The organism is Thalassolituus sp. UBA675 (genome assembly GCF_002297765.1).
Taxonomy (GTDB): Bacteria; Pseudomonadota; Gammaproteobacteria; order Pseudomonadales; family Oceanobacteraceae; genus Thalassolituus.
Genome location: NZ_DBNJ01000028.1, coordinates 57,098 through 114,768 on the forward strand (window position 1 = coordinate 57,098; position 57,671 = coordinate 114,768).

Sequence of the window (57,671 nt, forward strand, 5' to 3'; positions counted from 1 at the left end):
CGTCAGACCGTTCTGGATGCTGAAGAGCGCCTGCAACATCGCGACACCGCCATTACCGCACTGCAACAGCAGTACGAGTCCGTTAAGAGAGAAAATACTCGTCTGTCTCACGAAAAAAATGAGTGGGAAGTGAAAGTATCTGCGCTGATGGAAGCCATTGACGAGACAGAGTTTGAACTCGAGTCGCCTTCTATAGGGCCTTCTTCAGCGACCGGAGTCGCCTGAAAGGATCATGGCACTGCCTCCTCTGAGTCTGTACATCCACGTTCCGTGGTGTGTACGCAAATGTCCTTACTGTGATTTCAACTCTCACGAGGCAGGCAGCGATATTCCTGAGACAGGGTATATTCAGGCGCTTCTGAATGATCTTGAACAGGACCTTCACTGGGTACAGGGGCGCCCCATAGAAAGTATCTTTTTTGGTGGAGGCACCCCCAGTTTATTATCTGCCCGAGCCTACGAAACGCTCCTCACCGGGCTGACTGAAAAACTCACCTTCAGCCCTGATATAGAAATCACCCTGGAAGCCAACCCCGGAACGTTCGAAGCGGATAAATTTAAAGCCTATCGACAATTGGGCATTAACCGCTTATCCATGGGTATTCAGAGTTTTCAGCCCGAACACTTGAAAAAGCTTGGGCGAATACACGACAGAGCACAGGCACTCGCGGCCATTGAAACTGCCATCAATGCCGGATTCAGTAATTTTAATCTCGACCTGATGCACGGCCTGCCCAACCAGACGCCAGAGCAGGCGCTCGATGATTTAAATACCGCGCTGTCGTTTCAGCCACCTCACCTGTCCTGGTATCAGCTGACGATTGAACCCAACACCGAATTTTATAAGCGTCCACCGGTTCTGCCTGAAGACGATACCCTATGGGATATTCAGGAGCAGGGACAAGAAAGACTGGCACAAGCCGGGCTGAGTCAGTACGAAATTTCGGCGTATTCGCAGCCTGATAAGCAAGCCAGACACAATATTAATTATTGGCGCTTCGGTGATTATCTCGGCATAGGTGCAGGTGCACACGGAAAAATCACGACCTCTGGGCCACAAGGGCTGACCATACTTCGCACACGCAAAACGCGCCTTCCGAAAGACTACTTAAATACCGAAAAACGTTTTCTTGCAGGGCAAGATCGCATCGCGCCTGACGACACAGCGCTGGAGTGCATGATGAATGCGTTACGCCTGCATGAGGGCATCCCTGTCAGCGACTTTGAGGCCCGGACAGGCATGACGCTGAGCAGTATTCAAGCCCCACTGAGCAAAGCGCGCTCTCTTGGATTAATTGAATGCGATACTACTATCCGGGCTTCTGAGCGCGGCCAGCAATACCTGAATGAACTGCTTGCCCTCTTTCTGACCGATTAAATATCGTCAGGAAATCAGGCGACCGACACTATCCGCAGGTCTGGTTGCGGGGCATACAGCTCCTCAAGATAAGTACTCGCCGCCGCGACACCCATGTCGTAACCATCCACCAGCTTTTTCTCATTCATACACAGGCGCGACACAGCAAACTCCGGCGGTGGAGCAATAACGCGTACCCGGCAGCCTTCCGGAGGCGAGGCAATAAAATCGAGGCTCTCGTTATATTGTGCGGTGCGGAATTTCATGGCATTCATCAGGCCCGCTTCACCCGCAAACATTTTCTCAAGCAGCCAATGGCTCTGACTGTCTTTTTTACGAAAACCCAGAGGCTGTGAAAGCACCACCGTAATGTCGTCAGCCCCCATGTTCCAGGCCTGGCGAACAGGGATGGAATCAGCCACGCCACCATCAACATAGCGTTCTGAGTTGACGGTCACAGGCGAACGATAGAAGTAAGGGATTGCACAGGTTGCCACCATGGCGTCATGCACTGTGTTTCCTGTGACGGGCAGATAATGTGCCTGCCCTGTGTCGACATGCGTCGCAGTGGCATACAGTTCCATATCACCCACGAACTCAGCCAGAGGAAGCTGCTGGTGTGTGTAATGCCACAACCAGTGTACGTCGGTCATATGCCCGCCCCGGACGAAACGTACCGGGCTGAAGAACTCTTTCTGGCGTGCGTATTCCATAATCGCCGTGCGTGCCCGTCCGGGTTGCCGGGACAGGTATCCTGTCAGGTTGGTGGCTCCTGCCGATACACCGATGGCAAAATCAAACTCGTGGTAACCTCGTTCGAGAAAGTGATCAATCACGCCGCTGGCGAATATGCCGCGCATCGCACCACCTTCAACAACGATCGCTTTCTTTGACCCACCAGCCGTATCGTTGCTTGCCACACTGTCTTTTACGCTATTGTTTACAGTATCGTCGCTTGCCATATCGATCTCCGCTTAGTTCCAACCCTCGTGGTAATCGCTGCTACCGATCTTTATTTCTGATCGTGCATTGCCAACATATTTCAGAAGGGTGACACCCATATTGGTTCCATTGAAATGAATTTTTCCAATTCAACCAATAGGCAAAAGCTTGCTGACTGCGACAATCAGGGCAAACAAAAAAGCCCGATGCAGTACACCGGGCTTTTATCAAGGAGTAGCTATCAAGGCTAAATCAAGCTCAACTAGACACCTGCGTCATAGCGATAAACTCTTCCATGTCACGTAATTTCTCGAAGCTCGGATCATGAGCAGCCTGCTCGCGCAGGGCCTCCGACGTTTCAATCGCCTCAGAGAGATCACGCAACGCTTCTTCAATGTAGCCACTTTCAGCGTGTGCACAAGCACGTTGGTACTTCGCGTGACTGTTTTCAGGATCAATCGTCAACGCGCGATTCGCCAGAGCGTTGGCCCATTGGTTCTGGCCAAGCAGTAAGGCCGCATCCGCCTTGTAGGTAATCGCTTCAACGTCATCAGGTCGCAGGGCAAGAATCTGATCGTAAATGGCGATTTTATTCTGCGCACTCGATTCCTGAGACGCTTTTAACCAGAGTGAGTGGACTTCGTTCGTCAGCTCAATCTCTTCCTGAGTCGCCGCAATATGACGGGACTTGCTGTGCAGCTCACGCTCAAGTTTCTCAAGACGTTCTTCATAGGAACTGGTAATCCGGGAGATCTCGTCATTGGCGAGGGCACTCGCTCTGTCTTTAATCTCGCGTAAGGAATTCCAGCCAACCAGTACCAACAGAGTTGAGGCACCAGCGATAAGATAGAAAAAATAGGTAACGGTATCGGTCGCGTACATCAACGCTTTATCAGCTACACCAAGCTCGCGATCCGTCATTTTCTCGGTGACTTCGACACGGTGGTCGGCCAGCATCTGACGAAGCACTTTGACTTCATCCAGCAGGTAACGCTCGGTGAACGCAGAATAAAGAGGCGCATCAAGCGCCTCTATCGTTTTTTCAGCCTTGGCATAGTTTGCCTGTACTTCTTCGGCCGATTCAGCAGTTTCAGTTGTTGGGGCGGCGTTGACCCGCGCCGGTAAGATCACCAGCGCTGAGGCGAACACCATCAGGGACAAGAATATATGCCAGACGGTTCTTATCATGCGGACTGTACCGCCTCCCAATCACTGTTGTTCTCGATCAGGCCAGTGTGCAGTGCTTTTACCGCAGCAGCATAATCCTGGTCGGCAACAATGAACATCATATCCACCTGGCGCATCGCCTGGTGAACAGAAAGAATGTTCACACCCGCGTCAGACAAAGCGGACGCCGCGGACTTCAACAGGCCCGGAACCTTCATATCACTACCGATTGCACTCACCATTGCCATCTTCTCAACCCGAATATCGGCATTAGTGTAGTTGGCCTGTAAACGATCCATCAACCAATTGATGCGACGCTTGTTGCCCTTAAGGTAGAAAGTCACGGTGTTAGCGTTGAAGTCTTTCGTCAGAACACGTACGCCAGACTCAAATACCAGGTCGTTCATCTTCTGGCCGTAAGACGGATCGCCCACCATGTCCTGATCGAACAGTTCCATCGCCCAGACGCTGCGGGTACCCGCAATGATCTCGACCTTAGGTGTTTTACTGCTGTAGTCACTGCGGATTTCAGTACCGCGGTGCTCAGGTTCGAAGGTATTTTTCACGCGAAGCAGGATATTACGCTTACGCAGGCCCGCCGCGGCACGTGGGTGGATAGCTTCCATACCCAGGTTGGCCAGCTGGTCAGCAACGTCATAGTTGGTCAGACCAATCGGGTGTACGTTCTCAGCACCGACCATTTCCGGATCGGCCGTACTCAGGTGATATTCTTTGTGAATAATCGCTTCGCCTGCGCCCGTGACGGTCGCAACTTTCGAGAAAGTCATTTCACTGTAGCCACGGTCATAGGTTTTCATCAGGCCTTCACGGCACTGGGTATAACCTGTCACGATCGGCATTTCCTGAGTGAAATCGACGTCAGCAAAGGCATCGCTGATGTGATCTTCCAACGTCTGCTGGCTGTCTGAGCGCCAGTTCGTCAGGTCAATAAAGCGTGCGTTGATATCGTGCAGCTTCAATAGCTGAACCGAGTTGTAAGCACTGTGAGCTTCGCCCAGAGCACTCAGCATCTCGCGTACACGGTGCAGGTGATCATCCAACTGGAAGTGGCCGAAAGTACAGACGTTTTCCAGGTGCTCAAGGCACTGTTTAACGTCTTCGATACGGCTGCTGATGAACTGATCGGCACGACGACGAACAATATCCTGACCTTCAAACATCTCTTCATTCATGGCCAGCATGGCTGCCTGCACTTCGTACAGTTTCTGCTGCCATGGACGGTTTTCGTCCATCTCAGAGAAGAGCGCGTAAACACCCGGCTCACCGGTCTTTTTGTGTTCAAGAAGTCCATTTGTCATACCGGCATAGGCCGATACAACAAAGGCACGCTGATATAAGGTTTTTTCAGTACCACCGTGTGGTACCTGCGGGCGCTGCCAGATATTTTTCAGAACGTCGTCGTAACGGCTCATCGAAGTGCCGCCGATTTTTTCTACACTGTGCTTAATCATGTTATTCCTGCTGATTCTGTAAGTTAGTTGGATTGGCCCGTTTCCAGGCCATCACGCGAATCAGTCTTCGATGGTCTCGGCTTCCAGTGCGTAGACACCATTCTCATCGTGGACTTCCTTGCCGTTCAGTGGCGGATTAAACACGCATGCCATGTGCATATCTTTGGTCGCGCGCAGTAAGTGCTTATCGTGCTTATCCAGAATATAGAGAGTGCCCGGACGGATCTGGTAAATTTTGCCGTCTTCTACCGTCTCAATTTCACCTTCGCCCTGCATGCAGTACACAGATTCGAGGTGGTTCTGGTAATGAATAGGCGTTTCAGTACCCGCGAAGATAGTGGTGATATGGAATGAGAAACCCATGTTGTCGTCTTTCAGCAACATGCGCACGCTTTCCCAGTTGCCACCATCAATAGCGCGACTACTGTTTTTGCATTCTTCGAGTGTTCTTACGATCATTTTTGAGTTTTCCTGAATTTGTTAGCGTTAAGAGTTTAGAGGAGGCTTCTTAAGAAGCCTTACTCACCTGCTCAGACATTACCTGGGCAACACATTTCTCAAGAATATCGAGACCCGCACTCAACTTGCTTTCTTCAATGGTCAGCGGTGTGAGAATTTTCACAACCTGACCGTCAGAGCCACTGGTCTCAATGATCAGATTATGCTCAAACGCTAATTCAGTAATTGCATCGGCGATGTCACCGTTAGCAAACTCGAGACCCTGCATAATGCCACGACCTTTGTGCTTCATCTTAGAGGTGCCACCGTTTTCTGCCTGAATCTCTTTCAGACGACGACGGATAACACTTGCTTTGTGCTGAATTTCTTCAGCAAAGCGGTAGTCGCTCCAGTACTCTTCAAGTGCGCGACGTGCAGTAACGAACGCATGGTTGTTACCCCTGAAAGTACCGTTGTGCTCACCCGGGCCCCAGATATCGAGCTCTTCTTTGAGCAGAACAACCGCCATCGGCAGACCGTAGCCACCCAGCGATTTCGACAGAGTGATTACGTCAGGCTCGATACCGAATTCTTCAAAGCTGAAGAAGGTACCTGAACGACCACAACCCGCCTGAATATCATCAACGATGAGCAGCATATCGTGCTTCTTACAGATCGCCTGCAGACCTTGCATCCATTCTTTAGACGCAACATTCAGACCACCTTCACCCTGGATACACTCAACAATGACACCGGCTGGATGACCCAGACCTGATGAACCGTCTTCGAGCGCTTTATCCAGATATTCGAGCGTATTGAAATCGCCAAGGTAACCATCATACGGCATAAACTGAACACCAGTTGTTGGCAGACCACTGGCCTTCTTGTAGTAACCGTTACCGGTAACCGCTGCAGAACCCTGAGTCACACCGTGGAAACCATTGGTGAACGAGATAATGGTCTGACGGCCGGTATTTTTACGAGCTACTTTCAGAGCCGCCTCAACCGCGTTAGTACCGGTTGGACCAGTGAACTGAACTTTGTAGTCCATGTTGCGTGGCTCAAGGATCAGGTCACGGAAAGTCTCAAGGAAGGCAGCCTTCGCATCGGTATGCATATCCAGACCGTGAGTCATGCCATCCGCTTCGATGTAATCAATCAGAGCCTGTTTGAACGCCGGGTTGTTGTGACCGTAGTTGAGTGTGCCTGCGCCACCCAGAAAATCGATGTATTCGTTGCCATCGCTGTCGGTCACGGTAGCGTTCTGCGCCTTAACAAAGGTCACAGGGAATGAACGGCAGTAACCACGAACGTTTGACTCAAGATCTTTAAAAATACCCATATCAGATTTCCTCTGTATTTGGTTTAAATTCTGTTATTGCGCAGCGCTGATATCAGCACTACCGAAAGGACCAATGTGGACGAGCATTTCTGTTTCATGCTGTCCTGCAAAATGCTGTTCTTTATCGAACATAACGCGTTCGTTCAGCGGTGCATCTAATTTGCGGGCAAGCCTTCTGAATAAATTCCATGAAGCTTCGTTACCCGGCGTAATGCTGGTGTGGAGATGACGAACCGTACCTTCGTGACGGGAAAGCAGCTCAAGCAGCATTTTGCTGGCAAGACCCAGACCGCGAGCTTTGGGGCTGACAGCTACCTGCCAGACAAAGAGAGTGTCTGGTTGTTCAGGCAGAAGATAACCGGAGATAAAACCGATCGTTTCACCCTGCTCTTCAGCAAGCACCGCGGTATCGCGGAAGTGAGAACACTGCAGGTTGTTGCAGTACATTGAATTTGTATCCAGAGGCTTGCAGTTTTCCACAAGATTATTCACTACAGAGCCGTCTTCCGGGTTTGGCTTGCGCATTGTGATTAGGCGCTGAGACTGATCTTTTTCGTTGGGCGCTGCCTGCGCCAGAATCTGATTCATTTCCTCTTCGAGATCCGCGTACCGGCGTAAGCCATTACGTCCTCGTCAATTGCTAGGGTTAGTCAATTACTTTGAACTCTAAACATTATAGCCAATCGAAAAATATATACAACTCTAAATATATTTCATCCGATCTCAGACTTTTCGATTGAGAAGAACGCATTTTTTTGTACAATAAACGAACTAAATAGGCGTATTTTGTGTGATTGCCACCAATCCCTCGAGAAAAATATATAGAGATCGATATTTTGAGATCTAAATATAGGACGGGATGCGCCACCCGGATTAGCGGTCAGGAGGCCCCCTTATGAATATTTCGTACTCTATTGATCAGCAACAAGGTAAACTAGAGGGAAAGAATCATGACCCTCTGTTGGAAGACGAAAAATCTATGAACCGCTATGACGAGGTGCTGGTTGCACTGCGGCGCATCATCCGCGCTACTGATCTACACTCTAAGCAACTGAGCAAGGTGTCAGGTCTGACTTCCCCGCAGCTTCTTATCCTGCAGACCCTGCGTCACCATGGCGAACTGACTGTCGGAGATGTAGCACGTAGAGTCAGCCTCTCTCAGGCGACAGTGACCACCATTATCGATCGCCTCAGTAAACGCGGATTTGTTGTCCGCGAACGCGGCAGCACAGACAAACGAAAAGTATTTGTGCACCTCACAGAACAAGCGATCCAGGCTTTGGTTGATGCCCCCCGCCCGTTGCAGGATAGTTTCGTGCAGCAGTTTCAGGATTTGAGAGACTGGGAGCAAAGCATGATCCTGACGTCTCTGGAACGAGTGGCCTATATGATGGATGCGCAGCACATTGACGCTTCCCCCGTACTTGATCTTGGTCAGCTTGATCGAACTGACCCGGGCAACCACTGACAACACCCCCTCTCATGAGGTGCATTGTCATCAATGTGCCTCCCGCTTATCCCGATTGCCTCCTGATCGCGCATAACAGTCTATACAGTAGAATTGTTGTAGCGCATCAGCGGGCGCTCATCCCGCTTTTCTACTGTTTTACTGGAGATACACATGACTGACGTTGTCATAGTTGCAGCTACCCGTACCGCTATCGGAAGCTTTGGCGGATCACTTGCCGGACTGTCCGCCGTCGACCTCGGCGCGGCGGTGATTTCATCCATCATAGAGAAAACTGGTATCGACGCAGGACTCGTCGATGAGGTATTGATGGGCCAGGTACTGACGGCCGCCGCCGGCCAGAATCCTGCGCGCCAGTCAGCGATCAAAGCTGGGCTTCCCCCTTCTGTTCCTGCCATGACCATCAACAAAGTCTGCGGCTCGGGACTGAAGGCCGTTCACCTTGCCGCACAGGCCATTGCTTGTGGTGATGCTGAGGTCATCATCGCGGGCGGCCAGGAGTCTATGTCCAACGCACCGCACGCCATGCCGGGCTCCCGTAATGGTCAGCGCATGGGACCTATTACCATGGTCGATACGATGGTCGTGGATGGCCTCTGGGACGCATTCAATGACTACCATATGGGAACAACAGCCGAGAACATCGCCTGTGACTACAACATCAGTCGCGAAGAGCAGGACGCCTTTGCTGCGGCATCTCAGAACAAAGCGCTCGCCGCGATTGAAGCAGGCACATTCGATGCTGAAATCACCCCGATCGAAATCCCTCAGCGTAAAGGCGACCCTATCGTATTCAAGGTTGATGAAAATCCGCGCCCGGGAACAACCGCAGAAAAGCTTGCAGGCATGCGCCCGGCCTTCAGTAAAGACGGCTCAGTCACCGCTGGTAATGCTTCATCGCTCAACGATGGCGCCGCCGCCGTTATGCTCATGAGTGCAGCCAAGGCCGCAGAGCTGGGTCTTCCAGTGCTGGCGACTATCAAAGGTTACGCCAATGCCGGTGTTGAGCCACGCATTATGGGAACAGGGCCGATTCCAGCGACTAAAAAATGCCTGAGCAAGGCAGGCTGGTCGGTTGCTGACCTGGATCTGATTGAAGCCAATGAGGCCTTCGCAGTTCAAGCGCTGTCAGTCAACAAAGGGCTGGAGTGGGATGCTGATAAGATCAATGTGAACGGCGGTGCCATCGCCCTTGGCCATCCGATCGGGGCCTCAGGCTGTCGGATTCTGGTCACACTGCTGCATGAAATGGCTCGGCGTGATGCGAAGAAAGGTCTCGCCACCTTGTGCATTGGCGGAGGAATGGGCGTTTCTCTGGCGGTAGAGCGAAGTTAAGCAAAGAGCCAAACGGGGTGTCCATTGGGATACCCCGACCTCTATACCTCTGTGAACTCTGTTACTTTGCCTTCAATGATTAATACGTAGGGAACGAAGGTTCGATTAAACTCGCTGCGCTCTATGGTAATCATGCCCGCAAATGGATCACGCAGGTAAACGTACTCTTCGTCTTCAAAGTAGTAGAGGTAGAAGCGGTCAACACCTTCCGGGTTGTCCTTCAACAGGAGATAAGGACCATCTTGCTGCTGAAGCTTGCGCTGTGCCAGATCCAGTAACAGATCGTCAGATTTAAAAGCGCTGGCACGAAGTCCCAATGCAGCTGCTGCCTGTTTTATGTCGTAGAAGTTGAAGCCGCGCTGCTCACGGATTCTTACCGGATCACCGTGAATGAACAGCAAAGCAAATATATCGACTTCGCTGGTTTTCACACCCATGCTCTCCTCGAGCATGACAGACACCATATAAGCACAACCCGACGACTCAAGAGCAGCATGCGTCTGCTTATCTTCCAGCGCTGGGGTATCTTCGACTGCGAATGCACACGCAGAGCTGAAGAACCATACAAGCATTGTCAGTACTGCGAATTTCATCTGGGAATATGCTCATGTTGCAAAACGGGCCAAGAATGACGGGACACCCTCAAACTGAACAGGTGATATCCCATCAACTTCATGTCCTGATATGTCCTATTTAAAATTAGTCCAGGTGAGCCATATCGTGAAGCAGGGCATGCTGACTTTTTCACTTTGGCCGCAGAAGCTCCCTGAATGGCAGCAGAGTTAACAATCTGCACGTTTGCACTGGCTGACTCTGCCAGCTCGGCATAAGCTGATCTCTCTGAATGGTGAGATCCCCATAGCACCTCACTGCTTCTCTCATTTTCGCGCGCACCATGCCGCGACACTGCAAAGGAACGCCATATGACAACCGCGCGACCTGTCACCGGGCAAATGTTGACGCAGCCTATGCTGATCAGTGATTTACTGGAATACGCAGCCGCTCATCACGGCTCTCGAGAGATCATCAGCCGCAGGCTTGAAGGGGATATTCACAGATACACATACAAGGACGCGCTACGGCGGAGTAAGCAGCTGGCACATGCGCTGATTTCACTGGGAGTACAACCCGGTGATCGTGTAGCAACGCTGGCCTGGAACGGCTATCGCCACTTCGAGTGCTACTACGGGATATCGGGCATCGGTGCCATCTGCCATACGGTGAACCCGCGCCTGTATGCGGAACAGGTCGAGTACATTATCCAGCACGCTGAAGACTGCTATGTCTTTCTCGATGCCTGTTTTGCCCCGCTTCTGGAGCCCATCGCCGACAAACTCTCCAGCGTTAAAGGGTTCATTCTGATGATCGACGAAGATCAGATGCCCGACACATCACTGCCGTATGTTCACAACTATGAGCACCTGCTGGCTCAGCAACCAGATATGTACGAATGGCCCCGTTTTGAAGCGGATACCGCTGCCTGCCTGTGCTACACCTCTGGCACCACAGGCAACCCCAAAGGCGTTCTGTACTCACACGCATCCACCGTTCTGCACGCCTACGCCAGCCGCAACCCGGATGCCCTGAATGTCTCTTCCGATAGTGTTGTGATGCCTGTTGTCCCCATGTATCACGTATGCGCCTGGGGAATGCCGTACATTGCTCCTATGTCAGGTGCCTCCCTCGTACTTCCAGGGGAGGGAATGGATGGCCCGGACCTGTATGAGCTGATTGATGTTGCGCAGGTCGACATGATGCTCGGAGTACCGACAGTCTGGCTGCGCCTCATCGATTATCTGAAAGCCAACGACCTCACCATTCCGTCAGTGAAAACCGTGGGCGTTGGCGGCTCCGCCTCGCCTCGTTCTCTGGTCGAAACACTCGATAAAGACTTCGGCATTTATCTGCTTCCAATCTGGGGGATGACTGAGACATCGCCACTGGCAACGCTTGGAGCACCGACCAAAGCCATGGCCAGTATGTCTGATGATGAACGCTACCGGATTCAGACAACCGCCGGTAAGCCCATGTTTGGCATTGACCTGGAAATCTTTGATGACGACGGAGAGCCGCTGCCACACGATGGCACCAGTCGCGGCTTCCTTCGGGTCAGAGGCCCCTGGGTGCTAAGCAGTTACTACAAGACAGAAAAGCCCGACGCGTTTTTCACCGATAAAGATGGCGGTGTCTGGTTCGACACCGGTGATATTGCGGTGATCGACGAGCAAAGCTACCTGCAGATCGTCGACCGCGCGAAGGACGTTGTTAAATCAGGCGGTGAATGGATCTCCTCCATCGATCTGGAGAATGCTGCGGTCGGCCACCCAGAAGTCGCAGAAGCCTGCGTTATTGGTGTGAAGCACCCCAAGTGGGATGAACGGCCTCTGCTGTTTATCGTCGCACTTGAAGGCAAGACCGTCACAAAAGAAGACGTCTATGCCTATCTCGATGGAAAAATCGCTAAGTGGTGGATGCCCGACGATATTCTCGTGGTGGACGAACTCCCTCATACCGCCACAGGGAAACTGCAGAAACGTAGCCTCCGGGATGAGTACATCAACTATTTGGTTGATAAAAACTGAACCGGCCCTGAGATAAAGCCAGACTGAACACCTGAAGTTGAACGCCTGTCTCAGCCTTCAACTTCGGGTAATTTTATAGCCATCCAACTACCCGCCATCCCCATAAATGACAGTATCAGGATAACGCCACTGACACCGATCAGCGGCTCCAGCAGACTGATAAACCCTGTCATAAGCAACATAACGCCAATTAGTGTGTTGCCCACAGATACATAATCCGTGCGCTTATTGCCTTCACCGAGGTTGACCACATACGTCTTTCTTCCCAGACGAACCCCTTGATGGGCGATACTCAATACAAAATACAACAGAGGTAGTACCCAGATTTCTGAAAGCCACTCGGTTCGGAATGCTCCGATAAGAAATATCACTCCACCGACAGCCGCAGACATCATCCCCGCACGAACCATGACAAGGCGACTGGAGACATCCGCGAAGCGCCCCCAGAAGCGCCCTGACACCAGGCTGCCCGCACCACTAGCGGCCATAAACAGAGCCAGCATACTGATCGCCGCATCCAGTTCCTGATGAGCAAGAACTACAATAAAAGGCGCCGTGAGCGCTGAACAAAGAAGTAAAGAACGGGACAATAAGAAACGCCGGAAAGGTGCGTCGGTTTTCAGTAACGACAGTCTGGCAAAGGCTTCCTTGAGTCCATTGTTCCCACCGTCTGTCTCTCCCGGAAATTCATTAATTCCGGCATAAACGCCACCAGCAATCACCCACATCAGGGCTGCCAGAGCAAAACCAGTGGCGTAGAGAGTTGTTGAGCCTTCTCCCAGCACCCCGCTGATCAGTAATAACGCAACCGTCAACGTAATCAGCCCCGCAGCTGTCTCGGCCCAGCCATTCAGGGTTCCGCGCCGGGCTTTTGGAATCGTCTTACCCAGAACGTCCTTGGATGCGACAGAACTCAGCCCCCGTGACAGACTGAAGACAACGACTAACACCAGCATCGCCCAACCTGCCGATGCTCCTTCCAGCGAGAAGGCGACGGCTGCAATACCCAACACCGCCAGTGCCTGCAGTGCACTGCCCAGAACCGACATCCATTTACGGATAGCCATGGTGCGTACGACACTGGCGATGGCCAGCTGTGGCAACATCGAACCCGACTCACGAATCGGCACCAACCAGCCGAGCATCCACGCAGGAGCGCCGACTGACTGCATTAACCAGGGTAAGGTAATTTTAGGATTGACCAGTGCATCACCCAGCTTGGAGAAAAACATACTGAGCAAGGTTTTGAGGAAATTGCCGGGGACTTCCTGACATGCGCTTTCAGGAATCGACTTACAGGCGCGGGCGTCTTCGTCATTAACCAGTTTTTCGTAGATATCATCGGTCAGGCCTGACCGGTGAGAAGCGTCTGTCATGAGCAGTTCATCCTGTAGAACCCGTCACATAGGAAGGCTCATGATAGCAAGGGCAATGAAAGCGAGCCATTGAGCCGGACCCGCATGGATCCGGCCGGCAGGTCAGCTGTACTTGGTCATAAAGGCCTTAACGGCAGGGGCAATGCTCTCGCGGAATTTACGACCGTTAAAAATACCGTAATGGCCTACACCCGGCTCCTCGCGGTGAATTTTCATTTTGTCGGGAATACCGGCACAAAGATCCAACGCGCAAGCGGTCTGCCCTTTACCGGTGATATCATCGAGCTCGCCCTCAATCGTCATCAAAGCCATATCTTTAATGGCCTTCAGATCAATGACTTTTCCGCGATACTCCATCGTGCCTTCAGGCAGCTGATACTCCAGGAATACTTTGCGGATGGTATCGAGGTAATAGCGGGCCGGCATATCCATCACCGCGAGGTACTCGTTGTAAAATTCTCTGTGCGCTTCTGCGCTGTCTCCATCGCCCTTCACCAGGTCAGTGAAGAACTTAAAGTGCTTACTGACGTGGTTATCCATATTCATCGACATAAATCCAGACAACTGGATAAAACCGGGATATACCGACTGGCCCCGACCCGCAAAGCCATCCGGCACGTGGCAGATCACATTATCTTCGAACCACTCAAGATCTTTACCCGAGGCATAGTCGTTCACTTCTGTCGGGCTGATACGCACATCAATCGGCCCGCCCATTAAGGTCATGGACTTGGGTACCGCTTTGCTGCCCTGCTCTGACATAACACTCGCCGCGACAAGTGCCGGAACACAGGGCTGACACACTGCCAGAACGTGAGTATCCGGGCCAAGGAACTCCAGAAATTCGATCAGATAATCGACATAATCATCAAAACTGAATTCACCTTTAGAACGCGGAACATCACGAGCATTCAACCAGTCGGTGATGTAGACCTCATGATCTGGTAAAAACTCAGCAACTGTCCCCCGCAACAAGGTGGAAAAGTGTCCGGACAGTGGCGCTACGATCAGCAGCTTAGGCTGTTCAAGGCCACGCTTCCGACGGCGGAAATGAACCAGATCGCAATAAGGCTTTTCAACGACACTGCAATACTCGATGCCCACTTCACGGCCATCAATACGTGTCGTATCGAGTCTCCATTCCGGTTTTTCATAGAAATCCGTTAAACGCTCAACCAGTTCAAGCGAGGCACGAACAGTGCGCAGATACCAACCATAATTCATCGGGTTCCAGGGTTGGTAAAACATCTGCCGGGACAGGCGTGCCGCCACATGCATCGGGCGTAGCGCATTCATTACGTGGGCATTGATTGTGTAGAGCATTCCATTCCACCTCGTCATCGCACCAGAATTTATCCGGGTCATGCCCCGGATCAGGGAAGACTTCCAGCATAGCTGAAGGTTCAGATGTGTCTGTTCATTCATTGAAATTTAATCTGAACCAACCGGACGATCAGGACGTTTATTTTCCTCTGGGGTCAAATTGTCTATACTGTGAGTTAAGTTTGCCTCTTTATGGCCCGATAAGTTCGGGATTTGGCGCACCGCGCCCTGTGGGTAACACTGGTAATGACGTTATTTTGCAATGTGCGGAAAACCCGCCTGCCAATAATAATAACGAGGAGAGGTGGCCATCATGAGTACACAAACAAAAAACAGCGAAAGCGCTATCAGCAAAGATCACAGATTCACGAGCTTTAGTGAGTTTTATCCTTATTATCTCTCTGAGCATCGGAACTCCACCTGCCGCAGCCTGCACTACATTGGCAGCTCGATTGGCTTGGGTGTTCTGTTGTTTTCACTGACCAGTGGGAATTTCCAGTACATTCCGATGGCTCTGGTAGCTGGTTATGCCTTTGCCTGGATCGGACATTTCTTCTTCGAACACAATAAACCTGCCACTTTCCGCTATCCTTTATGGAGCTTCATGGGTGACTGGGTAATGCTGAAAGATTTTTTGCTGGGACGTATCGACAAAAAACTACCTCGCTCCTGACAGAAACGATCGATTGCAGCCCAATGTGGAGGCGATGATGAGACGCGCGTTATCCATCGCAATGACCGCACTTACCGGTGCACTAAGTGTGTATCAGGCCAGTGCAGACACCATCAGCCTGAGAGCCGATATCTGGCCCCCCTACAACGCGACACCCGGCAGTGATAAACCCGGCTACATCGTCGAACTCGCGAACGAAATCTGGAATAGCGAAGGTCATCAGGTCGATTACTCAACGATTCCCTGGGAACGGGCCATCAGTGAAGCTCGTTCAGGAAACATCGACTGCATACTTGGTGCGTTACCAGAAGAAGTTCCCGACTTTGTATTTCATTCTCTTTCACTGGGGCTTGATCAGAGTACGTTTTACACCCGCTCTGGAAACCCGTGGACATATCACTCTCCCAGTCAGCTGAGCAACATCCGTTTGGGCGTCATTGGCGGCTACTCCTATGACCAGGGTGCTGTCGATGAACATATAGCAATGGCCATCCGCGACGGCTCTCCCGGTAGCCGGGTGCAGTTAATGAAGGGCGATAACGCACTGGAGAAAAACCTGCAGAAACTTCTGTCTGGCCGTATTGATGCCATTGTGGGTTCGGCCACTGTGGTCAACTACACAGTCGCTACGCTCGGTATGGAGGGCGCAGTACAACCCGCAGGCAACATCGGCGTTGCCGATGAGTTATATATTGCCTGCTCACCTGCGACGCCTGACAAGTCTGAGACATACACTCGCCAGCTGGATACCGGCATCCGACGCTTGCGAGAGTCTGGTCGACTTGCAGAAATACTTGAGCGTTACGGACTTAAAGACTGGAACTCTGAAACACCCCGAAACCTTGATATGTGAACTATGAAGTATTGAACCTGTCATAGTCACTCGCTATTCTGCAACCGAATACAGTCGTATCAAGGAATATCCAAATATGCTTCGTAAGCACGCACTGGTAGCGGCCATCGTTATCGCTCCAACCGCAGCAATGGCTGCAGAACCTTCGTGGGATGGCGCCGCCGAACTCGGTACCATTTTCACTTCAGGTAACACAGACACCCAGAGCATCAACGCTAACTTCATGGCAAAGCGCACCGGTGAAGTCTGGGATACCACATTGAAGTTGGAAGCCCTGACCAGTGAAGAAGACGGTGTTAAGTCAAAAGAAAAGTACAGCGCTCTCACTCAGTTTGACCGTAACTTTACTGAACACTCCTATATGGCCATCGTTGCGCAGCAGGAGCGTGCGCGCTTCAGCGGTTATACGTACCAGAGCACAGTATCGGTGAACTATGGTTATCGCGTTCTGAAAAACGACACCATGGAGCTGAACCTTGAGGCCGGTCCGGGTTATCGTCGCGACAAACTGAAAGAAAGTGATGAGATTCAGGAAGAAGCCATTGGGCGTCTGGCTCTGAGCTACGACTGGCAAATCCGCGAAGGCGTAAGCTTTATTGAAAACTTCACTGCAGAAATCGGCAGCGACAATTCTATCTACAAGTCAGAAACGGGTCTTCAGAGCCAGCTCAGCGGTAGCCTTGCATCGAAGCTGACTTATAAGGTGAAGCATGTGGAAGAAGTGCCGGAAGGTACTGAAAACACCGATACTGAATTCGGCGTTACCCTGGTTTACAGCTTCTGAGGTTTGCAGCTTCTAAGCACTGAAGCCTGAACAGTAAACCATTCACCATTGAAAAGGGGCGTTAACCGCCCCTTCTTATATTATTCGCTCTTGAGTTACTCACCCTCTTCCTGATCTTTCTCGCCGCGCTTGTCCTTAAGGCGATCCATGTCGTGGTGACGCCACTTATCCCGCTCTTCACGCTGCATCTTGCGCCATTTTTTCTTCTGCTCGTCTGTGAGAACCGACTTCACTGCTTTTTCAAAATCACGGCGGTCTTTCTCGCGCATTTTCATACTGACTGGCCATTCTTCTTCAGAGCAGGAAGATAACTTTTCTTCGAGCTCTGATTTCTGCTCACTCGTCAGGTCAAGTTTCCGGGAAAGGCGTTCAAGGTGCTCTTCACGACCTTCTTTTTCACGCTTGCGAACCTGCTCTTCCGCGATGGCTTGTTGCTCGTCAGTCAGAACCGAACGGATTTCTTCACGCATCTGTACGTAGAGGTCCTGACGCTGCTCACGGCGCTCTTTGCCTGCGGCCTCACTGGGCTTCATCTCACGAAAGCGATCCCGATACTTATCTTCAATCGCATCAATCTGCTCCTGCTGCTCATCGGACAGATTCAGTGAGCTTTCCCAATCGACCTTCTTCTGACGATCGTCAAACCCCCAGGCTTGAGCAGTCGTCATAAGTACACCGCAGGCAACAAGGCTCAGGGAGCGTTGAAAGCGGGCAATGGGAGTGGGCATTTTCATAAATCGATCCTGTGATGCGGTGCTTATTATCAGGTTATACTAGGCGTCACAGCCTAATATTTGTGTCCGACATTGCAAAGATTTGTCGCTGCCCCGGAGGATGTAAAAATGACTGAAGAAGATGAGCTCTTTCTGCAAGAGATGCAGGGGGTCAAGAAGCTGCAAACGCAGGAGCGCGTCCCCCTTCGTCGTGATCAGAAAGACAACAATGTTGCTGCGCGCCGCTCAGCGGCTGTATCTCAGGAGACAGCGAGCGACAAAAACCACCTGCGTGCCAGCGAGGTTCCAAGAGTGGGCCCGCACGATGTGCTCGGCTTTAAACGTCCGGGTATTCAGGACGGCGTATTCCGAAAGCTACGTTTGGGAAAATACGAAATTGAAGCCCGCCTCGACCTCCACCGTCGAACGATCGAAGAGGCCAGGCGAGAAGTCTATCGCTTCGTTAACGACTGCATAGGCGCCGATCTCAGAAGTGTCCTGATCATGCCCGGTAAGGGCGATCGCAATGAAGGTGACCCCGCAGTATTGAAGAGTTATCTGGTTTTCTGGCTTGAAGAGCTGGAAGACGTTCAGGCCTTCCATACCGCTCAGCCGCAAAATGGTGGCGCAGGTGCTTTCTATGTATTGCTGAAAAAGAGTGAGCGTAAGAAGCAGCAGGCACGAGAGCAATTCAGCAAAGGCAGAGTCTACTGAAGGGCTACCGCCCCTGCGCTATGTCTGCATCCATCTGATCGATCTGTGCTGCCATGAGGGCCTGGACCTCATCGGCAAGGCGCTTAGCATCGTCGCGGGTCAGGCCTTCGGTGCTGATCGCCGGTAGCTGCACCAGACGGCACTCACCTGCGCGCCAGCGCTTCAGGTCGATATTTTTATGAGTGCTACTTGCACAGACGGGAACAATCGGCAAACCGGCCTCAATTGCCAGAATAAAGGCTCCACTTTTAAAAGGTAAAAGGCCTCTGCCATTGCTACGGGTGCCTTCTGGGAACATATACACACTGCAGCCCTTTTCGCGAACAATCGTTGCGGCTTCTTCCATCGCTCCGCGCGCTTTGGAACGATCGCCGCGATTAATAAAGATATTGCCCGCCAACCAGAACAATACACCGAACAAAGGAATGTACATCAGGCTGTGCTTACCAAGGATCGCCATGTCATCCGGCAGGCTTTCGCCGTACATGTACATATCAAGGGTGCTCTGGTGATTCGCAACGTAAATCCCTTGAATGCTGTCCTCAGGTCGGTTGCGAACATCCACACGAACATTCATTACGAATCGTGCCCAGGAAAATATTATGGCAATAATACGACTGTTATTCCGGTTGAATGGTCGAATAATACAAATCAGAAGCCCAAGCAGGCACACAATAGGGAAATAAAGGGCTAAAAAGACGATTCGAAAAGCAGCTAACATAAAAAATCCGGCTTGAGGCAGCAGCGAAGCAGTCTAAACTCCTCTGCCAGCCCCACAAGGTGAACTTGTATCACGACACTGGCGTATTAACGCAAAAAGCGCTGATAAGCCGTATTGTCTGTCTCATCCCAGTAACGATAGCCGAGTTCTTCAAGATATCCCTGAAGCTGTTCACGTTTATCATCAGAAATCTGCAGGCCGACCAAGACACGGCCGTAAGCAGCACCATGATTGCGATAGTGAAACAGTGAAATGTTAAAACGCTTACCGAGTTTTTTAAGGAAGTTCAGCAAGGCCCCCGGGCGCTCCGGGAACTCAAAGCGATAGACCCGCTCATCGGTAACAGACGCAGGTGCGTGACCACCGACCATATGACGGATATGGTATTTCGCCACTTCATCATCGGTAATATCCATCAGCGTATAGCCCTCAGCCTCAAGGTCCGAGACCAGTGCTTTACGCGAACCCGGCTCGTCAGAGACTTTTACGCCGACGTAAATCTGCGCCTCATCATCGCGACTGTAACGATAGTTAAACTCGGTGATTGGTGATTTCCCCAGAAGGCTACAGAAACGCTGAAAGCTTCCCGGCTCTTCGGGAATGGTGACCGCAAGAATAACTTCACGACCTTCACCGATCTCAGCAACTTCCGAGATGTAGCGCATACGATCGAAATTCACGTTGGCACCGCTGAGGATGGCAACCAGATTTTTATTCTTACACTGCTCACGCTCGATGTACTTTTTCAGACCGGCAATCGCCAGGGCTCCGGCAGGTTCGCTGACGGCGCGGGTATCATCAAAGGTATCTTTGATCGCTGCGCAGATTTCATCCGGTGTGCAGGTGATCACCTCGTCAACATAGTCTTTGCAGACTTCCCAGGTATTTTCTCCAATCTGTGCGACCGCGACACCGTCGGCGAAGATACCTACTTCAGGAAGAACCACGCGACTGCCAGCAGCAAGTGCAGCGGCCAGACAAGCCGATTCACTGCTCTCAACCCCTACGATGCGGATTTCAGGAGCCAGCGCTTTGATGTAAGCGGCAACACCTGCAATCAGCCCGCCACCACCGACAGGAATAAAGATCGCATCCGGACGAACCGGCATCTGCCGCAGGATTTCCATACCGACCGTTCCCTGTCCAGCGATGGTCTCCGGGTCATCGTACGGATGGATGTAGGTATAGCCTTTTTCTTCGACCAGCTTCTGGGAGTACTGAAAAGCTTCATCAAACGCATCGCCATGCAGAATCACGCGAGCGCCACGTGCTTTTACAGACTTCACTTTAATTTCAGGTGTTGTCCGCGGCATAACAATCACGGCTTTGATGCCAAGCTTTTTCGCAGCCAGCGCCAGACCCTGAGCGTGATTGCCCGCCGATGCAGCGATCACTCCACGCGCTTTCTCTTCGTCAGTCAGCTGCACAACCTTGTTGTAAGCACCACGAATTTTGAACGAATACACAGGCTGCTTGTCTTCACGTTTAATCCATATCTGGTTTTCCAGTCGCTCACTGAGAAACGTTGCAGTATGGACAGGCGTCTCTTCAGCAACGTCATAGACGCGGGAAGAGAGTATTTTTTTAAGGTATTCGTTTAGCATGCCGCTGTTCCAAAAAAATCGAGAGCGAACGCGCATTGTAGCGCATGAAGCCTTATAATTCGCGAAAGCATTTCACCCGGATACAGACATTATGAATCAGGACGAACTCAAGCAGGCGGTTGGTCAGGCCGCGGTTGATTACATCAAGCCCCAGCTCGACGAAGACAGCATTGTTGGCGTCGGTACCGGCTCAACAGCGAACTGTTTTATCGACGCTCTCGCCGCCGTAAAACACCTGTTCGACGGTGCAGTTGCAAGCTCCGAAGCATCGGCTGAGCGCCTGAAAAGTCATGGTATCCCGGTGTACGACCTGAACAGCGTCGATGGCATGGATTTCTACATTGATGGTGCTGACGAAATTAACGAGCACCTTGAGATGATCAAGGGCGGTGGTGCTGCTCTGACCCGCGAAAAGATCGTTGCGGCAGTCGCAAAGAAATTTATCTGTGTTGCGGACGAGAGCAAAATGGTCGGCATGATGGGCACGTTTCCATTGCCTGTAGAAGTCATACCGATGGCCCGTTCACACGTTGCCCGTGAGTTGGTGAAACTGGGTGGTGACCCGGTCTGGCGTGAGGGAGTGGTCACGGATAACGGCGGCCAGATCCTTGATGTTCATAATCTGAAGATTCAATCACCGATGCAACTTGAGTCCGACATCAATCAGATCACCGGCGTCATTACCAACGGCCTGTTTGCGCAGCGTGGCGCGGACGTTCTGCTCCTCGGTACTCAGGACGGCGTTAAAACCCTGAAAGCCTGATACGCCGCTATGAGTGAGCGCAGGGAATCAGATCAACAAGCGCCGGCTCTGATCCGGCGAGGCTGGTTTCAGGGCATAGTGATCGCCCTTTTGCTAACGGGCGCCGCGATAGTGGCGCTCTATTTCTCGATCGTTCCTCTGCTGAACAACTGGCTTCCTCCGCTTCTTGATCGCCTGGTGGCTCCAGGCAGCCACCTCCAGATACGCAGCCTGACGAGCCAGCAATTCGCTGTCGATGAGCTGGACATTCAACCGGCGCCCGGCGTCCTTATTCAGATTCGTAACGCCGAACTGAATTACCACGGTACTGGCTTACTGCAAGGAAAGGCTGACAGCCTGACCGCCGAAACCCTTCGGGTTCATATCACTGCTGTCGATGACGCTCCTTCGCAGCCTTCATCGACTCTGAGTCCGGGCTTCGACGTTGACCTGCCTGTGATCACAGAACTAATGACACTGCCGGTCGACGATATCCGGGTCCAGACATTGGAGATCGATACCCCCGACATATCTGCCCGCCTGACAGGCTCTCTCCGGCCTGACCACTGGGGAGTCTCCGGTGACCTGAGATTGCCGCATATTCAGGAGTCAGTGACCGTCAATTTACAGCTGCAACGTAATGAACAGGGCAATGCTGAACTCCTCGCAATGCTCTCCCAGCAGGAAGCTTTGCTGGCACAACTCTGGGCCGGCCTGACCCAGACAGATGACACCAGCGATGCCAACATAAGACTTGAGGCAGACCTCAGCAAGATCCAGAACAGCCTGCCACAGATGGCTGACCTTCCGGTGAAAGGGCAGAACGTACTATTAGAAGGAACGCTCAACAGTCCCGCTCAGGCGCGATGGCCTGACGAACTGATAGCAGACCTGACCACCACGCTGACCACACGCAAGTCAGTGATCAGTGACAACATGTCGGTACAGCCCGCCGGGGTAGCTTTTTCCGTCAGGCGCTCAGCAACAGATGACGACTGGAGTCTGTTGTTGGCAACCCAGCCAATTGCAGCCTCAATCAGAACCAGCACTGACGGTCAGTTCAGCGACTGGAAAGCCACCACGCCGGGGCAGGCGCTGACCGCCACGTGCTCTCCTGGCGCTGACAGCTGCCAACTCGAAGGCTCGCTCTCCGCGCAGCTCTCTGGGTTATCAACGACCCGTATCACGCTGGAACCTGAAGGTGTCTGGACAGCAACGGGGGCGTCCTCCATCACACTGCCAGTCTCAGTCAGTTATCAACAGCCGGCACAGCAGGAGTTACCAGAATGGAAAATGACAGGTAACGGGCGTTTCAATGCAGAAATCAGCGACACAGGACAATGGTCGATTGCTTCGGACGATGGGCTGGTTCTCAATACCGAGATTGCTCCCTGGCAGGGCTGGGCTGTATCACCGCTGACTGTTTCTGTATTGCAGAACCTGATGGTCAAAGGCAGCCTTGATGACAACCGGCATGTACAAGCCAGAGACCTGCGCCTGAAAATAGCGCCTTTCACAGCGATATCGAAAGAACAGGATGCCCGCCTGCGGTTTGCGCCGTCACATCTTGGCTGCGATCCGGGCGACATCGACCTTCAGGACCTTGCAAACGGTCTGCTGGGTAACTGCACGCTCTCTGCGCGCCTCAATGATTCTGACTGGGGCCTATGGCCAATACCGGACATCAGCCTCAGCGGCCCGGTTACCATCACGATGGACGAGATCCGTGAACGAGTGGATGCGTCACTTGATCTCACCGCTGCGAACGGAGAGATTCATTTCCGCACCCGGGCTGAGCATGACCTGCTGTCCGGCAATGGTTCTCTGCAATGGCATCTGACCGATGCGAGCCTCGACTGGATGGCGCTCGGCCTTGCAGACATGGCCAACCTGACCAGCGTTCAGCTACTTAATGGCCACCTGTCAGGACAAGGCTGGCTGGACTGGCAAAGCAGCGAAAATGGATTCGAGCTGACTCCCGATATGATGCTCAGAGCTGATGGCGTAGGCCTGATTTACGACAACAGCATCACCCTCGAAGAATGGAATGCCATGCTTGCCCTGCGCCGCCCGCAGCAGGGCGAATACCAACTGGATGCACAGTTGTCTGGCAGCAAGCTCGACAGTGGTATTCCATTGACCAACCTGCTTGCCCGGACGCAGACGCGCTTCCCGGAAGATCTCAGCTATTTCGAAGTGGATGTTTACGAAATCCACACCGACTTATTGGGTGGTCGGATCTATGCACCTGAGATTCACTATGACAGTCGCAAAGACGTCAATGCCTTCGGTGTTCGTCTTGATCATCTGCAGCTCAGTCAGATTGCCGCCATTGAGAAAGAAGCCGGTATCAAAGCCACCGGCTTGCTGGATGGTATGTTGCCGATTGTGCTGACCAAAGAGGGTCCTATGGTACCGGGAGGCAATCTATTCGCCCGGGACCCGGGTGGTACCATCAAATATCAGGACGAAAGTGCCGATGCCCTCGCTCAGGCAGACCAGAGCGTCGGAATGGCAATGAAGCTGTTACAGAATTTTCAGTATGACGAGCTACAGTCAGGTGTGCGCTATCAGCCGGATGGACAGTTAAACCTGTCACTACAGTTTGAAGGCAAAAACCCCGACTTCTTCGATGGCCAGAAGACCCATCTTAACGTCAATCTGGACTACAACCTGCTTGATCTTCTCGAAAGCCTTCGGATTGCCAATGACGTGATTGAAAAAGTCGAACAGAAGTACAAATAAAAACGCCCGGGCAGCAAAGCTGACCGGGCGTTTCTGAGCGAGTAAGGACTTATTTTCCCTTACGCATCGAATCAAAGAACTCGTCGTTGGTCTTGGTCTGACGCAGTTTATCGAGCAGGAATTCAATGCCCTGTACGTCTTCCATTTCAGCCAGCAGGCGACGCAGAATCCACAGACGCTGCAGATCAGCTTCGTTGAACAGCATATCTTCACGACGAGTGCCTGAACGACGGATGTTGATCGCAGGGTAGATACGCTTCTCGGCGATCTTACGGTCGAGGTGCAGTTCCTGATTACCGGTACCTTTAAATTCTTCGAAGATAACTTCGTCCATTTTAGAACCAGTATCAACCAGCGCAGTCGCGATGATGGTCAGAGAGCCACCTTCTTCGATGTTACGTGCCGCACCGAAGAAACGCTTTGGTTTCTCGAGGGCGTTAGCATCGACACCACCGGTCAGTACCTTACCTGAGGAAGGGATAACGGTGTTGTAAGCGCGGGCCAGACGGGTGATAGAGTCAAGCAGAATGACCACGTCGCGTTTGTGTTCAACCAGACGCTTGGCTTTTTCGATGACCATTTCAGCAACCTGTACGTGACGGGCTGGCGGCTCATCAAAGGTCGACGCCACAACTTCACCGCGTACAGAACGCTTCATTTCTGTTACTTCTTCCGGACGTTCGTCGATCAGCAGGACAATCAGCTCACACTCCGGGTTGTTGCGGGTAATAGACTGCGCGATGGTCTGCAGCAGCATGGTTTTACCAGCTTTCGGTGGCGCAACGATCAGGCCACGCTGACCTTTACCGATTGGGGCGACCAGATCCAGTACACGGGAGGACAGGTCTTCAGTAGAGCCGTTACCAGCCTCCAGAATCAGACGTTCGTTCGGGAACAGCGGCGTCAGGTTTTCAAACAGTACTTTATTTTTCGCGTTTTCTGGCTTGTCGTCGTTAATCTCATTAACTTTCAACAGCGCGAAGTAACGCTCGTTGTCCTTCGGAGGACGGATTTTACCGGCGATTTTATCGCCCTTACGCAGGTTAAAGCGACGGATCTGGCTCGGCGACACATAAATGTCATCGGGTCCGGCCAGATATGAGCTGTTCGCACTGCGTAAAAAACCGAAGCCATCCTGAAGAATCTCCAGTACGCCATCACCGTAGATGTCTTCACCACTCTTTGCGTGGGTTTTCAGAATGGCGAAGATGATGTCCTGTTTACGGGTACGGCTGACGTGCTCAATTCCCATATCGCCGGCGATTTTCAGCAATTCGGGGACTGATTTGAGTTTCAGGTCTGAGAGATTCATAGGTATAGGTATATACGGTTAGGTTATTTGAATTAGATAGATGCTGGATCTGAAGAAAACCTGGCAGAATCGCCATGGAGGGCAGCGTTGATCGGAGCTATGGCCCGCTTTCAATGTTGCGGAGTCAATATAGACAGATATAGGGGGGTTGTCCAGCACTGCGGGGACATTTGTCCCCATTTGCAGTGCGGAATACAGCTGACAGGGAGATCAGATCGCCTGTTCGATGAACGCAGCCAGTTCAGACTTGCTCATTGCACCGATCTTGGTCGCTTCAGCGTTGCCGTTCTTGAACAGAATCAGAGTCGGGATGCTGCGGATACCAAACTTAGGCGCAGTGGCTTCGTTTTCATCAATGTTCAACTTGGCAATTTTCAGCTTACCTGCGTAGTCATCGGCGATTTCTTCCAGAACCGGCGCGATCATTTTGCAAGGGCCACACCACTCCGCCCAGAAGTCCACCAGTACAGGAACGTCTGAACCCAGCACGTCAGCGTCAAATGAATCGTCGGTTACGGTGATAATGTTATCGCTCATGAAATTCCCCTGCAGAAAAGTGCAATCAGTTAGAAAGGGTTATTGTACGCCACATTGATGCGGAATCAATTGGATTATTCGACTGGACGCCAGAGACGCCGGAAGGCATATTCATCATAGGGTTATTGGAAACAGATAGTTATGTCAGAGCAGTATTCAGCAGAGGTCGAATCCAGCCGTATTGCCGCTGTCGATCTCGGATCAAACAGTTTTCACATGATGATCGCAGAAGAATTTCAGGGTGAAATACGTACTCTGGAAAAACGCGGTGAAAAAGTTCAGCTGGCCGCTGGCCTGGACAATCAGAACTATCTCAGCGAGGAGGCCATCCAGCGCGGCGTCGATTGCCTCGCTCAGTTTGGTCAGCGCCTTCAGGGCATGGACCCGGACAGAATCGTGGTATTCGCCACCAACGCACTGCGCGCTGCCCGTAACCGTCGTGAGTTTATTGATCGCGCTGAGGAAGTGCTGGGCTACCCCGTCGAGGTCATCGCTGGCCGTGAAGAAGCCCGCCTCATTTATCTCGGAGTTGCACACACTCAGGCAGACGATGGTGGTCAGCGTCTGGTGGTCGACATTGGCGGCGGCAGTACCGAATTTATTATCGGTGAACGTTTCGAAGCGAAAGCTCTGGAAAGCCTGCACATGGGCTGTGTGTCTTTCACCAAACGCTTCTTTGCTGATGGAAAGATCACCCGCAAACAGTTTAAAAAAGCGGTGTCGGCTGCTCAGCAGGAACTGCTGAATATTAAGGCCCAGTACAAAAAGCTGGGCTGGAAAAGTGAAATCGGTTCTTCGGGCACTATCCGCGCTGTCGAACAAGCCATCATCAGTAATGGTTGGGGCAATGAAGGTATCACCCCAGACGGCCTTGAGAAATTAGTCGATCACTGCCTGGATTACGAAACCGTTGATGACGTCGACATTGAAGGCGTGAAACCCGACCGTCGTCAGGTATTTATTGGTGGTCTGGCGATTCTCACTGCCGTATTTCAGACGCTGGATATCAAGCACATGCGCTATTCAGATGGCGCATTGCGCGAGGGCGCACTCTGGGATCTGGTCGGCCGCTCAGAACATGAAGATGTACGTAGCCGCTCTATCGCCTCCATGCAGGAGCGCTTTTATGTCGACACCGCACAGGCTGACCGCGTTGAAGCGACAGCGCTTGCTCTGTTCAATCAGATACGCAAAGACATTGGCGCACGCAAAGAGCTCGCCCAATGGTTAAGCTGGGCCGCCCGCGTCCATGAAATTGGCCTGAGCATCGCTCACAGTGGATTCCACAAACACGGCGCTTATCTGCTACAACATTCTGACATGCTGGGTTTTACCCGTCAGGGGCAGATGTTACTGGCCCTGCTGGTTCGCAACCACCGACGCAAAATCCACCCGGAAGAACTCGAATTACTGCCCGCCCGACAGCAAACCATCGCTCTCTGGTTGATACGTATTCTGCGCGTGGCCATCGTGCTTAATCACAGCCGCGAGGCCTACGACGTACCTCTGCCTGAGGCAAGCATCGACAAGGATACTCTGCTGCTGAAGCTCCCCGAAGGCTGGCAGGACAACTTCCCGCTGACGTCTCAGGATATGGAAGAAGAAGTAGAATTACAGAAAACCGCCGGGCTGGTGCTCACCATAACCTGAGCCAGAAGCCCGGAAAAAGAGAGTCCAAAAAGCACAAAAAACGGGGCATTGCCCCGTTTTCTATTTGCCTGCGTTTCTGCTCAACTTGCGCTTGGCGTTCCACTGCTGGCAGCCAGTTTATCAAGCAACCAGCTTTGTGCAGAAATGGTCTCATCGTCAGGCCCTGGTTGCGCCCGGACATAAGAGCCATCTGTTTGCAGAATCCAGGCCTGTGTGTTGTCCCTCACATAGATCTCAAGCTCTTCTTTCATCCGCTCTTTAATCTTGTTGGTTTCCACCGGGAACGCGGTTTCAACGCGACGCAGCAGATTACGCTCCATCAGGTCGGCACTGCCCGCATAAATTTCATCGCTTCCGCCATTAAGGAAGTAATACACGCGAGTATGTTCCAGGAAACGACCAATAATTGAGCGGACTTCAATATTCTCAGACACTCCGGGAATACCAGGGCGCAGGCTGCACATACCACGAATAATCAACTCGACTTTAACCCCCGACTGAGAAGCACGATACAGCGCACGAATCACTTTAGGTTCGGTCAGGCCGTTGGCTTTCATGCGGATTAATGCAGGCTTTCCGGCATCCGCATGTTCACGCTCACGATCAATCAGCTGAATTAAACGCTTATGCAGAGTAAAGGGCGCATGAAACAGCTTTTTCACCCGCATGACTTCACCCATGCCGGTTAATTGCTGGAACACTTTATGAACGTCTTCGCAGATTGAATCATCGCAGGTCATAAAGCTGTAGTCGGTATACGCCCGCGCGTTCCCTGCGTGATAATTGCCCGTGCCCAGATGTACATAGCGGCGATACTGATTGCCCTCTTTACGCACAATCAGCATCATTTTGGCGTGTGTTTTATACCCCACTACGCCATACACGACGACGGCACCCGCCTCCTGAAGGCGGTTCGCCAGATAGAGGTTTTCTTCTTCGTCAAAACGCGCGCGCAGCTCAATCACCACAGTGACTTCTTTGCCGTTACGGGCAGCATCTACCAATGCATTAACAATTTCTGATTTAGCACCGGTGCGATACAACGTCTGTTTGATCGACTTAACACTAGGGTCTTTCGCAGCTTCGCGTAACAGGTCGACCACGGGCGTGAAGGACTCAAACGGATGCAGTAACAGAGTATCCTTCGCGCGGATGCTCTCGAAAATACTCTTTTTAAAATTAACGTTTTTCGGCAGACCCGGCGTAAATGGCGGGTAACGAAGATCCGGACGATTAATCTGATCAATCACTTCAATCAGGCGACCAAGGTTCACCGGACCGTTCACCTTAAATAAGTCAGACTCATCAAGGTTGAACTGGCGCAGCAGAAAGCTGATCAGTTCGTCAGGGCAGTTGTCCGCGACTTCTAAGCGCATTTCTTCACCGAAATTACGCGAGTGCAGTTCGTCCTCAAGTGCCGAGGCGAGGTCGGATGTTTCTTCGTGGTCAATATCCAGATCGGCGTTGCGCGTTACACGGAACTGGTAACAGCCTTTCACCGTCATCCCCGGAAAGAGTTCATCGGCGTATTCGTGAATAATCGATGACAGGAAAACAAAGTGATCTCCGCCCTCCTGCACCAGCTCATCCGGTAAGCGCAAAGTGCGCGGCAATGAGCGCGGCGCAGGAATGATTGCCAGACCAGTCTGGCGTCCGAACGCATCTTTGCCATCGAGCGCGACAATAAAGTTCAGGCTTTTGTTCACCAGTCGTGGGAACGGGTGCGAGGGGTCCAGACCGATCGGACTGATCAGTGGCTGAATACTGTCATCAAAGTAATCACGTATCCAGATACGCTGCTCGTCGTTCCACTCAGCACGTCGCAGGAAGTGAATATTCTGCTCTTTTAATTGCGGCAGCAGAGTGTCGTTAAGAATTTCATACTGACGTTCGACGGTGGTACTACAGAGTGAGTAGATTTCGTCCAGCACCTGAGCCGGATGCAGACCATCTATCCCCGACTGCTCCCGATTAAATGTCAGCTGGTGAACCAGATCAGCAACACGCACTTCAAAGAATTCGTCGAGGTTTTTACTGAAAATACACAGAAAGAACAAACGGTCGAGCAGAGGATGCGCTTCGTCGAGCGCCTGCTCCAAGACGCGGATATTAAACTGCAGGTGGCTGAGTTCACGGTTGATGTAAAACTCACTGCTGTTGAGATCTATATCCTGTACGTCCGTCATGGATAGCTCCGGCGGCTGCTCTGCTTTGGTCTGTGTATTTTCAGCGATTGTCATCAGGGTACCTAAAAATCCTGCTTTAAGGATAGCGCCTGATCAGACGTCCCCTAATTCAGCAAACTGTTTCGCGAAGTAGGTCAGGATTCCATCTGCCCCAGCGCGTTTAATGCACATCAGTGATTCCATCATGACGGCGTTGTCGTCCAGCCACCCTTGCTGTGCCGCGGCCTTATGCATGGCGTATTCGCCACTGACCTGATACACAAAGGTAGGTACTTTAAATTCGTCTTTCACCCGGCGGACAATATCGAGATACGGCATGCCAGGTTTCACCATGACCATGTCGGCCCCTTCTGCCAGATCCAGCGCCACTTCATGCAGTGCCTCATCCGTATTAGCAGGGTCCATCTGGTAGTTTTTCTTGTCGGCCTTGCCCAGATTACCGGCAGAACCCACCGCGTCCCGGAACGGCCCATAGTACGCAGACGCGTATTTTGCGGAGTACGCCATGATGCGCGTATTCACAAAGTTTTCCTGCTCCAGTGCCGCACGGACTTCGCCAATACGACCGTCCATCATGTCCGACGGAGCAACCACATCCGCACCGGCCTCCGCATGAGACAGTGCCTGACGTACCAGGGTGTCTACGGTGCGGTCATTCAGCACATAACCTTCCGCATCGATAATTCCGTCCTGGCCGTGTGTCGTGAAGGGGTCGAGCGCCACATCGGTAATCACACCCATCTCTGGCACGGCATCTTTGATGGCACGAACCGCGCGCTGCGCCAGACCGTTCGGGTTGAAGGCCTCCTCGGCCAGTTCAGACTTGGCATCCGCCGGCGTCACCGGAAACAGCGCTACCGCAGGGATACCCAGTTTATAAAGGTGTTTAACCTCTTCAATCAGCAGATCAATCGACAGGCGATCTACACCCGGCATTGATGCCACTTGCTCACGCTCCTGATGCCCTTCAAGCACAAACATGGGGTAGATCAGGTTGTCGACACTGAGCTGGGTTTCGCGCATCAGTCGTCGGGAGAAATCATCCCGGCGCATACGGCGCATACGGGTTTCCGGGAAAAAGCGTTGAGCATCGTTAAAAGCCATGAGATTTACTCCTGAGCCGGCGGGGAATTTTCAGATCGATTGTAACCCGCCCTAAGCACCTTTGGCGCCCGGAAATCACAGGGTTGCAGAGTATCGGTCCGATATATGACATTTTTATGACAAGACAAGGTTATTACCGCAATGCCTCGTATTGTTCGTCGTCAGACAAAGAAAAAAGCCGCTCATTGAGCGGCTTTCGAACGTATCTTGCGAAGTGATAATTACGCCAGTACCAGATCAGTACCAATTGCGTTCTTCAGCTTCTTCATCGCGTTTTTCTCTAGCTGGCGAATGCGCTCAGCAGATACTTTGTACATATCAGCCAGCTCGTGAAGCGTTGCTTTCTCTTCGCTCAACCAACGCTGCTGCAGGATAGTACGGCTACGATCATCAAGATCCGCCATCGCGTCTGCCAGACGGCCATTCGCATCCTGTTCGTAGTTATCGGCTTCGACCAGCTGAGCCGGGTCCTGACTGTGGTCTTCAAGGTAATAAGCAGGCGCCTTGTACGCGCTTTCGTCATCGTCGTCCGCACCTGCATCAAATGCAGCATCGTGCGCATTCAGACGGCCTTCCATCTCAAATACCGTTTTGGTCTCAACACCCAGGTCTTCTGCAATCGCAGTTGCTTCGTCCTGAGACAACCAGCCCAGTTTTTTCTTCTGGCTGCGCAGGTTGAAGAACAGCTTGCGCTGCGCCTTGGTGGTCGCAACTTTGACGATGCGCCAGTTGCGCAGAATGAACTCGTGAATCTCTGCTTTGATCCAGTGCACAGCAAAGGACACCAGACGTACGCCCACCTCAGGGTTAAAACGTTTTACCGCCTTCATCAGGCCGACGTTGCCTTCCTGAATCAGGTCGCCCTGGTTCAGACCGTAACCCGAGTAGCTACGTGCAATATGTACCACGAAGCGCATGTGCGACATCACCAGGCGACGCGCTGCTTCCAGGTCTTCTTGATAATGAAAACGCTCTGCCAGATCTTTCTCTTCTTCTGGCGTAAGCACAGGAATAGCATTAACAGTCGAAATGTAGGCTTCCAGGTTAGCACCCGGAGACATCGCGTATACTGCTTGCAAACCGTTGTTCATCTCTCACTCCTGAAGGAATTCTGTTGCTCAATCAGCAACTTACAGCGACCTGATTACACTCGTAAGTCATGTTTTCAAACGCGTGATAATCAAAATCGAGCGCTAAGTTTAGCACCACTATTTAAGACCGCAAATGGCTGGATAAGTTCCCTTCAATGCCATTCACCGTTCTTTATACGATCATAATAGCGCCATTACTCTTACTATTGTGTCGATAGAGTGTCGGTAAACGTAAAGCTCACGGAAGACCCACGTAATACGCAGTTATCAGGGCTCAATCCGGTGCAGATGCCTCACCACAGACCACCAGGCGCCCAGCCAGCCGAGCAGCATAGCGCCCAGCAACAGCACCAGTGCAGCGCCTGCAGAAAGAGGCAGCAAGCGATACTCGGAGCCATAGAGTGCAGCGAGATCTTCTACAGGCCCGCTCACCAGAGCCCAACCGATTGCCAGCAGTATCCACGATACCAGGCCACCGACCATGCCAAACCAGAGGCCGGTATACAGGAACGGCCTGCGAACCCAGGCATTCGTCGCCCCCACCAGTTTGGTCACACGAATCTCATCAACCCGCGCTGCGATCGACAGGCGAATAGTATTACCGACCACCAACAGGATACCGAGTGCGAGTAAGGCTCCCATCACCCAGACAATCCGCTCACTCAGAGCCAGCAGCGCATGCAGGCGATCAAGCCAGGCGGTGTCCAGCTCCACGCTATCAACGCGGGATTCGCTCCGCAGCGTATCCGCCAGTGCAATCACGTCCTGCTGCGGCAGAGCAAGCTCAGGCTCCACCACAATCACGCCCGGCAAAGGATTCTCGGGCAGCAGGTCCAGCGCTTCGCCCAGCCCTGAGCTGGCGCGGAACTCCGCAAGTGCCTCATCCGCGCTGATAAAACGTACATCGGCGACACCGTCCATGCTTTCAATTCTGCTCAACAACTGTTGCGCCTGATCATTCTGAACAGCGGTTTTCAGATAAACGCTCATGCTGCCTGACGCCTGGAAGCGGTTACTCAACTGGCTGAGGTTATCCAGCGTCATCCACATGGCGCCGGGCAGAGTCAGTGAAATCGCGATAACCAACCAGGTCATGATGCTGCCCAGCGGTTTCGTCAGCAATCGCATCAGGGTTTCAACAGCCACCAGCTGGTGTTGCTGGGCCCAGCCATTAAGACGGTCTTTAAGACTGATTTTGTGTGTTGAGGCGCCTGCCTGAGGTTTGCGGGGCGCATTCGCTGTCTGGCGTTTTGGAGAATCAGGTGCGGACATGGTCACCCCGCTCAAAACCAGCGCGCGGACCGCTGTCGTGAAGAGTGCCGTGATCCAGAATCAGGCGCCGATGGCCCATCCGCTCAATCAGGGCGATATCGTGCGTTGCAATCAACACGGTGACGCCCACCTGCTGAAAACGCAGAAAGAGCTTCATGATTTCTTCAGAAAGCTCAGGATCAAGGTTACCGGTCGGCTCATCCGCCAGCAGCAACTGGGGTTTATTGACCACAGCGCGGGCGATACCAACCCGCTGCTGTTCACCACCAGACAGTTCAATCGGGTTGCGACGCTCAAAGCCGAGCAACCCCACTGAGTCGAGGGCGGCACGAACCCGGCGTGCGGCTTCGGCAGGTTGATAACCCGCAATTAGAAGAGGCATGGCAACGTTATCGTAAACAGTGCGATCGAACAGTAGCTGGTGATTCTGAAACACCACCCCCACCTTACGACGTAGAAAAGGCACCTGAGAGCTCTTCATGGTGTTGACGCAATCACCGTCAACGAACACCTGACCTTCTGATGGACGCTCCATCTGCAACATCAGTTTGAGCAAGGTACTTTTACCGGCGCCACTGTGCCCGGTCAGAAATGCGAACTCACCGCGCGCCAGTTCGAAACTGACCTTGCTCAGAGCTTCTTTACCGCCGGGGTAGCTTTTACTGACCCCATCGAAGCGTACCATTGGCATAGAAAAATCCGTCAGTCGTCGCTGATCCGGAACAGCGCCCGGGTAAAGTCATCCGCATTAAACGGACGCAGGTCTTCGATTTTCTCACCGACACCGATGTAACGCACCGGCAGGCCAAACTGCTTCGCCAGTGCGAAGATGATGCCGCCTTTTGCTGTACCATCGAGTTTGGTCAACGTCAGGCCGGTGACGCCCACCGATTGTAGGAAGGTTTTGGTCTGGTTAATCGCGTTCTGGCCGGTACCCGCATCCAGAACCAGCATCACTTCATGCGGCGCGGTGTCGTCGATCTTTTTCATAACACGAACGACTTTCTCCAGCTCCTGCATCAGGTTGTCTTTGTTGTGCAGACGACCGGCCGTATCGGCAATCAGGATATCGACGCCCCGGGACGTCGCTGCCTGCACGGCATCAAACAGCACAGACGCTGAGTCCGCACCGGTATGCTGGGCGACTACGGGCACATTATTGCGCTCACCCCAGACCTGAAGTTGCTCTACTGCAGCAGCACGGAAAGTGTCACCCGCCGCCAGCATGACGCTCTTGCCGCGCGCCTGAAACTGCTTCGCAAGCTTGCCAATCGTCGTCGTTTTCCCCACACCATTGATTCCGACCATCAGAATCACGTACGGCTTTTTGCTACTGTCGATCACCAGTGGCTTCTGCGACACCGCGAGCATGTCCTGAAGCTCTTCGATCAGAGCCTCGTACAATGCGTCTGAATCACGCAACTCTTTACGACCCACACGCTTGGTAAGACGGTCGATAATTTCGGTCGTCGCTTCGACACCTACGTCGGCCATGATGAGCTGGGTTTCCAGATCTTCCATCATGTCGTCGTCGATTTCTTTTTTGCCCAGCAGCAGAGTCGAGAGGCCATCGGTCAGGTTAGAGCGTGTCTTGCTCAGGCCTGCCGCCATGCGCCCGAAGAAGCCTTTCTTCTCGTCTTTGGCTTTTTCAGGCACCGGTACCATTACGTCCGGGTCGACTACGTCTTCTGGCTCGGCAGCCAGATCATCAGCCGCAATCTGCGATGCTGCAACGTCTGCTTTGATTTCAGGCTCAGATGGCGCTGCTGTTTCCTGGGGTGCTTCTTTCTTCGAGGGCTCTTCTTTTTCCGGAACAGCCTCTGTCACTGGCTCTGGAACGGGCTCCACAGCCTTCTGAAGGATCTCCTCAGTTTCACTGACCGGAGCATCCGATTGAACCAGCGGCGCCTCCGGTACCAGATTGGCAGCCTCGGAAGCTTCCGCTACATCATTCGTTTCTTCTACCTGTTGGGGTGCCTGCTGGTCTGCAGGCTGAGCATTCTCAGGGCTTTTCTTCTTACGTTTAAAAAAATCAAACATCGGCGTCTCTGAATCTGATCAGTCAGGATGGGCGCATGTGCGCTGATGGGGTGCTATCCTAACACTATGAGTTGTTTACAGGGAGTTCTCCTTAGATGTTCCATGGATTAAGCCGTCGCACCCTGAATGCTCTTATCATCGGCTGCCTCCTTATCATCACGGTCATCAATCTGAGTTTTACCACCAGTGAAGACTCCCCCCTCGAACCTTTAGACGCCCCACCGCTGGCAGATACCGGCTGGCACCTGTGGCATAGCAATAAAGGTGTCCCTGTCTACTGGCAGGCCACGGCATCATCCAGTCTGCAGATATCCATTACCGGCGAAGATCACTACGCATTCAGGACTCAGGTTCCCGCGAGTGAGTGGGCGTCTCATCTCGCAACCCAAATCACCCCAATAGCAGCACCGCGTCCTGCAGGACTCGCTCTGCAAGGCCCGCTGACCGACGTTGAAATGCAGCAGGCTGCTTCGTTTCTTATTCAGAAACTTTCTCTGACAACACCCGACACGCCTGAGAAAGAAACCTCTGCTTGTCAGCAAGCACATGCAGCAGGCGCTTTATGGTGGAACCGGGAGCGCGGCGCGGGCGTAGCACAACCCGCCGCTTCGGGGAGCAAACCTGCCCCAAGCAGAGAAGCATGGGCAAGCTTCCGGGAGAACGAAATTAAACGCCTGCGGCGCGAGTGGCTGAACCCGGTTTCGGCCATCGACATTGCTGCAGAACTTGCCTACCATCAGCGGTCTGAGGAGTATTTTCTCCAACTGTATCAGGCACTTGCCGTATCGCAACGCACTGAACCAGAAGCGTTTGCGCAGTGTCTTACAGAAGCGAATTCATCTGCACCACGGAGCTCTGAGTGAGCCGACAATCTCATCACCAATTACGCATTATCGGTGGCCAGTGGCGTTCTCGCCGACTGCGCTTTCCCGCAATTGATGGCCTGCGCCCTACCATGGACCGTGTTCGCGAGACCGTGTTTAACTGGCTGCAATCTGATATTGAGGGGGCTCGGGTACTCGACGCGTTTGCTGGCAGTGGAGCGCTTGGGTTTGAAGCGCTTTCCAGAGGCGCAAAAGAGGTCATTTTCCTTGAAAAGCACGCGAAGGCTGCGTTTCAACTGAAAGACAATCTCAAGCAGCTTGACGCCCGCAATGCCCAGGTCTGGGCCGGAGATGCCCTGATGTGGCTTGACCAGAACCCAGAGCCCTACGATCTGGTGTTTCTCGATCCACCGTTCGGCAAAGATCTGCTACAACCTGCATTAAACAAACTGACGCTGTTACCGGGCGCTCTGGTATACATCGAACACGAAGCCAGCCTCGAGCCTGAATTTCCTGCTCACTGGGAAGAACTGAAGAACAAGGGCACGAAAGAATTCGTGTTCCGCCTGTTTGAGGTTGGCGAGACGGCCTGACTCCCACTCAGGGTAAAGTGATGACCGCCTCTGCACCGCCACCGGCGGCATTGTGCAGGTCGAGAGTGGCTGGTTTCGCCGGTGTAGAATGATGAGCGACGATCAGTTCGGTGAAATACAAGCCCATGCCTGTTCCGCCTTCTTTGTCGCTGTCGCCGCTACCGTCAAGAACATCATCCGGGTATCCCGGACCGTCGTCGCTGACGCGCATCAGGAGTCCGGAGCCTTGCTCCTGGGCCGACACAGAGATGGTCTCCGCGCCCGCCTGAGCACTGTTGTTCAGCAGATTCGTTAACGCCATCTGCATCAGCGAATCGTTGTAATACCCCTGACAGTCAGGATCAATTTCAACATGCACTTCAACATCTGGCCAATGCACCTTAAAACACTCAATCGCGTGTTTTACAGTATCTGCCGGCCAAGCATCATCTGCCGGGAAATTTCCGCGCTCCTGCAGCCGGTATAGCGTCACCAGCTGCATCGCATCCTGATGAACCCGGCGACTGCGAGCAAATACGGGATAGAGCTTATCCCGATATTCTTCTGGCATATCCCTCATGGCCTTTTCACCCTCCAGCAGCACAGAGTGCAGCTGATTCTTAAGGTCATGAATAATCGCACCGGCAAGATCTTTCAGGTTCATACTCTCCCCTCCCCTAAAGGCCCGCCGATCGACGTAGCCGCTCACAGGTTTCTTTCAATCGTTGGTAGCGATCATGCCTGTCATCAAAATGGCCAACACTGCCTATACGGCGAAGTAAACGGTAACAATCTTTGAGCTGACCAACATCCAACTCTTCGTTTTCGATGTAACTGACTTTTGCCTGAATCGCATTGAGGAGCACACTGATCCCCGCCTCTTCAAACCGGGTCGCCTGATCAAATGCTGCAATCGCTTCTTTGAGCTCCCCGCGCTCATAGTGAGCCACGCCTTTCTCGTTTAACTCGGCTGATTTCTCGCGCGCATTGATGTTGGACAGGCGCTCCTCGATTGCACCCAACCGTTGCAACAACTTACTGGCGACTCCCTGATCCTTCATGGTCTGAACCATGTTAACCGCTTTTTCAGACTGGCCGGTATCGATATACACCTCAGTCATCGTCAGTTGCTGTTCGCCCGTGGGTTCTTTTATGCGTGCCAGTATGCCTTCGGCTTTATCTGCACTACTCCGGGCTTTGTTGTCATCCTCAACCGCCTGATAGGTGCGACTCTCTGCGATCGTCGCATCAAAGACTACACCCATGTTGCCGGAGAACTCCTGTTTCATCTCATCAAGAGCCCGTAACGCTTTACTACACAACAAACGGTTCTCTTTGGTCTGCTCGGCATCAAGATTATGCTGCGCTGCCTCAACGAACTGTTGATATGTCGAAGAACTTTTATAGCAGGAGTAACGCGCCAGTCTCATGGCCTGCTCGAAGGCGTCCTGAGCGACGGTATAGCTCTCATTGGTCAACGCCAGCTGGCCTAACTCAAGCTGCCGAAATACAGCACGGGGAGAAATTTTTACCGCCGCCTCAAGCGCCTGTTGAGCTTCTTCGCCCTTGCCCAGGCCCACGAGTATTTTCGCCAACCAGTCATGACACTGAACATACAAGGGATGGTCGAGAAGAGTTGCCCGAATCAGGGATACGGCCTGATCAGTGTCGCCGAGAAAATGGAAGCACACTGCCTGACCGAGCCGGGCCCAGGACGCCGGGCGACTTTCCAGAACCCGAGTGTAAGCTTCAAGCGCATCCTCATAGCGTTCCTGCTTCAGGCACAACTTACCTTGCAACCGGGAAACGGGCAGTAACAGGCGAGGGTGCTCGACCCTGATCTGGTCTGCGACTTCAATGGCCCAGTCGATCTGCCCCTGATCAATGGCTCTGTTCATCGGCAACAGAATTGTCTTAAGACTACTCAGGCGATACAGGCGCTCTCGCAGAATACTGAGCGTAAATGGTTTGGTGACGTAAGCATCCGGATCGTATTCGAGTGCACCCATGACCCGATCAACGGCATTTTCGCCGGTGATCATAACGAAAGAGGCCGTCGCGCGCAGGCGGTTAGTGTAACGGGCTTCTTCTAATATCTGCTGGCCGTCTTTGCCTTTGCCAAGGTTGTAGTCCGATAATACAAGATCAAAATCGTGCTCCATGATGTACTCAACGGCTTCACGTCCATCGGTTGCACTGTATACATCATCAGCCCCCAGTACCGTCAGCATACTTTTCAGTGCGCTGCGCGCCTCGACGAGATCGTCAACAATGAGAATCTTCTGTCCTTGCAGGTTAAAGCTGGCTTCCGTCATAACGATGACAATCCCGACTGCGACTAATTGGTTATCTTGCTGAAGTTTGGTTTCCCCATATCCTGCGGGGATCATTTAAGCTTAGCAGAGGCTCAGAAAGTGACCGCCAATGGCGTAGGTTGTACACTTTGGCCACTCTGATGAAGGTGAGAAATGTGAATAATCTGATTGGCTACCTGATGATTGGCGCGGTCAAGCTTATGGGGCTTGTGTCGTTGCCAACCGCTCAACGTATCGGTCGTCTGTTAGGGAAACGACTGGCATCAAAGCGGACCCGATCACGCGAAGTTGCCCGGGTGAACCTGGCGATGTGCTTTGCTGATAAAAGCGAGGATTACCGTGAGACCCTGCTCTACGACACGCTTATTCAGAACGGCATGACAGGCGGCGAGATGGGGCCCATGTGGGGCTACTCGCATGAAAAACTGCTGACAATGGTCCGGAAGGTCCACAATCAGGAACTGTTAGAGCAAAAGCTCGCAGATAAACGCGGCCTGTTATTTATGTCTCCGCACCTTGGCAATTGGGAGATCGTCAGTGCCTGGCTGGCCACCTTAACGTCGGCGACTATTATGTATCGGCCCGCAAAGGTTAAGAATTTCAGCGATTGGATGGTCTCCCGCCGGGAGGCCGTCGGTGCGGAACTGGTACCGACGACGGGTGGCGGCGTGAAGGCGTTATTCGCCACTCTTAATGCGGGTAAGGTCGTTGGCTTTCTGCCAGATCAGGAGCCCAAGCGTGAGCGGGGCGTATTCGCACCTTTTATGGGGGTTGAAACCCTGACACCAACACTGCCGCATCAGATGATCCGCGAAACCGGCTGTCAGGTGATTTATGCGTTCGGCGAACGCCTACCCAATGCCGAAGGCTTCGATATTCATTTATTCGACGCCCTGCCGGAGCAGTTTGATCCAGACCCCGTAATATCCGCAACGGCAATGAATCAGTCTATCGAGAACTGCGTGCGTCTATGCCCGGCTCAATATCAGTGGACCTATAAACGCTTTAAGCGCCGCCCGAATGACGGAATTAACCCCTATAAAATCGCGAAGGTACCTTGATGCGCAGAACGAACTAAGGACAGACAGAAAGATCGAGATGTAGGACAGGAATAACAGGGCCGCTATAAATCAGCGGCCCTGCTTGTTTCAGGCATGCGCTATTTCAGTTGCGATTCAGGAAGCGTGAAACATAGTAGTCAACGCTGGTATAGCGGCCACCGCCGGTAAACAACAAGGTCAGCAACATAACAAAATAGGTTGCTGCGAACTCAATACCGTTGTTAAGGACAACGAGGGAGCCACGCCCGGTAAGCCAGCTGTAGTTTCCATGCTCCTGCAGGATACCTTTTGCCCGCTCGAGACGTTCCGCCGATTCCAGCACACGCTCATTGGCCAGCCACGAACTACTGTCTGCAATGGCTAGCCAGCCATATTCCAGATGCACCGTCAGGGCCGCGACGACCATGGTCGCCATCAGCGGGATACTGACCAACCGCACTGCAATGCCCGGTATCAGCAGTGCACCGCCCACCAGCTCGGTGCCTGCTGCCAGCACAACCATCAGCTCAGGGAATGGCAACCCAAGGCCCCAGTCAGCGTTACCAAACCATGCCACTGTACTGTCGAACGACTGGAATTTCGTCCAACCCGCCTGCATCATCACTGGCGCCAGATAAAGCCGAAGCAACAGAGGTGCAAGACCATCGAGATGCAGGATCCGCTGAAGTACAGCGTTATAGTGTTGAGTCATTGTTCTGAGCATCGGTCAGCCTTTTTCTGCCAGAGGACTCTTATTTAGAGCCGCCGCATTTGCCTTCGCCGCACTTACCTTCAGATTCAGACTTGGCACCGCCACACTTGCCTTCGCCGCACTTACCTTCGGCTTCAGACTTAGCACCGCATTTGCCTTCACCGCACTTGCCTTCAGATTCAGACTTAGCACCGCATTTGCCTTCGCCACACTTACCTTCAGTAGATTTTTCTGCATGGTGGCCCGCAACCTGATAACCAGATTCCAGCGACTGTGATGCAAATGGATTTTCAGCAGCACTGACTGTGGCCGAAGCGGCACCAAGAAGCATTGCAGCAGATAAAGTTGTCATGGTCTTTTTCATTTTGATTTCTCTCTGATTAATAAATTAGCAGCGGTTCTGCCGCACATAGAGTAAGTCGCACCTGCCGACACTTTTCTTACAGGAACAGAAATTATTTTTTACCGGACGCAGGCCCAGCGTCTTTTTCTTCCTGAATCAAGGTTCTTAGCGAGCCCAGCTGACGACCAAATTCGCGGCAGCCGGAACACATTGCGGTGTGCACTTTCAGGTTCATTTTTTCGGGGAAGGTTAAAGTGCGGTCCTGCCCTTCGGATAACAAACGGGTAGCTTGCTCACAGCTCAACATAGTCAGGCCTCCCTCTCGAACCAATGATCAGATAAACATGCCCGCAACTTCAGGCGTGCACGGTGCAGAAGAACGTGAAGGTTACTCGTCGACACTTCAAGCGAGGCGCAGATTTCTGCGGAATCCAGCTCAATAAATTCACGCATCATAAACACCCTTGCCTGCTCTGCGGGCAGTGCCTCAAGACAGATATCAAACACCTGCCAGAACTGAGTGTTATCAGCCAGTTCATGCGTGTCACCCCAGCGCCTGGGGGTCGCTCCCGCCTGCCAATGCCCACGTCCATCAAAGAGTTCGTCGTCGTCCGTGCTGCATTCCTTACAGGCTTCGCGCACCGGTTCCCGGTATTGCCCACGTAGTACATCCGCAATTTTTCTTCGCAGAATAGAGAAAACCCAGGTTTTCAGAGTCGATTGGCGGGAAAAAGAAGAGGCATTTTTCAACGCACCGGCCAGAGCTTCCTGCACCGCATCCTCGGCCAGATGCTCATCATCGAGCTGCAGTCGCGCAAAACTGAGCATCTGCTTGCGCAGACTTTCTATATCTTCGTCACGAAAGGTCACGTGCAACTGGTTTTCTGCTGCCATTGCTGAGATCCTAGAAGTAGTCGTATATGACTATACCAAAAGATCCCGATAAGAGTTCGCGAAAAGATTCGCCCTGACAACCTATGCTAGCGACTGACCGCAAACATCAGCTATCCCGAACATCACCTGCGCTGGTGATGATGCTGCTTGTGCTGATGTTGCAGAATCTCGCTCCTTTTAATGAAGTGACGGATGTCTTTGCTGCCGATCCCAACGCCTCAGACATTGCCCATCATGATGCCGCCCACCATAGCGATCATGAGCATCAGGACCATACAGCAGAGGACGCTTGCCCGGAAACTGGTCACGCAGGTTGTCACAGCCACCAACACACAACTCCTACCACGCTGCCTCAGCGCTGGTCGGTACCACAACTGAGTAGTGTGACTATTAAACAGTCCGGCCCTTTTGTCCGGCCACCGCACTCTCCCGTCACTGGGATCTGTCGCCCTCCGATTGCCTGAATAGCTGAACGATAACGCCACTCGTTGCCGGGCTGCCTTATGGCTGCCCGACAGATCAGCTATTCAGGAAATTTTATGAAATCACCAATAACACGCGGTGCTGTGGGCCTGATTGTGAGCCTCAGTACCTTGTGGTCAGTGCCATCTCAGGCCCTGACCCTCGATGAAACCATTCAGCGCACGCAAGCGGCGCACCCACAATTCAGAGCGTATTCGGCCCTTAAGCGTGCCAGCAAGGCCAATGTCGATACGCAGGCGTTAGCTCCGCCGCTTATTCTCAGTGGCGAGGCCGACAACCTTATCGGTAATGGCAGCTACCAACAGGCAGCACAGGCTGAGTACATCCTCGCCCTGTCGTCGGTTATCGAACTGGGCGGGCAGCGCAGAGCCCGCCGCCAACAGGCACTATCGGCCTACGAACTCACAGAAGCTCAGAGTAAGTCCCGGACCTTATCGTTACTGAGCGATGTTACCCGCGCCTACATAGCGGCGCTTGCCTCGCAGGAAAGGCTCAGGATTGCAGAAGTAAGCCTGCGCCTGAATAGACAGGCGCTGGCGGTCGTTGAAAAACGCCACCAGCGCGGCGCCGCTCCGATGAACGATCAACTTCGCGCTGAAGCGGCACTGGAGCGCTCAGCCTCTGCCGTAGCGCAGGCCCGCCTACAGCTGGATAACGATATTTACCGACTCACAAGCTATTGGATGACACCCGGGGAGCCCCGCGGAGAGCTCGGCTTGACAGGCAACCTGTTCGATCTGAGTACCCCGCCCGGTCAGTTTCCTCAGCTGCTGAGCGCTGTTGATGATGCGCTGGTCCTGGAGATGTATGCCAGCAAAGCACGGCTGGCAGAAGCCGACTCGACACTGGTACAGGCCCAGAATGCCGGCAGCGTAGAGTGGCGGGTCGGCGTTACTCACTTTGCAGAGAGTCGCGATGAGGCTCTGAGCGCGGCCGCCAGCATCCCTCTTTTCAGCGGTCGTCGCGGATCATCCGCAGCCACTTCAGCCCGCCAGCGTGCCGTCGCGAGTGAATATGAATACCAGGCCCATAAACGAGAAGTAACCCAAAGACTTCACACCGCCTGGAGCGCCTTGCAGCAACACTCCGCCAGCGTGATTACCTACCAACAAAAAATCATCCCATTACTTAAACGAGCCATGGATGAGGTCGGGCAGGGATACGCCCAGGGTCGTTACCGCTATCAGGACTGGCATATCGCTCGGGAAGAACTGATTGAGGCTGAGCGCCAGCTGATCAGCAGTGCCAGCGCCGCTCTGATCAGCCGCACCCTGATAGAAGAATTAACCGCCCGGGCAGTAAGTAACCAGACAACACAGGACACCCCACAATGATGTATCGACCACACTCTCTGGCTATCTGCCTGCTGCTTAGCCTGTCTTTAACAGTACACGCATCTGGCGATCATGAGCACGAAGAAGGCCACGGGCATAGCCATGAACAACAGCATAGTCATGACCAAGAGCATGAGCATGAGCATGAGCATGAGCATGAGCATGATAATAGTAGCGAGACGACGAAGATCTCTGCTGCGATGGCCACCGCAAACGGCATCATAACGGCGGTTGCATCGTCTGGTGCTGTAAACGAAACACTCCCCATCTTCGCGACTCTGGTAGTACCGCCTCAACAGGAGATCCAGCTCAGCGGGCGCTTTCCCGGCCTGATTACCGATGTCCGGGTCGCCCCCGGCGATAGCGTTAAGAAAGGGCAAACACTGGCCACCATCGAAAGCAATGAAAGCCTGAGTCGCTATGAGGTCAGATCACCGATTTCAGGCGTTATCAGCGACAGCCATGCGGCGTCAGGCAACCTGGCGAGCAGCGAACCCTTATTTGTGATCGTTGACCTGTCCGGGCTCTGGCTGGAAATCCCAGTACACCCATCTCAAAGGACTCAGGTTGCAGCTGGACAGCCAGTAACTCTGCCTGCCCACAATATCTCGACACAGATCGATTCCATTGCCCCTCCCGCTCATGGCCGGCCCTACTGGCGAGCGCGGGCTAAGGTGTCCAACTCACATGACGACCTGACGCCGGGCGAGGTGACACTTGTTCACATCACAACCGCCGAAACCGTCGCGCAGGTAAGAGTCGAGAATCGTGCTCTGCAAACCCACGAAGGCAATACCGTGGTGTTTGTACATCACGACGGCGAGTACCAGGCACGCCCGGTTACCACCGGCGCCAGTGACGAGAAGTTCACCGAAATAACGGCCGGGCTGAATCCGGGCGAAGAATACGTGACCGACAACAGCTACCTGATAAAAGCAGACATCGGAAAATCCGGTGCTGCCCATCAGCACTAAGGAGGTCACATGCTGAATGCCATAATACGGCTGGCAGTGGAGCGACGCTTCATGATGCTGGCCTCCAGCCTGGTTCTGATTGCCGCCGGACTCTGGAGTTATCGCTATTTACCCATTGATGCTGTACCGGACATCACCAACGTTCAGGTTCAGATTAATACGGAAGCTACCGGATACTCGCCTCTGGAAGCCGAGCAACGGGTGACGTTTCCGGTAGAAACTGCGCTCTACGGCTTGCCACAACTCGAATATACGCGCTCTTTATCGCGCTACGGCCTGTCACAGGTGACGGTCGTCTTCAAAGACGGCACTGATATCTATCACGCACGAAATCTGATTGATCAGCGACTGGGCCAAATCAGCGACGCCCTACCTGAAGGTCTGAAGCCGGTGATGGGGCCAATCAGTACCGGACTGGGTGAAATCTTCAGTTATACCGTCACGGCCGACAGCGATGCTCGTCAGCCGGATGGCAGCCCGTACGATGCAATGGCTTTGCGTACCGTGCAGGACTGGATAATACGCCCGCAACTGGCTCAGGTTGCGGGCGTCGCCGAGATCAATACCAGCGGTGGCTTCGAAGAGCAGATTCATATCCGCCCTGACCCAGCCTTGTTACTGCAACACCAGATCACGGTGCCTCAGCTGGTCTCCGCGATCAGGCGCAACAACAGCAATCGTGGCGCAGGCTATATCGAAGTCCATGGGGAACAACAGCTGGTAAGAGCCGTCGGTCAACTGAAGTCGATAGAAGATATCCGCGATACCGTGGTGGCTCGCAACGGTACGGCCATTGTGCGCATCCGGGACCTTGCTGAGGTCACTCAGGGCGAAGAGTTACGCACAGGCGCGGCGACACGCGGTGGCTCAGAAACCGTACTGGGCAGTGCCATGATGCTGATGGGGGAAAACCCGAAAGAGGTTGCGGAAGCGCTTAAACGCCGCCTGCAAGATATCGCAACCAGTCTCCCCGATGGCGTGACGACCGAAGTCGTTTACAACCGCACAGACCTGGTGGGCAAGACGCTGGCGACGGTACAGACCAACCTACTTGAAGGCGCTTTGTTGGTTATTTTTGTTTTGTTCATCATGTTGCGCAATCTGCGTGCAGCACTGATTACCGCCGCGGTTATCCCTCTGGCGATGCTGGCAACAATCACCGGCATGGTTCAGGCCGGCGTATCTGCCAACCTCATGAGTCTGGGCGCTCTGGACTTCGGCCTGATCGTTGATGGCGCTGTCATCATCGTCGAAAACTGCGTGAGGCGCCTGAGCGCCAGCGGGTCAGCCCTGACCTTGCGCGAGCGTCTTGAACTGGTGTACTCAGCAACCGCAGAGGTGATGAAACCCAGCCTGTTCGGCGTCGCCATCATCACTCTGGTGTATATCCCCATCTTCAGCCTCACCGGCATCGAAGGAAAGATGTTTCATCCGATGGCAGCGACCGTGGTGATCGCCCTGCTCTCCGCCATGATCATCAGTATCACGCTGGTGCCTGCCGCTATCGCTGTGTTTCTGAGGAACGGGACAGGCGTTCATCATACCGAGCCATCTGGCGCGTCGTCTGTCGAATCAAAGCGATACGGCTACCAGTCACTTTATGAGCGACTTCTGCGCACTGCCTTGCGGGCTCCTGTGATCTTGATCGGCTCTGCCGCCCTGCTTATCGTTGGCGCCGTGATTCTCAGCACTCGCCTCGGTTCAGAATTCATTCCTCAGCTGGATGAAGGGGATATTGCACTCCATGCCTTGCGTATTCCCGGCACCTCTCTACAACAGTCGTTAGATATGCAGGTATTACTTGAGGAGCGCCTTCTTACCTTCCCTGAAGTTAAGACTGTTTTCTCCCGGCTTGGCACACCGGAGATCGCGACCGACCCTATGCCGCCCAATGTCGCGGATACCTTCATCATCCTCAAGCCCAAGGCACAATGGCCGGACCCGGAGCGGCATAAAGCGGATCTGGTAGAGCAGATTGAAGCCAGCGTGCGGGAACTCCCGGGTAATAACTATGAATTCACTCAGCCCATCCAGATGCGCTTCAACGAACTGATCTCTGGAGTACGCGCCGACCTTGGCGTCAAAGTGTTCGGTGATGACCTGAGCCAGCTTCTTACTGCAGCGAATGAGGTTGCTGCCCTGCTTAACTCAGTGGACGGTAGCGCCGATGTCCGGGTCGAGCAGGTCACAGGGCTACCCGTGCTGACACTTCATCCAAACCACCAGAAATTGGCGGCCTATGGTTTGACGGTCGATGATATTCAGTCTCTGCTATCGACGGCTGTCGGCGGACAGCAAGCGGGGCTGATCTATCGTGGGGACCAACGCATTCCCCTGGTCGTCAGGTTTCCCGAGCCTCTGCGCGAGAATGCAGACCTGATCAAAGCGCTTCCTATACCGCTCGCTGATGGCGGATTTGTGCCTCTGAGCGAAGTCGCGGATGTCGTTCTCGCGCCAGCTCCGGCACAAATCAGTCGCGAAAACGGCAAGCGTCGCATCGTCGTCAGTGCCAATGTGCGTGGTCGTGATCTCGGCAGTTTCGTCAAAGAGGTCCGGCAGAAAGCGGCCTCAGAGGTGAGTTTACCCAGCGGTTACTGGCTGGAATACGGCGGCACTTTCGAGCAACTCCAGTCAGCCGAAGCAAGGCTGCGCTGGGTGGTACCAGCCACTCTGGCGCTTATCCTGTTCGTGCTGATCTCGGCGTTCGGGAATCTGCGCGGTGCCTTAATTATCTTCAGCGGTGTACCACTGGCCCTGACCGGCGGAATATTCCTGCTGTGGTTGAGAGGAATGCCTATGTCTATCTCAGCGGCCGTGGGCTTTATCGCACTGTCCGGAATCTCGGTACTGAACGGCCTCGTCATGCTGACCTTCATTCGCCAACTGCGTGATCAGGGCGTCGCTTTGCGCGACGCTGTCATTCAGGGCGCGACCATGCGTTTGCGCCCGGTATTGATGACAGCTCTGGTTGCGGGGCTTGGCTTCGTACCGATGGCTTTAAATACGGGTATTGGCGCAGAAGTACAACGGCCACTCGCCACTGTGGTGATCGGCGGCATTATCTCGGCAACCACATTAACCTTGTTTGTTGTGCCTGTGCTCTACTTCTGGCTTCACAGGCGAAGTCACAACAAAGCGAGCCTCAGTCGATAGTGAAGGCTGTCAGATAAGACTCAAAATAAAAAAGGGGCCGATGGCCCCTTTTCTTTCTGTCAGCGCAGCACTTCTATCATGACTACGTTAACGCAGCAGCAGAATAGGTACTTTGCTGTGGCTGACCATATTGCGGGTATGCGAACCAACGAAGAACTGACGGATACGCGAGTGGCCGTAGGCGCCCATCACAATCAGATCGATCTGATGACGAAACTGATAGTCATTGAGAATCGACAGGACATCGCCCTCGCATTTACGAGTCACCACGTTAAAGCCAGCTTTCTCCAATCGTTGCTGTGCAGTCGTAAACTTAGCGACATGCTCTGCATCGGTGTGGTTGACCATGACCAGATGACACTCTGCTTCTTTCAGAAGTGGGCTGTCAGCGTACGCATCTAACGCACGTTCGACAGCTTCACTGCCGTCATACGCCACCATAAAGCGCGTAGGTGTACGAAAAGATACGCCCGTTGTAATCAGCACCGGACAGGATACTGAACGGAGTACCGTCTCCAACTGACTGCCCAGCGTAGCAACCGTCGGGTCCGGATGGTCTTCCCCCTGACGTCCCATTACCAGCACACGAGTATCGTCAACGAGGGACAGCACTTCCTCCGACAGACGACCGTGACGCTGCTGAACAGTGCAGTCCTGAGCACCGTGCTCTTTCGCCCGCTTTTCTGCAGACTCGAGCATGATACGACTACTTTCAATCGCCAGCTTCGCACGCTGAGCATCCAGCTCAGTGAGCTGCTCCAGCAAATGCTCGCGGCTGCCAAAACCAATGCTGCCACTAAGGTCAGCCGCATTCTTATCGACCTTCTCAAGAGTGTGCAGCAGAGTCAGTGGTTGTTGCAGGCGCTGGCTGACCCAGGAAGCGGCATCCACCACCGCCATTGCACCCGGGGAGGCATCAATACATGCCGTAATCTGTTTCATCGTTACTCCTTCTCACTCTCTTTCGACAGCGAAACCAGCGCGTGAACCTCACCGATTGTTAATGGCGGCCTGTTAGTGACCTGCCATCATTTTCTCGACTTCTTCCGGCTTATCATGAACACCGAAACGGTCGACAATCGTGGCACTGGCTTCATTCATTCCAAGCAGCTCGACCTCTGCTCCCTCGCGGCGGAACTTAATCACCACCTTATCCAGAGCAGATACTGACGTAATATCCCAGAAATGGGCATGCGTCAGATCAATAGTGACTTTAGAAGCCGCTTCGCGGAAATCGAATGACTTACTGAACGCATCCGACGACGCAAAGAACACCTGGCCAATCACCTTATAGGTGCGTTCGCCCGGTGCATCCTGCTCGCTTTTCACGACCATGAAACGGCCAATCTTGTTAGCAAAGAACAAGGATGCCAGCAGGACGCCAACGAGTACACCCAGTGCAAGGTTGTGCGTCGCAACAACCACAGAGACTGTGGCCAGCATCACAATATTGGTGGATAACGGGTGTTTCTTAAGGTTGATCACCGACTCCCAGGAGAAAGTGCCAATCGACACCATGATCATCACAGCAACCAATGCGGCCATCGGAATCTGACCGATCCACTCATCAAGGAAGACCACCATAATCAACAGGAACAGACCCGCAACAAAGGTGGATAATCGACCACGTCCTCCGGATTTCACGTTAATGATCGACTGACCGATCATTGCGCAACCTGCCATGCCGCCCAGCAAGGAAGAACCGATGTTAGCCACACCCTGCCCCTTACATTCGCGGTTTTTATCACTGTCGGTATCGGTGAGTTCGTCAACGATGGTGGCTGTCATCATCGACTCCAGCAAACCAACGGCCGCCAGAGCAGCCGAGTACGGCAGAATAATCCACAGAGTTTCCAGCGTCAGCGGTACGTCTGGCCAGAGGAAAATAGGCAAGGTATCCGGCAATTCACCCATGTCAGCCACGGTACGTACATCGATTCCAAAGTAGATCGCAACGGCTGTCATGGTAAGAATGCACACCAGCGGCGACGGGAGCCAACTGCCTACTTTAGGCACATAAGGGAACAGGTAGATGATACCCAGACCTGCGGCGGTCATGGCGTATACATGCCAGGTCACGTTCGTCAGCTCAGGCAATTGCGCCATAAAGATGAGGATCGCCAGTGCATTCACAAAACCTGTCACCACAGACCGCGACACGAAACGCATCAGGTCTCCGAGTTTTAAGAAGCCCGCCCCTATCTGAATCACACCACAGAGTAGCGAGGCCGCGAGCAGATACTGCAGACCGTGCTCTTTTACCAAGGTCACCATCAGCAGCGCCATTGCACCCGTTGCTGCCGAGATCATGCCCGGACGACCACCCACAATGGCGATGATAACCGCGATACAGAAAGACGCGTAAAGGCCGACCTTCGGGTCGACTCCGGCGATAATAGAAAAGGCAATGGCCTCAGGAATCAAAGCCAGAGCAACGACCGTGCCCGACAAGAGATCGCCGCGAACGTTTGAAAACCACTCGCGCTTCAGAGTATTCAACATAAGTAACTGCTCACTTACTATTAAGACACGCACCCGAAGAACTCAGGCGGAAAAGCCGGCATTGTACAGAGCTTGATCAGTGGGGCAACTCGCAACTAAGAAGAGACAGAGGGCCAGACACAAAAAAGCCAGCTTACCGCCCCTGGTAAGCTGGCAAAACCCACTGAGTGGAGGGTTTCAGTGGCCGTAAATTTTCAGACTGCCGCCAACCATATTGAGGTTATCGACTTTCATTGAACCGATTGAGCGTCCACCTACCTGAATGGACCCAACAGTGATATCCGCATTCATCCCGATATTATCGATTGCGAGTGCACCACCGCCCTGGGAGTTCTGGCCGCTGTATATATCTGCCTCAATCTGCGCGTTGGCACTCAATAGATTAGGGTTGTCGTCGTAGTCAGAGCGGGTCATGCGGAAGTCACGTATCGCCAGACCAAGTGCCGGCATATCAAAGTCGAGATCATCGATGCCGATCATCATTTCCAGATTCAGACGATCTGTTCCGAGTTCATCGTCGTACCCAATTTTGGCCCATAACTGGGTAAAGATGCCGTCCATCTTAAAGTTATCAATCAGAGTAAATTTGGGAGCACCATCGGCATCGCGTATTTCCCAGGCTTCTGTACGGATGCTGAAATCCACAGGTGCGGCAAAACCAACCGGGAAAAATTTAAGCGACAATTCGCCCTCTGCTGAGATATCGATATCCAACTTCAGGTCATCGAGAAGCGAGGACACATTCTGAATAAAAGGGGTACCGCCATTGGCTGCGGTATAACCTTCGACAAACAGATCATCACGGTCAGCACCACCAAGAAAGACCTCAGTAATTGCGAGAGAGCCCTCATCGGTATAAATGATTTCACCGATATCCATCTGAGCTTCCATTTCAATACTGATCCCGGACTGCCCGGAAACTGTACTCATGGCATATTCGTCAAGAGATTGCAGTTCAGCCAGTGCTGACATTGGTAGCAGGAGTGCCACCAGACTTACGGTTGGTTTTATTATCATTGTTCTTATCCCTGCGTCGTTCGCGAGAATAAGCCAGTACCGCATCCCTCTGGCTACTGTTGCAGGAACCAGAATATGCCCCGTTAAACGGCCTCGCCAGCGAGTTTAGTCAGGGTGCGCCAAAGTGACCCGATAAGATAACAAACACCTCTATATGGCCCGTTTTACTGTATTGATCTTCACCTGACACTACTCTGAGCGTCAGCTATCATCGCGGAATTACGTCTGAGGTTCTCCTTTTGCTGCTCTTACTCACGAAGATACTGGTTACGTTTCTAACGGTCGTTATGCTGGCCGTTGTCGCACGGCGCTATGGCCCCGCCTGGGCGGGCGTACTGGCCGGCTTCCCGCTGGGTAGTGCTATCACTCTCTACTTTATGGGGTTTGAACTGGGCTCTGATTTCGCAGCGGAAGGCGCGACACATACTCTGATTGGACTGACAGGCAGCCTGGCACTGGCCATCAGCTACTTATACGCAAGCCGTCGCTGGCACCGGCCAAGACACGTATTGATCCCTGCACTGCTGGCGCTCAGCGCATTTCTGACGACGGTTGCGCCGCTACAATACTGGAACGCCAACTGGTGGCAGAACGCGCTGATTATGCTGACTCTTATCGCCGCAGCAAGCCGGCTTCTCCGGTCTGTACCTGACGCCAAAGTCGCACTGAACAGCGACAACCTCTGGCAACGTCCGGCACCAGCGATTCTGTTCCGTGCGGTCATGGCTACCATCAGCGTACTCGGGATTACCGCGCTGGCGCACTGGCTTTCCCCCTCACAGGCGGGCTTATTGGCAGCGTTTCCGGTTAGTTTTTTCCCGACACTCATCGTATTGCAACTAAGCTACGGTGCGCCCGTTGTCGCCGCAACAGTCAAACAGTACCCTGAGGGTCTGGTGTCTATGGTGATTTACGTCGTCTCGGTCACTCAGATTTATCCCTTACTTGGACTGCAGCTGGGTACTGCCGCCGCACTTCTGATCGCGACCCTGTATCTGTTTGGGTATGCCCTGGTGAAGCTTCGTCTGAACCAAATACCCCGCGCTCCTAAAGGCAGCGGCAGCGTTCGCTAGTCAGCGGAGCATCAATCCCACCAGGTATATGCTGTTGACATATACTGAATCGAATATCATATTAACTGAACCAACCTTCTGTATAGTGAGGCTAGTTTTATGGCAGAAGCATCCATATTCTCGAACAACAAGAATCAAGCGATAAGAATTCCTAGAGCTCTTGAGTTTGCGGACGATGTGAAAAAGGTGAATATCTTTTCTGTCGGAAACGCACGCATCATCACTCCAGTTGGTGAGAGCTGGGATAGTTGGTTTGAAGGTTTGCGCGCTACGGATGACTTTATGTCTGAGCGTGAACAACCGAGGGAGCAATCGCGAGAGGACTTCTGATGATAAAGTATCTGCTCGATACTAATATCGTGATCTACACAATTAAAAACAAACCTGAGCAGGTCCGGGAAAGATTCAATGCACACGATGGGCAGATGGCAATATCCTCTATCACCCTGATGGAATTGTTATACGGTGCGGAAAAATCTACCAATCCCGAGCGTAATCTGAAAGTTGTCGAATCGTTTGCGAGCCGACTGGAAGTTCTGGACTTTGGCGCGCACGCTGCGCAGCACGTCGGGCAGATCCGGGCTGAACTTGCTCGTAGTGGATGTCCTATCGGCCCGTACGATCAAATGATCGCAGGGCATGCCCGCTCTCTCGGTCTTATCGTTGTGACCAATAACGAGCGTGAGTTTCAACGGGTTCCTGGTCTACGAGTAGAAAATTGGGTTTAGCTTATCAATTCATTGCCATTTACGGAGAGGAGTGTCCTTCAGAAACCTTTCAATCTCTGATGCCATAAAGTTACGGAAGTAGAAGCTGAATTCCTTCCCCTCACGTCCGTAGAAAATCAAGCAACAGTTATAACCGAGCTGACTGACAACCATTTCAACCTTGAACGCCTGCCAATCACTAAAATTCCCTCTCCATACCTGTTTTCCGCGCACAATCTGGAGGCTCTTTTGATCAACCTCAATCGATTCCCTGTGTGATTTCGGGAAGAAGCCTGAAGGTAGCCACCAGTAGGCGGTCAAAAGGAGAGCTGACACAGCTATGCAAATCTGTCCTTTCGGGTCAAACAAACTCCAGCCCTGTTCAACATAAGCTAAAGTGATAAAGAACAAGGGAACGACAGCAGCGATTGCAATGAACAAACGCTGATCACTGACACGTTGCAACCTGATCTTAGAAGGCATATCCCTGTCCCTAACTTTCAACATCAACTCCGCCAGAAACTCGGGGTAATCAGAACCAGTAAAGTGAAAATCTCCAGACGCCCGAGCAGCATGGTCAGGGCCAGAATCCACTTAGCGGTATCGGAGATATTACCGTAGTGCGCAGAGACCTCGCCAAGCCCCGGGCCGAGGTTATTGAGGCAGGAGCCAACGGCTGAGAACGCGGTGACCTGATCCAGCCCGGTCGCCATCAAAGCCAGCATCATCACCATAAAGGTGACCACATAGAGCGCGAAGAATCCCCAGACCGATTCCAGAATCCGGTCGGCTACCGGTTGCTTGCCGAGCTTAACCGGAATGATGGCATTGGGGTGAATCAGTCGATGAATCTCGCGCAGGCCCTGTTTGAATACCAACAGGATACGAATGGCTTTCATGCCACCACCGGTCGAACCCGCACAGCCACCGATGAATGCCATCATAAAGAGCAGTACAGGCAGGAATACCGGCCAGACCGAGAAGTCAGCAGTGCCGAAGCCAGCCGTCGTGGCAACCGACACCAGCTCGAATAAGCCGTAGCGAACCGCGCCACCAAAGTCATAGGTATCCGTCATCCAGAGTGCAATGACGGTCAGTAATGCACCACCAAACATGACGAACAGAAAGAACTTCACTTCGGAATCAACGAAGTAATGGCGCACGGTTTTGTACCGCCAGGCATAGAAATGCAGCGAGAAATTAAGTGCCGCCACCAGCATAAAGAACATGGCAATGGCTTCGATCAGTGCGCTGTCGAAGTGCCCCATGGACGCGTCATAGGTTGAGAAGCCCCCGATACCGACCGTCGAGAAGCTGTGCGCGATGGCATCAAAGGTGTTCATACCCGCGAGCCAGTAAGCCAGTGCGCAGGCAATGGTCAGCGACAGGTAGATGTACCAGAGCGCTTTCGCAGTCTCAGTGATACGCGGAGTAAGTTTCGAGTCTTTCAGAGGGCCCGGCATTTCAGCGCGGAACAGCTGCATGCCACCAATACCGAGCATCGGCAGAATAGCCACGGCCAGAACGATAATCCCCATGCCGCCCAGCCACTGCAGTTGCTGACGATACCAGAGGATCGATTTCGGCAGATATTCGAGGCCCGTCATCACCGTCGCACCGGTGGTTGTCCAGCCCGAGAGGGATTCGAAAAAGGCATCGGCAAAGCTCAGGCCGGGGTTTTCGGCGAGCATAAAAGGTAATGTGCCTGCCAGACCCAGCGTCAGCCAGAACAAGGCTGCGACGATAAATCCGTCTCTGGTTTTGAGTTCTTTTTTAACACCGCGAAATGGCAACCAGCTGAAGAAGCCGATCCCAAGAACGAGAGACATAGCGACGCTGAAGGCTTCGGTAGCGCCATCGTCGTACCACATGGATACAACCATAGGCGGCAGCATGGTCAGGCTGAACAACATCAGGAAGATGCCCAGTACCCGGGCAATCACAGTAAAGTGCATATCAGAAGAAGCCCAAGCCCACCTGGAAGAGTCGTTCCACATCGGCGATGTGGCGTTTATCCATCACAAACAGAATGACGTGATCATCCGATTCAACCACGACATCAGAGCGTCCCATAATGACGTCATCGCCGCGAACGATGGCACCGATTGTCGTGCCCGGCGGTAATTTAATTTCACCCACACGACGCCCGACCACCTTAGATGACATGCTGTCACCGTGAGCGATAGCCTCGATGGCTTCAGCAGCGCCACGGCGCAGGCTGTGAACATTAACCACATCGCCCCGACGAACATGCGTCAGCAGGCTGCCGATGGTTGCCTGTTGTGGTGAGATCGCCACGTCAATCATGCCGCCCTGCACCAGATCCACGTAGGCCGCTTTGTTAATCAGGGTCATCACTTTACGGGCGCCATGGCGCTTCGCCAACAGCGAGGCCATGATATTCACCTCGTCATCGTTGGTCAGGGCACAGAAGACGTCGGTATTCTCAATATTCTCTTCTTCGAGCAGGCTTTTATCCGTACCACTGCCATGCAGGACAACGGTGCGGTCGAGATTTTCACTCAGGTAGCGCGCACGCTCAGGGTTGTGCTCGATTATTTTCAGCCGGTAGCGTTTCTCCAGCGCTTTAGCGAGCCGGTAACCGATGTTACCGCCACCAGCAATGATGACTCGTTTGTATGAGTCTTCCGCACGACGCAACTCACTCATCACGGTGTGAATGTGCTCACGACCCGCAATAAAGAACACCTCATCGTCGGCTTCGATGACGGTATCACCCTTGGGCTCAATGGCGGTATTGCGACGGAACACCGCAGCTACACGTGTTTCCACATTAGGTAGGTGATCTTTGAGTGTTGAGATCGCCTGACCGACCAGAGGGCCACCGTAATAGGCCCTAACAGCGACCAGCTGAACTTTACCGTCGGCAAAGTCGAGTACCTGCAGTGCCCCCGGAAACTCCAGCAGGCGGCGTATGTACTTTGTCACTACCTGCTCTGGCGAAATCAGTACATCAATCGGGAAGGCATCAACATTGAAGAGGTCGGTCTGCTTAAGGTAAGCGTTGGAGCGAATACGGGAAATCTTGGTGGGGGTTCTGAACAGCGTATACGCCACCTGACACGCGACCATATTGGTCTCGTCAGAATTCGTGACCGCCACCAGCATGTCAGCATCATCGGCCCCGGCGTCGCGCAGCACGTGCGGAAACGAACCATGACCATAAACGGTTTTAACATCGATACGGTCCTGCAGTTCGCGCAGGCGATCGGTGTCTGTGTCGATAATGGTGATATCGTTTTTCTCACTGGAGAGGTTTTCTGCCAGTGTTCCCCCGACCTGTCCGGCGCCAAGGATAATAATCTTCATATCAGCTCAGAGTCCCGTCTGCCTTCAGCAGTTATTGTCTGCAGTTTTGTGCAAGAGCGCGTAGTAGAAGCCGTCGTGTCCACGAGGCGTCGGAAATAACTGCCGCCCGGCAATGCAGGCGATTCCCCAGTCATTGTCCAGTGTAACGAGCGTTGCATCCGGATGCACATCAACAAAACGTACAATCTGCTCACTATTTTCCTGAGGCAGCACCGAGCAGGTAGCGTATAGCAAGCGTCCGCCCGGCTTCAGCATCTGCCAGGCGCGCTCTAAAATATCGGCCTGCACTTCAACCAACTGCGCAATGTCTTCGCGGCGGCGCAGCATGCGGATATCCGGATGGCGGCGGATCACGCCCGTTGCTGAACATGGTACATCCAGAAGAATGGCATCGAAACCCGGCTCATCGCCGCAGTAATCTTCCCACCAGGGTTCGTCCGAGCACATATCGACGCAGGCGATATCCGCACTCAGTCGCAGACGTTCAAGGTTTTCGTGCACACGCTCAAGTCGGGCTTCATCGGTATCCACCGCCATCAGGCGTATGTCTGCAGACTCAAGCAGGTGAGCGCTTTTACCACCCGGAGCAGCACAGGCATCGAGTACGCACTCACCATCTGCTGGCGCCAGTATCTGTGCTGCCAGCTGCGCAGCTTCGTCCTGTACGCTGACATCACCATCGGCAAACCCCGGCAGCGTAGTGACATCGCACGATGCCTCAAGGTAAATCGCTGAGCGGCTGTGTTCACCTGCGGTGGCCTCAATACCGGCTTCCTGTAAACGCCGTAGATACTCATCCCGGCTGACGTGACGCTGATTCACACGAAGGCATAGCGGGCCGCGCTCATTGTTAGC

General features: G+C 53.0%; 55 protein-coding genes (2 of these 55 running past the window's edge). 22 read left to right on the forward strand and 33 right to left on the reverse strand.

Features of this window, described 5'->3' with window-relative positions:
- On the forward strand, positions 1-225 hold the 3' portion of the coding sequence (locus tag B3007_RS12825; RefSeq protein WP_301377891.1) for a hypothetical protein. 120 nt of this gene lie to the left of the window's left edge; 225 of the gene's 345 nt are visible here — the last part of the coding sequence; the start codon falls outside the window, past its left edge; it ends in the stop codon at positions 223-225.
- A gap of 7 nt (positions 226-232) precedes the next feature.
- A complete protein-coding gene (gene hemW / locus B3007_RS12830; protein ID WP_273086899.1) occupies positions 233-1,378 on the forward strand; it encodes a radical SAM family heme chaperone HemW in 1,146 nt (381 codons plus the stop codon).
- A gap of 14 nt (positions 1,379-1,392) precedes the next feature.
- Here the strand turns inward: hemW and B3007_RS12835 are convergent, their stop codons facing one another.
- From B3007_RS12835 to ectA, 6 genes are all read right to left on the reverse strand, one after another.
- Positions 1,393-2,319 (reverse strand): patatin-like phospholipase family protein, encoded by a 927-nt coding sequence (locus B3007_RS12835; RefSeq protein WP_301377890.1) that lies wholly within the window; start codon positions 2,317-2,319, stop codon positions 1,393-1,395.
- A 238-nt stretch (positions 2,320-2,557) separates the two neighbouring features.
- Positions 2,558-3,487 (reverse strand): TPR end-of-group domain-containing protein, encoded by a 930-nt coding sequence (locus B3007_RS12840; RefSeq protein WP_139325743.1) that lies wholly within the window; start codon positions 3,485-3,487, stop codon positions 2,558-2,560.
- Entirely contained in the window at positions 3,484-4,938 is a 1,455-nt protein-coding gene (locus tag B3007_RS12845) for an aspartate kinase (RefSeq protein ID WP_301377889.1), read from the reverse strand. Before B3007_RS12845 ends, B3007_RS12840 begins: the two co-directional genes overlap by 4 nt.
- Before the next feature lie 60 nt (positions 4,939-4,998).
- Positions 4,999-5,397 (reverse strand): ectoine synthase, encoded by a 399-nt coding sequence (locus tag B3007_RS12850; RefSeq protein WP_068438096.1) that lies wholly within the window; start codon positions 5,395-5,397, stop codon positions 4,999-5,001.
- 49 nt (positions 5,398-5,446) lie between these two features.
- Positions 5,447-6,718 (reverse strand): diaminobutyrate--2-oxoglutarate transaminase, encoded by a 1,272-nt coding sequence (gene ectB, locus B3007_RS12855; RefSeq protein WP_301377888.1) that lies wholly within the window; start codon positions 6,716-6,718, stop codon positions 5,447-5,449.
- Positions 6,719-6,751: 33 nt separating this feature from the next.
- Positions 6,752-7,306, reverse strand: a complete 555-nt coding sequence (ectA, locus tag B3007_RS12860; protein ID WP_245820041.1) for a diaminobutyrate acetyltransferase — start codon at positions 7,304-7,306, stop codon at positions 6,752-6,754.
- A gap of 307 nt (positions 7,307-7,613) precedes the next feature.
- Here ectA and B3007_RS12865 point away from each other — a divergent pair, with 307 nt between their 5' ends.
- Together B3007_RS12865 and B3007_RS12870 are read left to right on the forward strand one after the other, a co-directional pair.
- Positions 7,614-8,186 carry a MarR family winged helix-turn-helix transcriptional regulator gene (locus tag B3007_RS12865; RefSeq protein ID WP_348655059.1) on the forward strand — a complete coding sequence of 191 codons (573 nt, stop codon included), beginning with the start codon at positions 7,614-7,616 and terminating at the stop codon, positions 8,184-8,186.
- Positions 8,187-8,339: 153 nt separating this feature from the next.
- Positions 8,340-9,521, forward strand: coding sequence for an acetyl-CoA C-acetyltransferase (locus tag B3007_RS12870; RefSeq protein WP_301377887.1), 1,182 nt, complete (start codon positions 8,340-8,342; stop codon positions 9,519-9,521).
- Between the two features lie 41 nt (positions 9,522-9,562).
- Here B3007_RS12870 and B3007_RS12875 read toward each other — a convergent pair whose 3' ends face one another.
- A complete protein-coding gene (locus B3007_RS12875) occupies positions 9,563-10,114 on the reverse strand; it encodes a cysteine peptidase family C39 domain-containing protein (protein WP_068438966.1) in 552 nt (183 codons plus the stop codon).
- A gap of 330 nt (positions 10,115-10,444) precedes the next feature.
- Between B3007_RS12875 and B3007_RS12880 the strand changes: the two genes are divergently transcribed.
- Positions 10,445-12,103 carry a long-chain-fatty-acid--CoA ligase gene (locus tag B3007_RS12880; protein ID WP_301377886.1) on the forward strand — a complete coding sequence of 553 codons (1,659 nt, stop codon included), beginning with the start codon at positions 10,445-10,447 and terminating at the stop codon, positions 12,101-12,103.
- Between the two features lie 50 nt (positions 12,104-12,153).
- Here B3007_RS12880 and B3007_RS12885 read toward each other — a convergent pair whose 3' ends face one another.
- Together B3007_RS12885 and B3007_RS12890 are read right to left on the reverse strand one after the other, a co-directional pair.
- On the reverse strand, positions 12,154-13,479 hold the full coding sequence (locus B3007_RS12885; RefSeq protein WP_301377885.1) for an MFS transporter: 1,326 nt from the start codon (positions 13,477-13,479) through the stop codon (positions 12,154-12,156).
- A gap of 102 nt (positions 13,480-13,581) precedes the next feature.
- Positions 13,582-14,802, reverse strand: a complete 1,221-nt coding sequence (locus B3007_RS12890) for a polyhydroxyalkanoate depolymerase (RefSeq protein ID WP_297533343.1) — start codon at positions 14,800-14,802, stop codon at positions 13,582-13,584.
- Positions 14,803-15,115: 313 nt separating this feature from the next.
- On the opposite strand from B3007_RS12890, the gene B3007_RS12895 reads away from it, so the two are divergent.
- The 3 genes from B3007_RS12895 to B3007_RS12905 all read left to right on the forward strand — a co-directional run bounded on the left by B3007_RS12895 (position 15,116) and on the right by B3007_RS12905 (position 17,112).
- The gene (locus tag B3007_RS12895) at positions 15,116-15,475 is read left to right on the forward strand and encodes a DUF962 domain-containing protein (RefSeq protein WP_301377884.1); all 360 of its coding nucleotides are present in this window, start codon (positions 15,116-15,118) and stop codon (positions 15,473-15,475) included.
- Positions 15,476-15,512: 37 nt separating this feature from the next.
- Positions 15,513-16,328 carry a substrate-binding periplasmic protein gene (locus B3007_RS12900; protein WP_301377883.1) on the forward strand — a complete coding sequence of 272 codons (816 nt, stop codon included), beginning with the start codon at positions 15,513-15,515 and terminating at the stop codon, positions 16,326-16,328.
- A gap of 76 nt (positions 16,329-16,404) precedes the next feature.
- Positions 16,405-17,112, forward strand: coding sequence for a DUF481 domain-containing protein (locus B3007_RS12905; RefSeq protein ID WP_068436019.1), 708 nt, complete (start codon positions 16,405-16,407; stop codon positions 17,110-17,112).
- Positions 17,113-17,207: 95 nt separating this feature from the next.
- Here B3007_RS12905 and B3007_RS12910 read toward each other — a convergent pair whose 3' ends face one another.
- Positions 17,208-17,846 (reverse strand): hypothetical protein, encoded by a 639-nt coding sequence (locus B3007_RS12910; protein ID WP_301377882.1) that lies wholly within the window; start codon positions 17,844-17,846, stop codon positions 17,208-17,210.
- A 108-nt stretch (positions 17,847-17,954) separates the two neighbouring features.
- On the opposite strand from B3007_RS12910, the gene smrA reads away from it, so the two are divergent.
- Positions 17,955-18,539, forward strand: coding sequence for a DNA endonuclease SmrA (gene smrA / locus B3007_RS12915; RefSeq protein WP_068436014.1), 585 nt, complete (start codon positions 17,955-17,957; stop codon positions 18,537-18,539).
- Positions 18,540-18,543: 4 nt separating this feature from the next.
- Here the strand turns inward: smrA and B3007_RS12920 are convergent, their stop codons facing one another.
- Positions 18,544-19,116: a lysophospholipid acyltransferase family protein gene (locus tag B3007_RS12920; RefSeq protein ID WP_297533339.1), complete on the reverse strand. Its 573-nt coding sequence runs from the start codon at positions 19,114-19,116 to the stop codon at positions 18,544-18,546.
- A gap of 230 nt (positions 19,117-19,346) precedes the next feature.
- A complete protein-coding gene (gene ilvA / locus B3007_RS12925) occupies positions 19,347-20,864 on the reverse strand; it encodes a threonine ammonia-lyase, biosynthetic (RefSeq protein ID WP_076514487.1) in 1,518 nt (505 codons plus the stop codon).
- 91 nt (positions 20,865-20,955) lie between these two features.
- Here ilvA and rpiA point away from each other — a divergent pair, with 91 nt between their 5' ends.
- Both rpiA and B3007_RS12935 read left to right on the forward strand, forming a co-directional pair.
- Positions 20,956-21,627 (forward strand): ribose-5-phosphate isomerase RpiA, encoded by a 672-nt coding sequence (gene rpiA, locus B3007_RS12930; RefSeq protein ID WP_068436010.1) that lies wholly within the window; start codon positions 20,956-20,958, stop codon positions 21,625-21,627.
- A gap of 9 nt (positions 21,628-21,636) precedes the next feature.
- A complete protein-coding gene (locus tag B3007_RS12935) occupies positions 21,637-24,351 on the forward strand; it encodes a YdbH domain-containing protein (RefSeq protein WP_301377881.1) in 2,715 nt (904 codons plus the stop codon).
- A 49-nt stretch (positions 24,352-24,400) separates the two neighbouring features.
- On the opposite strand, the gene rho is transcribed toward B3007_RS12935, so the two are convergent.
- A complete protein-coding gene (gene rho, locus B3007_RS12940) occupies positions 24,401-25,663 on the reverse strand; it encodes a transcription termination factor Rho (protein WP_068436005.1) in 1,263 nt (420 codons plus the stop codon).
- Between the two features lie 210 nt (positions 25,664-25,873).
- Complete coding sequence (gene trxA, locus B3007_RS12945) at positions 25,874-26,200, reverse strand: thioredoxin TrxA (RefSeq protein ID WP_068436003.1); 327 nt, start codon at positions 26,198-26,200, stop codon at positions 25,874-25,876.
- 141 nt (positions 26,201-26,341) lie between these two features.
- On the opposite strand from trxA, the gene ppx reads away from it, so the two are divergent.
- Positions 26,342-27,850 (forward strand): exopolyphosphatase, encoded by a 1,509-nt coding sequence (ppx, locus tag B3007_RS12950; protein WP_301377880.1) that lies wholly within the window; start codon positions 26,342-26,344, stop codon positions 27,848-27,850.
- An 80-nt stretch (positions 27,851-27,930) separates the two neighbouring features.
- Here ppx and ppk1 read toward each other — a convergent pair whose 3' ends face one another.
- The 6 genes from ppk1 to ftsY all read right to left on the reverse strand — a co-directional run bounded on the left by ppk1 (position 27,931) and on the right by ftsY (position 35,543).
- Entirely contained in the window at positions 27,931-30,090 is a 2,160-nt protein-coding gene (gene ppk1 / locus B3007_RS12955) for a polyphosphate kinase 1 (RefSeq protein ID WP_414716227.1), read from the reverse strand.
- A 39-nt stretch (positions 30,091-30,129) separates the two neighbouring features.
- On the reverse strand, positions 30,130-31,140 hold the full coding sequence (gene hemB / locus B3007_RS12960) for a porphobilinogen synthase (protein ID WP_068435997.1): 1,011 nt from the start codon (positions 31,138-31,140) through the stop codon (positions 30,130-30,132).
- Positions 31,141-31,361: 221 nt separating this feature from the next.
- The gene (gene rpoH / locus B3007_RS12965; RefSeq protein WP_301377879.1) at positions 31,362-32,231 is read right to left on the reverse strand and encodes an RNA polymerase sigma factor RpoH; all 870 of its coding nucleotides are present in this window, start codon (positions 32,229-32,231) and stop codon (positions 31,362-31,364) included.
- 267 nt (positions 32,232-32,498) lie between these two features.
- Positions 32,499-33,503 carry a permease-like cell division protein FtsX gene (ftsX, locus tag B3007_RS12970; protein WP_273092008.1) on the reverse strand — a complete coding sequence of 335 codons (1,005 nt, stop codon included), beginning with the start codon at positions 33,501-33,503 and terminating at the stop codon, positions 32,499-32,501.
- Positions 33,490-34,188 (reverse strand): cell division ATP-binding protein FtsE, encoded by a 699-nt coding sequence (ftsE, locus tag B3007_RS12975; protein ID WP_273092013.1) that lies wholly within the window; start codon positions 34,186-34,188, stop codon positions 33,490-33,492. Before ftsE ends, ftsX begins: the two co-directional genes overlap by 14 nt.
- 17 nt (positions 34,189-34,205) lie before the next feature.
- Positions 34,206-35,543, reverse strand: a complete 1,338-nt coding sequence (gene ftsY, locus B3007_RS12980; RefSeq protein WP_301377878.1) for a signal recognition particle-docking protein FtsY — start codon at positions 35,541-35,543, stop codon at positions 34,206-34,208.
- A 95-nt stretch (positions 35,544-35,638) separates the two neighbouring features.
- Between ftsY and B3007_RS12985 the strand changes: the two genes are divergently transcribed.
- Together B3007_RS12985 and rsmD are read left to right on the forward strand one after the other, a co-directional pair.
- On the forward strand, positions 35,639-36,406 hold the full coding sequence (locus B3007_RS12985) for a hypothetical protein (protein WP_301377877.1): 768 nt from the start codon (positions 35,639-35,641) through the stop codon (positions 36,404-36,406).
- Positions 36,403-36,960, forward strand: coding sequence for a 16S rRNA (guanine(966)-N(2))-methyltransferase RsmD (rsmD, locus tag B3007_RS12990; RefSeq protein ID WP_068435301.1), 558 nt, complete (start codon positions 36,403-36,405; stop codon positions 36,958-36,960). The genes B3007_RS12985 and rsmD overlap by 4 nt, the downstream gene beginning before the upstream one ends.
- Before the next feature lie 7 nt (positions 36,961-36,967).
- Here rsmD and B3007_RS12995 read toward each other — a convergent pair whose 3' ends face one another.
- The gene (locus tag B3007_RS12995) at positions 36,968-37,603 is read right to left on the reverse strand and encodes a sensor histidine kinase (RefSeq protein ID WP_301377876.1); all 636 of its coding nucleotides are present in this window, start codon (positions 37,601-37,603) and stop codon (positions 36,968-36,970) included.
- Positions 37,604-37,616: 13 nt separating this feature from the next.
- Positions 37,617-39,254 (reverse strand): tetratricopeptide repeat-containing response regulator, encoded by a 1,638-nt coding sequence (locus tag B3007_RS13000; RefSeq protein ID WP_301377875.1) that lies wholly within the window; start codon positions 39,252-39,254, stop codon positions 37,617-37,619.
- A 155-nt stretch (positions 39,255-39,409) separates the two neighbouring features.
- Here B3007_RS13000 and B3007_RS13005 point away from each other — a divergent pair, with 155 nt between their 5' ends.
- A complete protein-coding gene (locus B3007_RS13005; protein ID WP_301377874.1) occupies positions 39,410-40,315 on the forward strand; it encodes a lysophospholipid acyltransferase family protein in 906 nt (301 codons plus the stop codon).
- A 103-nt stretch (positions 40,316-40,418) separates the two neighbouring features.
- On the opposite strand, the gene B3007_RS13010 is transcribed toward B3007_RS13005, so the two are convergent.
- The 4 genes from B3007_RS13010 to B3007_RS13025 all read right to left on the reverse strand — a co-directional run bounded on the left by B3007_RS13010 (position 40,419) and on the right by B3007_RS13025 (position 42,243).
- The gene (locus tag B3007_RS13010) at positions 40,419-41,018 is read right to left on the reverse strand and encodes a DoxX family protein (protein WP_068435981.1); all 600 of its coding nucleotides are present in this window, start codon (positions 41,016-41,018) and stop codon (positions 40,419-40,421) included.
- A 28-nt stretch (positions 41,019-41,046) separates the two neighbouring features.
- Positions 41,047-41,358 carry a hypothetical protein gene (locus tag B3007_RS13015; protein WP_301377873.1) on the reverse strand — a complete coding sequence of 104 codons (312 nt, stop codon included), beginning with the start codon at positions 41,356-41,358 and terminating at the stop codon, positions 41,047-41,049.
- Between the two features lie 103 nt (positions 41,359-41,461).
- Complete coding sequence (locus B3007_RS13020) at positions 41,462-41,656, reverse strand: zf-HC2 domain-containing protein (protein ID WP_273092262.1); 195 nt, start codon at positions 41,654-41,656, stop codon at positions 41,462-41,464.
- A gap of 2 nt (positions 41,657-41,658) precedes the next feature.
- Positions 41,659-42,243: a sigma-70 family RNA polymerase sigma factor gene (locus B3007_RS13025; RefSeq protein ID WP_068435975.1), complete on the reverse strand. Its 585-nt coding sequence runs from the start codon at positions 42,241-42,243 to the stop codon at positions 41,659-41,661.
- An 83-nt stretch (positions 42,244-42,326) separates the two neighbouring features.
- Here B3007_RS13025 and B3007_RS13030 point away from each other — a divergent pair, with 83 nt between their 5' ends.
- From B3007_RS13030 to B3007_RS13045, 4 genes are all read left to right on the forward strand, one after another.
- Positions 42,327-42,707 (forward strand): hypothetical protein, encoded by a 381-nt coding sequence (locus tag B3007_RS13030; protein ID WP_297533331.1) that lies wholly within the window; start codon positions 42,327-42,329, stop codon positions 42,705-42,707.
- A gap of 75 nt (positions 42,708-42,782) precedes the next feature.
- On the forward strand, positions 42,783-44,060 hold the full coding sequence (locus B3007_RS13035; RefSeq protein WP_301377872.1) for a TolC family protein: 1,278 nt from the start codon (positions 42,783-42,785) through the stop codon (positions 44,058-44,060).
- Positions 44,057-45,034: an efflux RND transporter periplasmic adaptor subunit gene (locus tag B3007_RS13040; protein WP_301377871.1), complete on the forward strand. Its 978-nt coding sequence runs from the start codon at positions 44,057-44,059 to the stop codon at positions 45,032-45,034. The genes B3007_RS13035 and B3007_RS13040 overlap by 4 nt, the downstream gene beginning before the upstream one ends.
- Before the next feature lie 9 nt (positions 45,035-45,043).
- Positions 45,044-48,187 (forward strand): efflux RND transporter permease subunit, encoded by a 3,144-nt coding sequence (locus tag B3007_RS13045; RefSeq protein ID WP_301377870.1) that lies wholly within the window; start codon positions 45,044-45,046, stop codon positions 48,185-48,187.
- Between the two features lie 87 nt (positions 48,188-48,274).
- On the opposite strand, the gene B3007_RS13050 is transcribed toward B3007_RS13045, so the two are convergent.
- From B3007_RS13050 to B3007_RS13060, 3 genes are all read right to left on the reverse strand, one after another.
- A complete protein-coding gene (locus B3007_RS13050) occupies positions 48,275-49,129 on the reverse strand; it encodes a universal stress protein (RefSeq protein ID WP_301377869.1) in 855 nt (284 codons plus the stop codon).
- A 72-nt stretch (positions 49,130-49,201) separates the two neighbouring features.
- Entirely contained in the window at positions 49,202-50,689 is a 1,488-nt protein-coding gene (locus tag B3007_RS13055) for a SulP family inorganic anion transporter (RefSeq protein ID WP_068435962.1), read from the reverse strand.
- 177 nt (positions 50,690-50,866) lie between these two features.
- The gene (locus tag B3007_RS13060) at positions 50,867-51,706 is read right to left on the reverse strand and encodes a DUF6160 family protein (RefSeq protein ID WP_076514467.1); all 840 of its coding nucleotides are present in this window, start codon (positions 51,704-51,706) and stop codon (positions 50,867-50,869) included.
- Positions 51,707-51,945: 239 nt separating this feature from the next.
- On the opposite strand from B3007_RS13060, the gene B3007_RS13065 reads away from it, so the two are divergent.
- The 3 genes from B3007_RS13065 to vapC all read left to right on the forward strand — a co-directional run bounded on the left by B3007_RS13065 (position 51,946) and on the right by vapC (position 53,507).
- The gene (locus B3007_RS13065) at positions 51,946-52,779 is read left to right on the forward strand and encodes a hypothetical protein (protein ID WP_297533327.1); all 834 of its coding nucleotides are present in this window, start codon (positions 51,946-51,948) and stop codon (positions 52,777-52,779) included.
- Between the two features lie 99 nt (positions 52,780-52,878).
- Positions 52,879-53,109, forward strand: coding sequence for a type II toxin-antitoxin system VapB family antitoxin (vapB, locus tag B3007_RS13070; protein ID WP_297533326.1), 231 nt, complete (start codon positions 52,879-52,881; stop codon positions 53,107-53,109).
- Complete coding sequence (gene vapC / locus B3007_RS13075) at positions 53,109-53,507, forward strand: type II toxin-antitoxin system tRNA(fMet)-specific endonuclease VapC (protein WP_297533325.1); 399 nt, start codon at positions 53,109-53,111, stop codon at positions 53,505-53,507. The genes vapB and vapC overlap by 1 nt, the downstream gene beginning before the upstream one ends.
- A gap of 9 nt (positions 53,508-53,516) precedes the next feature.
- On the opposite strand, the gene B3007_RS13080 is transcribed toward vapC, so the two are convergent.
- The 4 genes in view from B3007_RS13080 to rsmB are tightly spaced (at most 24 nt apart) and all read right to left on the reverse strand, a layout consistent with a single transcriptional unit that may run on beyond the window.
- Positions 53,517-53,969: a hypothetical protein gene (locus B3007_RS13080; protein WP_297533324.1), complete on the reverse strand. Its 453-nt coding sequence runs from the start codon at positions 53,967-53,969 to the stop codon at positions 53,517-53,519.
- Positions 53,970-53,992: 23 nt separating this feature from the next.
- Positions 53,993-55,441: a TrkH family potassium uptake protein gene (locus tag B3007_RS13085; RefSeq protein WP_068435081.1), complete on the reverse strand. Its 1,449-nt coding sequence runs from the start codon at positions 55,439-55,441 to the stop codon at positions 53,993-53,995.
- Position 55,442: 1 nt separating this feature from the next.
- Positions 55,443-56,816: a Trk system potassium transporter TrkA gene (gene trkA, locus B3007_RS13090; RefSeq protein WP_068435082.1), complete on the reverse strand. Its 1,374-nt coding sequence runs from the start codon at positions 56,814-56,816 to the stop codon at positions 55,443-55,445.
- A gap of 24 nt (positions 56,817-56,840) precedes the next feature.
- Positions 56,841-57,671 carry the 3' portion of a 16S rRNA (cytosine(967)-C(5))-methyltransferase RsmB gene (gene rsmB, locus B3007_RS13095; RefSeq protein WP_297533323.1) on the reverse strand. 522 nt of this gene lie beyond the right edge of the window, so the window shows 831 of its 1,353 coding nt (coding positions 523-1,353); its start codon lies off the right edge, out of view; the stop codon is at positions 56,841-56,843.

Coding starts and splice junctions, on each gene's coding strand:
- B3007_RS13030 (WP_297533331.1), top strand. CDS start 42,327: ATGCTAGCGACTGACCGCAAACATCAGCTATCCCGAACATCACCTGCG.
- rpiA (WP_068436010.1), top strand. CDS start 20,956: ATGAATCAGGACGAACTCAAGCAGGCGGTTGGTCAGGCCGCGGTTGAT.
- ppk1 (WP_414716227.1), bottom strand. CDS start 30,090: ATGACAATCGCTGAAAATACACAGACCAAAGCAGAGCAGCCGCCGGAG.
- ftsX (WP_273092008.1), bottom strand. CDS start 33,503: ATGTCCGCACCTGATTCTCCAAAACGCCAGACAGCGAATGCGCCCCGC.
- rpoH (WP_301377879.1), bottom strand. CDS start 32,231: ATGAACAACGGTTTGCAAGCAGTATACGCGATGTCTCCGGGTGCTAAC.
- B3007_RS12995 (WP_301377876.1), bottom strand. CDS start 37,603: ATGAACCTGAAAGATCTTGCCGGTGCGATTATTCATGACCTTAAGAAT.
- B3007_RS12840 (WP_139325743.1), bottom strand. CDS start 3,487: ATGATAAGAACCGTCTGGCATATATTCTTGTCCCTGATGGTGTTCGCC.
- B3007_RS13055 (WP_068435962.1), bottom strand. CDS start 50,689: ATGTTGAATACTCTGAAGCGCGAGTGGTTTTCAAACGTTCGCGGCGAT.
- B3007_RS13060 (WP_076514467.1), bottom strand. CDS start 51,706: ATGATAATAAAACCAACCGTAAGTCTGGTGGCACTCCTGCTACCAATG.
- rho (WP_068436005.1), bottom strand. CDS start 25,663: ATGAATCTCTCAGACCTGAAACTCAAATCAGTCCCCGAATTGCTGAAA.
- B3007_RS12935 (WP_301377881.1), top strand. CDS start 21,637: ATGAGTGAGCGCAGGGAATCAGATCAACAAGCGCCGGCTCTGATCCGG.
- B3007_RS13035 (WP_301377872.1), top strand. CDS start 42,783: ATGAAATCACCAATAACACGCGGTGCTGTGGGCCTGATTGTGAGCCTC.
- B3007_RS12895 (WP_301377884.1), top strand. CDS start 15,116: ATGAGTACACAAACAAAAAACAGCGAAAGCGCTATCAGCAAAGATCAC.
- B3007_RS12890 (WP_297533343.1), bottom strand. CDS start 14,802: ATGCTCTACACAATCAATGCCCACGTAATGAATGCGCTACGCCCGATG.
- ilvA (WP_076514487.1), bottom strand. CDS start 20,864: ATGCTAAACGAATACCTTAAAAAAATACTCTCTTCCCGCGTCTATGAC.
- B3007_RS12985 (WP_301377877.1), top strand. CDS start 35,639: ATGTTCCATGGATTAAGCCGTCGCACCCTGAATGCTCTTATCATCGGC.
- B3007_RS13080 (WP_297533324.1), bottom strand. CDS start 53,969: ATGCCTTCTAAGATCAGGTTGCAACGTGTCAGTGATCAGCGTTTGTTC.
- B3007_RS12900 (WP_301377883.1), top strand. CDS start 15,513: ATGAGACGCGCGTTATCCATCGCAATGACCGCACTTACCGGTGCACTA.
- B3007_RS13015 (WP_301377873.1), bottom strand. CDS start 41,358: ATGACAACTTTATCTGCTGCAATGCTTCTTGGTGCCGCTTCGGCCACA.
- B3007_RS12850 (WP_068438096.1), bottom strand. CDS start 5,397: ATGATCGTAAGAACACTCGAAGAATGCAAAAACAGTAGTCGCGCTATT.
- vapC (WP_297533325.1), top strand. CDS start 53,109: ATGATAAAGTATCTGCTCGATACTAATATCGTGATCTACACAATTAAA.
- ectA (WP_245820041.1), bottom strand. CDS start 7,306: ATGAATCAGATTCTGGCGCAGGCAGCGCCCAACGAAAAAGATCAGTCT.
- trkA (WP_068435082.1), bottom strand. CDS start 56,816: ATGAAGATTATTATCCTTGGCGCCGGACAGGTCGGGGGAACACTGGCA.
- hemB (WP_068435997.1), bottom strand. CDS start 31,140: ATGGCTTTTAACGATGCTCAACGCTTTTTCCCGGAAACCCGTATGCGC.
- B3007_RS12920 (WP_297533339.1), bottom strand. CDS start 19,116: ATGAATGTTCGTGTGGATGTTCGCAACCGACCTGAGGACAGCATTCAA.
- B3007_RS12880 (WP_301377886.1), top strand. CDS start 10,445: ATGACAACCGCGCGACCTGTCACCGGGCAAATGTTGACGCAGCCTATG.
- B3007_RS12910 (WP_301377882.1), bottom strand. CDS start 17,846: ATGAAAATGCCCACTCCCATTGCCCGCTTTCAACGCTCCCTGAGCCTT.
- B3007_RS12875 (WP_068438966.1), bottom strand. CDS start 10,114: ATGAAATTCGCAGTACTGACAATGCTTGTATGGTTCTTCAGCTCTGCG.
- smrA (WP_068436014.1), top strand. CDS start 17,955: ATGACTGAAGAAGATGAGCTCTTTCTGCAAGAGATGCAGGGGGTCAAG.
- ftsE (WP_273092013.1), bottom strand. CDS start 34,188: ATGGTACGCTTCGATGGGGTCAGTAAAAGCTACCCCGGCGGTAAAGAA.
- B3007_RS12905 (WP_068436019.1), top strand. CDS start 16,405: ATGCTTCGTAAGCACGCACTGGTAGCGGCCATCGTTATCGCTCCAACC.
- vapB (WP_297533326.1), top strand. CDS start 52,879: ATGGCAGAAGCATCCATATTCTCGAACAACAAGAATCAAGCGATAAGA.
- B3007_RS13010 (WP_068435981.1), bottom strand. CDS start 41,018: ATGCTCAGAACAATGACTCAACACTATAACGCTGTACTTCAGCGGATC.
- B3007_RS13020 (WP_273092262.1), bottom strand. CDS start 41,656: ATGTTGAGCTGTGAGCAAGCTACCCGTTTGTTATCCGAAGGGCAGGAC.
- B3007_RS13050 (WP_301377869.1), bottom strand. CDS start 49,129: ATGAAACAGATTACGGCATGTATTGATGCCTCCCCGGGTGCAATGGCG.
- ftsY (WP_301377878.1), bottom strand. CDS start 35,543: ATGTTTGATTTTTTTAAACGTAAGAAGAAAAGCCCTGAGAATGCTCAG.
- hemW (WP_273086899.1), top strand. CDS start 233: ATGGCACTGCCTCCTCTGAGTCTGTACATCCACGTTCCGTGGTGTGTA.
- B3007_RS13040 (WP_301377871.1), top strand. CDS start 44,057: ATGATGTATCGACCACACTCTCTGGCTATCTGCCTGCTGCTTAGCCTG.
- B3007_RS13085 (WP_068435081.1), bottom strand. CDS start 55,441: ATGCACTTTACTGTGATTGCCCGGGTACTGGGCATCTTCCTGATGTTG.
- B3007_RS12865 (WP_348655059.1), top strand. CDS start 7,614: ATGAATATTTCGTACTCTATTGATCAGCAACAAGGTAAACTAGAGGGA.
- B3007_RS12835 (WP_301377890.1), bottom strand. CDS start 2,319: ATGGCAAGCGACGATACTGTAAACAATAGCGTAAAAGACAGTGTGGCA.
- B3007_RS13025 (WP_068435975.1), bottom strand. CDS start 42,243: ATGGCAGCAGAAAACCAGTTGCACGTGACCTTTCGTGACGAAGATATA.
- trxA (WP_068436003.1), bottom strand. CDS start 26,200: ATGAGCGATAACATTATCACCGTAACCGACGATTCATTTGACGCTGAC.
- B3007_RS12885 (WP_301377885.1), bottom strand. CDS start 13,479: ATGACAGACGCTTCTCACCGGTCAGGCCTGACCGATGATATCTACGAA.
- ppx (WP_301377880.1), top strand. CDS start 26,342: ATGTCAGAGCAGTATTCAGCAGAGGTCGAATCCAGCCGTATTGCCGCT.
- ectB (WP_301377888.1), bottom strand. CDS start 6,718: ATGGGTATTTTTAAAGATCTTGAGTCAAACGTTCGTGGTTACTGCCGT.
- B3007_RS12845 (WP_301377889.1), bottom strand. CDS start 4,938: ATGATTAAGCACAGTGTAGAAAAAATCGGCGGCACTTCGATGAGCCGT.
- B3007_RS13000 (WP_301377875.1), bottom strand. CDS start 39,254: ATGACGGAAGCCAGCTTTAACCTGCAAGGACAGAAGATTCTCATTGTT.
- B3007_RS12870 (WP_301377887.1), top strand. CDS start 8,340: ATGACTGACGTTGTCATAGTTGCAGCTACCCGTACCGCTATCGGAAGC.
- B3007_RS13045 (WP_301377870.1), top strand. CDS start 45,044: ATGCTGAATGCCATAATACGGCTGGCAGTGGAGCGACGCTTCATGATG.